Genomic DNA, 57,671 nt, shown 5'->3' on the forward strand with positions numbered 1-57,671 from the left:
CCAAGCAGCAGAGTGCCCACCGCTGACCCTCAGCGCGTCAGAAACTGGCCTCGTTCATCCGTACGTGGCTGAGGACGTTCACCTGTACGCCGACACCGAGGATCACGGCAGTGAGGTTGGCGGGGACGGAGCCGGTAATGCGGATCGCAAGGTAGGTCTCGTGGCCCTCGTCCGCACGGACCTGCAATCCGAGGGTGAAAGTGTCGAAGTCCTGGGCATGTTCGCGGCCGTCCCGCAAAGTCGCCCGGGTCAGCTCCAGAAGGGCCGCGCGCAGCCCTCGCACAAAGCGGACTGCGGCCTCGGCCCGGTAGCGGACGTGGTCCTCACGGGCCGGCAACAGGTGCGCGGTGTAGGTCGAGGTCTTCAACCCGTCGGTGTGAACGGCGTTGTAGCGGGCCCGTGCCGCCTTGGCGTCCGCCTCCAGCGCGGCATAGAAGTCGTCGCCCGAGCCGTCTTCGCGCCGTCCTGCCGCCACCAGCCAGGGCAGGTCCTCACCTATCCATACCGCGCCGCGCCACCGCTGCACCTTCACCTTGAACAGCACTTGGTCATCGATGGCGCGGATCCGTTCGTGCTTGGTCCCGGCGTCGGCAAACTGCTCCGCCGCCTTCGCCAGGATCGGATGCTCGATCTCGTCCAGCGGCACGGTGACCGGAGGCAATGACAGTTCCAGATCCTCGCGCAGGCAACGCAGCGTGGGACGGGCGGGTCGCATCTTTTCGTGTTCTCGGCTCTCGCTACTCTTCGATCCCGCCGACCGCATCGATCTCCTCCGCGGTCAGCCCGGTCAGCAGCATCACGTCCGACTTCAACGACCCGTCCAGCACCTGGAGCGCCTCGACCATGCCGGCACGCAGGTCCTCCCGACGCTGTTCCAGGTAGGCCCGCACCGCCTCGGCGACAAGATCCTTCTTCGTCAGCCCCAGGAAGTGTGCGCCCTGACTGATCAGCTTGTCGGTCTCCGGGTCCACCTTCAGTGGAGCCTGCCGCGCCGTCTTCGTTGCCACCGTCATGACCATCACCTCCCCACCATAGTACCTAAGTACCTCAAACTGTGAAGCCGCGATGGCGGCAAGCGGGAGCAGGACCACGTGCCCGCCACGGAGGTCCACGTGGTCACGTGCAATGGGCTGTGATGCCCCAGAAACGGTCGTGTGATCACAGGGCACCAACCCCACAGTGCCGGAGTGAGCCGGCCAGGACGTTGCCGCCCCACTTTGCGGCCCGGAGGGCCGGCTGCGGAGCCCTGGCGGCCCAGCACGACGAGGACGACTCCGGCGGAGGCCACGTCCCGGCTGCAGGGGCGCGTCGTGCGGGCAGTGCGGCGCGCTCACCCGCCAGTTCCTCAATGTCGCGGTCAGCCGCGCCAAGCGCCGCCTGTTCGTCATCGGCAATCGCGACGTCTGGCACGACCAGCACTGCTTCGCCCTCCCACGTCTGGCAGCCCGTGCAGAAGCAGGAGTGACGTGATATTCGCTCTGCCGGGGGTGGTGTCCGTCAGACGAGTGCGGAGACCGCCGACAATGCGGACGCGATCAGGGACACCAGCCCGGGCACACCACCGCACTTCTGCTGGATCTTCTCCAGCAGCCCCTTGGCCACAGCTCGCCCGTCGGTGTTGTCCAGCGGCTGCTCGGCCACCGTGTCCAGGAAGCCGACGCACAGGTCGTAGTCGTTGACGCGGGCGCGTTCAAGCTCCATGCCCTGCCGGATCTGCCCGAGCAGATCGGCGATGCCTTGTAACTCGTCCCGGCCGATGCCGGAGTTGTCCTGGCTCTGAGTCGAGTGGTAGGCACCCGGCTGGTTCTGCACATTCTGCATGGTTCCGCTGTTCTGGATCCCTGAGTTGGCGCCACCCGGCTGCCGGTTACGGCCGAACATCACGTTCCTCCTCCTGATCCTGACGACTGCTGGGAGCCGACGGCCCCCGGCTGGTTCTGGACGTTGCTCATCTCACCCGTGTTGATGATGCCGTTGTTCAGGACAACCGTGATCTTTTCCCGGTACGCGACGGTGTCCACGTTGTGTTCGACGAGGAAGCCCTCGACGGCGGCGAGGACCCGTCCTTGCATCATGTCGATGTAGCGGCGGGCGTCGTCGTACTGGAGCATGTCGTCCATGTACCGGGTCGAGTAGACCTCCCGCAGGCTCACCGGCCCCTTACCGGGATCCTGCTCGGGACGCGGCTCGCCCTTCTTGGCCCGTTTGACCAGCTGAACCAGCCACCAGCCGGTGTCCACGACGGCGAGGTAGGCCATGCGCCGTCTCCAGACCCAGCCCCCTCGCCTCGCTTCCTTCTCCGCCCGGCGCAGTTCGGGGTGGACGGGGTTGACCACGTGTGGGCGGATGACGACTCGCAGGTAGTGGTTCTCGTAGGCGAAGCCCACAAAGAGCGACGCCACCAACTCGCCGTCCCACGAGGTCATCCGCGCGCACAGGAAGCGCCGGGCGACCTTCGGCGTCCGCTGCGCGTTCGCCGCCCGCACACCGTCCCGGGCCAGTGTGACCAGCCCCTCCCACCTCTCGGAGGTCAGCGTCTCCCAGCGATCGGCGGCAATCGCCGCGACACCGAACACCTCCTGCTCGCTGTCGGGGTGGAAGTCCCGCAAAGGCTTGATGAGGCGCTGCAATTCGCCGGCCACATGGGCGTGCAGGTCGTCCGGGGTGAAGGTGACCACGCCATCGCCAGGCCGTGCCCCGGCCAGGAGATCTTCCACGCTGGGTAAGAGCCGAGACGGGCTGTTCCCCTTCTCAGAGCCCTGACCGTCGTCCTCGTCCGACGACTTGGCGGGACCCACATCGATTCCGATCTGCGTCTCGAACCAGACCTTGCCGGCCCCGACGAAGTGGTACTTCGCCCCCGAGGAACGGATCTGGTTCTGGTACGGGACGACCTCCTCGTATGTCGCGTCCCGGATCTGCTCCACCGCGCGCCGGAACCGGCGGGGCACCTCGGCACCCCACACCTCCCCTTCGCCGGCGCCGATCAGCGGGCCCAGCCGCCTCTGGGCGAGCACCCGGTCCGTGTAGAACGCCGCCCATAACCCGATCACGGTGATCAGCGGGGCCAGGTAGGCGAGCGGTGCCAGCAGCCACAGGCCACCGGCCGCGCAGGCCAGGACCATGAGGCCGCGGCGCAGCCACAGCAGCCGTTCCGCCTGCGCACACGCGGTCAGTACAGCTTCCAGGTCGAAGCCGTGCGACGGTACCGGATGCCCGCCGGCCGCGATTCGGCGGCGAACCCAGCGCGCGTACTCGTGGCCGACCAGCACGCGTGGCTGCTTGCGCTCGGTCGGCTCGTCATCGTCCAACGCTTTCTCCAGCGCGGCCCTGTCGCCTTCGAGGGCTCGTTTGGCCGCCTGTTCCAGGCGCCGCTCGCGCACCTTCTTCGGAGTCAGCCTGTCACTGAGTTGCTTGGCCTTCTTCCGTCGCCACGTTCCCAGCTTCTCAGCGAACTCCTCCGCTCTGTCGGGCCGCAGATGCGCCACCGCGCACAGTAATCGCGTGGGCTCGGTCATCCCACCCTGCCCATAGCCGGGCCGACCGTTGCCGTTCGCCGGCTGCCGTGGCACCGCAGGCAATTTCAGCAGCGACCCGGCCCCATCCGCCCAGGCGTCCCGGAATTTTAAGGAATCCGAATCCATACGCCCCCGTCCATCAGCACGACGAACGATCGTGCCCCATGGAAGCGGTCGTTGCCTACCACACCCAAGCATGCCAATCAGGCCAAAATCGGTAGCGTGGGGCGCAAGTTCAGGGACGACCTCGGCTTCCGTTCACATGCGCCCGGTCCACCGTGCTCGGGATCCGGCCGACACGCCGCCAACGGGCCAGCACGGCCCGGCCGTAGTTGTTCGTGCCCGCCACCCGGTCCAGCTCCGCCCCACTGGCCATGTGCCCGGCAGCCAGCTGACGCTGGAAGTGTTCCCACATCACGTCCTCCGCCGAGATGCCAGCTGACCGAGGCCGAACACCCTGCGATAGCAGAGCCTGTTTCTCTCGCTCGCCAACGCCTGCCGACTCTCGACCATTCTCGCTCGCCTCTTGCCGCCCCGAACGTGTCTCGTCTCGGTTCCCCGAGTCTTGCTCTCGCCGGGCATCCTCTGTCTCGTCTCGGCTCCCTTTCACGCCCCCGTCTCGCTCCCTGTCGCCGGACGGCGTGGACGAGTGGCGAACGCTCTCGTCCCGGTCTCGGCGGCCGAAACGGTGCGCGAGCAGTTCCACCGACAGCAACAGCGCGACCGGCGGCCAGCCCGCCACCAACATCGGCTTCCACGCCAGTGCAGGCGCCGCAGCGATGTTCGCCGCCAACGACACCGCGATACCGAGAAGGAACGCCAGCCACACCACAACCCGCGCCCGGCACCCCACGCTTCGAGCCGGGGCCAGCAACCCGACTGTCGCCAACAGCAACAGCCCGTCAACTGACAAGGGCCACAGCGTCGCGCTCACCGCATCCGCCCCACCCTGCAAGGCGAACTCCCGCTGATGCACGTATGAGGCGTACCCCGCCACCGACGCCACCACCAGCGCACAGCCACGCCGCACCCACGCCTCAAACCCGACACCGTTACCCACGGTGCCCGAGGCGGCGTCACAAACGACCGGGGAATCCCCCCGAGACACCGACTTCGGGGCGCTCACCGGGAACCACCACCACGCCGACGGCGCCGCCGCTCCTGCGGCACCGCCACCGTCCCGGAAAGCACCAGCTCACGGCCTATACGGGGCCGTACAGATGCTGTCGGTGCCCCGCCGGGGGCGCCCTCGCTCCGCCCTCCTTCGGGAGGGCGTTTTTGCTGGCCAGAGCAGGTGAAACCCTTCACGGAAGGGCGCCGGGCCGCTATCCATCGGTCATGGGAAGGGCCCGGCGCCGTCCGGCTGTCACCGGGATTCTGCGGGTGACTGCGGCAAATACGTGGCGAAGTTTTTGGCCGAAGATCAACCAGCGGCGGGCAGCACGCAGAGGTCCTACGGCGGCTTCGAGGCGCTTCTTCAGGTCGGCCTGCTGACCATCGACGCACCGGACGTACGTGGCGAGGAGCACGCTTCAGCCTGTCGGCGGTGCCGGCTCGCGAACCCTCGATAGTCGAGAACCAGGACGAAGCCCACCGCCGCAAAGAACACGCCCATAAGGAACGGCCCCAGCAAGCCCCAACCGTGGACAGGCGCGCCTCGCCCGACCACCGTCGAGTCCGTGATCACGGTAGGGCTATGACGTGTCAACACCTGGAGATCATAGGAGGGCAGCCCTCCAGAGGGCCCCCTCTACGAGTCCGGTTCGCGACCAGGCCATGCACCAAACAGTGCCCGCCCCTGCGGGAACCCGCGGGAAACGGCCGGAATGCGAGACCCGGCCTGCTCCGTCACACCTTTCAGCAGCCAGCCGCCCACGAACCCGGGCGAAGGCCCTCGTGCTCAGCCCAACTCCCACCACCACAGTTGGAAAGGGTGTGGGTCGGCGGCTTCTCATGGCTTCGCCGTTGGAACTCGACACGCGTACCGTCATACGGCAGAACGACTTGCTGACTCCAGGGAACGTGCCGAGTGGCTATCGGATCTGGGACAACCGGGGACGTCGATGGTGGGGAGATGTCTACGAGTTGTGCCCTGACGACCTCGTACTCGAGCTCAACGGTCATGCGGACCAGGCACGGGTCACTGCGCTGATGAAGCACTACAGAGCTCAGGAGCGGTAGATGATTGTCCATTGCGCGAGTTCTGGGGAATGCATCATGGGCTCATGGGCATCGATCTGGAGTTGCATTCCGCTCGGCCGGCACGCAGTTGGCGGAAGTCCCGCGCGACACTCCTTCGGGGCTCTTACGGGCACGGCGACGCGTTGGCCGATGTGCTCGGCTCGTTCCGGCTTCCTGGAGTCCCGGGCAGGCTCACCGCTGTCGATCCCTCCGCAGATTCGTTGATGAACGAACAAGAGTCGGCCGCTGCACTCAGAGAGATCCACGCTCTGAAGCAGCGGTGCAGCGACGAGCGACAACGCGCCGCTGTGGACGACCTTGCGACGATGCTGGAGCAGTGTGCCGGCATCCCGGGCAGCTACCTGTGGTTCCAGGGCGATTGAAAATGCGTTCGGCTTGCCATCGCCACAGGCGACGCATGACCACGTGAGGGAACCCGGTTGCTTGCATCTGATGGCCGATGCTTCGTCCGGTGTCGATGGGCGGGCACATACCGCCTCCCGGACAGTTGCCGACGGCGAGGTGAGGACCGAACTCCGACGGCGGATCGCGGAGCACTAAGAGTGCGGGGTGGGCGAGAACGTGGTCCGCCAGGCTCGGGAGCTGCTGATTTCGCAGGGCGCCCTGGAGCGCCGCGCTGGTGCGGGCACCTACGTCGCCGAGCCCGGCAGCGGGTATGACTGGTTCGTTCCTCGGCTCGCGAGCGGCCCGGCGGGTCGCCGTTCCGGGGCGGTAGGCACACAGCACAGTATGTGCTGCATGCCGTACGGGCTGGTCTCCCCGGCCCACTCAGCGCTCGTACAGCAGTTCGCGGGCGGCAGACCTGAATCCGAGAACTCGTCGGCCGCGGTCGGCACCGCCCGCGGTCCTGAGCCCACAGGCGCACGCGCCTCCCCCCTCGGACGGCGGGATCAGCGCCGGGCGGCGGGGCGCAGCGGAAGCTGGCCCCCGGCACCGACCACTGCGCAAGGGTGGGCGGGCGGGTCGTCACCGGCTGGAGAGGTGATGTTCTTGTCTCAGGCGAGAGTCACCTGTCAAAATGGTGACGTGAACCTTGACCATGTATTCGTGTGCGGACACCCGGCCCTCGACTTCGCCGCCACCCTCCGGGCCCGCCGCTCGGCCCGGTTCGAGATGTTCGTGACGCCGGAGCGGCTCAACGCCTGGTACCTGGAGTCCGGGCTCGTGGACGCGATCACGCCCGGCGAGGAGGACGACGTCCGGGCGGCGACCGCCGTGCGCGAGGCTGTCTATCAGCTCGTCACCGACCGCCGGCTCGGCGAGGACCTCGACCGGGAGGCGCTCGCCGTGCTGAACGGCGCGGCGCGGAAGACCCCCGCTACGCCGCAGCTCACACCGGCCGGCAGGCACACCGAGGCGACCCCCGAGCAGGCGCTCGCCACTCTCGCCCGGCAGGCCGTCGAGCTGCTCAGCGGCCCGGACGTGCCCCTGTTGAAGGAGTGCGGCAACCCCGAGTGCACCCGGGTCTACATCGACCGCTCCCGGGGCATGCGGCGCCAGTGGTGCGGCATGGAGTCCTGCGGCAACAAGATCAAGGCCGCGGCGTACCGCGCCCGTAAGAAGACGGCGGCTCCGGCGAGCGCACACTGATCAGCGGGTGACGGGCGAGGGGGAATGTTGTCGCGCGTCGCCTTGGAGTAGGTACAGATCCGGTGCGGGGCGTCCGCTAGTTCCTCCGCCGGGGCAGTGACGAACTCACGCGAGCCTGGCAAGGTCAGACGGTGATGGTCTTGTACTCGGTGTACGTGCCGAGGCCGACCGCTCCGTACTCGCGGCCGATGCCGCTCGCCTTGAAGCCGCCGAACGGGCCGTCGAAGGCCACGGACGCGCCGTTGACGGTGACCGTGCCGGTGCGGATGCGGCGGGCGATCGCCAGGGCGTGCTCCTCGTCGGCGGACCAGACGCCGCCCGAGAGGCCGTACTCCGAGTCGTTGGCGATGCGGACGGCGTCGTCCTCGTCGTCGTAGGCGATGACCACCAGGACCGGACCGAAGATCTCCTCCCGCGCGACCCGCATGGAGTTGTCGACGTCGGCGAAGACGGTCGGGGTGACGTAGTTGCCCTGCTCAAGGCCCGCCGGGACCTGCAGGCCACCGACGACCAGGCGGGCGCCCTCCTCGATGCCGAGCCGGATGTAGTCGCGCACCCGTTCCTGCTGGTCGGGGCGGATCATCGGGCCGATGAAGGTGTCGGGGTCGTTCGGGTCGCCGACCTTCAGTGACCGCACCATGTCCGCCAGCGCGGTCACCACCTCCTCGTACCGGCCGCGCGGAGCCAGGATCCGGGTCTGGGCGATGCACGACTCGCCGTTGTTGAGCAGGGAGCCGAACTTGAGGCCCGCGACCGCCTTCTCGATGTCGGCGTCGGGGAGGATGATCGCGGCGGACTTGCCGCCCAGTTCCAGGCTGACCCGCTTGAGCTGCTCGCCCGCGATCGCGGCGATACGGCGGCCGGCCCGGGTCGAGCCGGTGAAGGCGATCTTGTCGACCTCCCGGTGCGAGATCAGGTACTCACTGGTCTCCCGGTCCGCGGGCAGCACGCTGACCACCCCCTCATGCAGCCCCAGCCCCTCCAGCAGTTCGGCCAGGAACCCCATGCTCAGGGAGTTCTCCGGGGACACCTTGAGGACCACGCAGTTGCCGACCAGCAGGGCGGGGAGGATCTTCGCGGTGGCCGAGGAGAACGGCGAGTTCCACGGGATGACGGCGGCCACGACACCGACGGCCTCGCGGCGCACCACGCTGCGCACGGGCGAGGCGGGGTCGGAGGACGCGAGCGTCTCCTCCCAGGGGAACTCCTCCGCCGCCTTCAGGTAGGCGTTCGCCTGCCGGGTCAGGCCGGGCTGTCCGGCGCGGGTGAACCAGGCGGCCGAACCGTTTTCCAGCGAGATCAGCCGAGCGATGTTCTCGGCGTTCTGCTCGCGCAGCGCGTTGAACCGCCGCAGGAGCGCGATCCGTTCCGCCGGCGGGGTCAGCCGCCACGCGCCCGCCTCGAAGGACGCCCGTGCCGCGCCCACCGCGCGGTCGACGTCCGCGGGCCGCGCCTGCGCCGCACGGCCGACCACCGACCGGTCGTGCGGCGAGGCGATGTCGAGCAGCTCCGGATCGCTCGGCTTGACCCATGAGCCCCCGATGAAGAGCCGGTCGTAGGTGATCACGCGAATCTTCTACCTTCCGTTATAAGTGTCACGACAATGTAGCACTTATGTTTGTCAGCTACACACGGCAGTGACTGTAGTGCGCTCGATCAACGTGCGTCACCGATTTGACAGGTGACGACCCCTGTGTGACGGACGTCGCCCCGCTCCTCACCGACCAGGGGTACCGCGTCATCGTCCCGTTCCTGCGCGGCCAAGGCAGCACGCAGTTCCTGTCCCGCCACGAAGTCCAGCGTGCCGTGCCCACCGCCTTCGCCCGGGCCGTGGCCGACGCCGACCACCGCCTCTGAGTAGCCCACGGGCGCAGTGCCCTGCGCCGCCCTCCCTAGACTCGTTGCGGTGAGAGCCGACGCAGCGCGCAACCTGGAAGCCGTCCTGACCACCGGGGCACGCATGCTCGCCGCCGACCCGGGCGCGAGCATCGCGAGCATCGCCGCGGCGGCGGGCGTGGACCGGCGTACCGTCTACCGGCGCTTCGCCTCCCGCGAGGACCTTCTCACGGCCATCTACGCGGCCCGCCTCACGGCCATCGAGCACGCCATCGAGGACGCGCGGCTGCGGGAGGCACCGGTCACCGTCGCCCTGCACCGGTACGTCGAGAACATCATCGCCGTCAACCGGACCTGGCCCGTCGACCTCACCCGGATGCTTGCCGACGACAGCGTGCACGCGCGCCGCGACGCGTCCGTCCGTGAGGTCGACGCCTTCCTTCGGCGCGCCACCGACGAGGGGCTCCTGCGCACCGGTCTTCCGGAGGGGTGGGCGGGCGCGCTGCTGCCGCAGCTGATGCACCTCGTCTCCCGGCAGTTGCCCGAACTGAGCCCGGCGCGGGCGGCGGACGTCGTCGTCGACACCCTGCTCAACGGCCTGGGAGCGCCCTGACGCGAGGTCAGTCGGCCTGGCGGTGCGGATGCGCGGGGTAGACGCCGAGGACCCGTACCTCGGAGGAGAAGAAGCGCAGTTCGTGCAGGGCGAGGGCGACGCGCTCCTCGTCGGGGTGGCCCTCGACCTCGACGTAGAAGCGGCTGGGGTTGAGCCCCGCGCCGATCTGGTAGCTCTCGATCTTGGTCAGGTTGACGCCGCTGCTGGCGAACCCGCCGAGCGCCTTGTAGAGCGCGCTGGGGATGTTGCGCACGCAGAAGAACAGGCTCGTCATCGTCGGCTCGCCGGTGTAGGGGGCGAGGGCCGCCTCCCGGGACAGGACGACGAAGCGGGTGGTGTTGTCCGGGTCGTCCTCGACCTCGGGGCGCAGCACCTCGAGCCCGTAGAGCCTCGCCGCTGCGGGCGGGGCGAGCGCCGCGTGCCGTGGGTCGCCGAGTTCGGCCACCTCGCGTGCCGCGCCGGCCGTGTCGTCGCTGACCAGGGTGCGCCAGCCGCCCTCGCGTAGCACCTTGCGGCACTGTCCGAGCGCGTGCACATGACTGCGGACGCACTCGACGCCCTCCAGGGTCGCGCCGGGCACCCCCATCAGGTCGAAGCGGATGGCGAGGAAGTGCTCGGCGATGATGAACAGCCCCGACTCGGGCAGGAGGTGGTGGACGTCCGCCACGCGTCCGGCCGCGGAGTTGTCCACCGGGATCACGGCGACATCGGCGGCGCCGAGCGTCACGGCGTCGAGGGCCTGCTCGAAGCTCGTGCACGGCAGTCCGGTGCTCCCGGGATAGAGGACGTCGGCGGCGGTCGCCGAGTTGGAGCCGGGTTCACCCTGATATGCGGCGGTCGTCACCGTGGTCAGCCTTCCTGGGGCGGTCCTGTCGTGCGGCGCCGAGAACTCCTCGCGTGCCGCACCCGCTGAAGTATGGGCGAAACGCGGCCGGGGTTCACCCGCGTCTCAGCAGCGGGACAACGAGCGGGCGTCACCGGTGTGAGCATCCACACCTTCTCCATGATTGCGTCACCGGCGTGGGCGCGGCAGAGTGTTCGAACTGCCTTGTCCGGTGGGGTTGTTGCCCTCGACAGTCGTGGGCCGGCCCGACGGACGAACCGGAAGGAAAACGCGTGAGCCCGATATCGGTGCGGGGATTAGCGGTCGCTTCCGCAACTGCGGTCACCGCCGTCGGAAGCGTTGTCGGCATCGCCTCGGGCAGCGCGGCACAGCCCGGTGACGCCGAGGCGACGGCCTCCGACACCACCCTGCTGGCTGACCTGCCCGCGGGCCAGCAGGCCCAGGTGCAGACCGCGTCGCTGACACAGCAGGCCGACGCGCAGGCCGTCCAGGCGGACGCGAGCGCCAAGAAGGCCGCCGAGGAGTCCGCCCGCAAGGCCGCGGCCCGGACGGCGACGCAGAAGAAGGAAGCCGCCCAGAAGGCGCTGCAGGCGTCCAAGGACCGCGTCGAGACCAAGTCCGCCACGTCCACGGGCTCCGGCTCGGGATCGGGCTCCTCCGACATCCCCGTGCAGAGCTCGTACACCGTCACGCAGATCAAGGCGATCGCCGCGCAGATCGTGCCGGGCGACCAACTGCAGTGCTTCAGCAACATCGTGGAGCGCGAGTCCGGCTGGAACTACCAGGCCGTCAACCCCTCCTCCGGTGCCTACGGCCTCGTGCAGGCCCTGCCGGGCTCCAAGATGTCCTCCGCCGGCGCCGACTGGCGGACCAACCCGGCCACCCAGATCAAGTGGGGCCTCAACTACATGAACACCGTCTACCAGAGCCCGTGCGGCGCGTGGACGTTCTGGCAGGCCAACCACGCCTACTGAGCGGGCGGTCAGTCGACCGTCCGGGGTTTGGGAGCCTCGTGGCCCCCGCCGGAGACGGAGTTGCGCGTACCGACGCATGCTGACCCTGCCTTGCGCAGCCTCGAGCGGGACCGGCGCGGTCACCGCGGCCAGGGCGGCCTACGACAGCGCCGCCCTGGCCGCCGCTGAGGCGGAGGAGCCCGTTACGCCGCTGTCGGCTACTGCGCCGAGTCCTTCAGGCCGCTCGACGCCGCGTAGGCCTGGGCCGGCGTCATCGGCACGCCGTTGATCTGGACCGTCCTGTAGGGGCTGACCTTGGCGCAGCCCTTGGCGTTGTCGGCGGTCTGGGCATGGGCGTCGGCGACGGCCGCGTGGGTGTCGGCCGGGGCGGCCGAGCCGCCGGAAGAACCGCCCGCGGAGCCGAAGGTCGTACCGGTCGGCCAGTCGCTGCCGATGACGAGGACCACGCCGGCGGTGCTGCCCTGGGTGAGCTGCGAGGCGGGCAGGCCGATCGCGGAGGCGACGGTCTGGGCCTCCGCCTTCTGCCCGGGACCGTAGGTGATGGTCGTCTTCGCCGACCGGGCCGGCGCGTTGCCCGAGGTGGTGCCCGAGCTGAAGCCCTTCGCGATCAGGCCGCCCGCGACGACGGAGGCGCGTCCCCCGGTCGTGGTGCCGTTCTCCACGTGCACGGCGACCTGGGAGGCGGGCACGGCGGGTGCCGCCGAGGCGGAAGAAGAAGAGGAAGAGGAGGAGGACTTCTTCTTGGCTCCGTCCTCGGCGGACAGCGACTGGTCGTTGGCGATGGTGGCGAACAGCTGCTTCGCCGCCGCGGCCGGCACCACGCGGTCCTTGTTGGCCGGATCGGCCGCGGTCTGCATGGTGGTGAACGTCATCCGCTTCGACGGCACCTTGTTCAGGTCCGTCGCCAGCGAGATCAGCTTGGTCACGCTGCCCAGGCCGTCGTCCACCGTCAGCGCCTTGGTGGCCGCGTCCGCCAGCGAGTACACCTTCGCCGGGTTGGCCAGCGTGCCCGCGCTCTTGAACTTGCGGATCATCGCGCTGAGGAAGAGGTGCTGGGAGACCGTACGGCCCAGGTCGCTGCCGTCGCCGAAGCCGTGCCGGGAACGGACGAACTCCAGGGCCGCGTTGCCCTTGAGCGTGTGGGTGCCCTTGGCGAGCTTGAGGTGGGAGTAGGTGTCGTACACGTTGTCGCTGACGCAGACCGAGACGCCGCCGACCGCGTCGGACATGCTGACCACGCCGGCGAAGTCGAGCATCACGAAGTGGTCGATGGTGATGCCGGTGAGCTCGTGGACGGTTTCGACCTGGCAGGCGGGGCCGTACTGCAGCGCGCTGTTGATCTGGCCGTAGTAGCCGGGCGTCGACTGCTTGCTGTCCGGGTCCTTGCAGGCGGGGACGTGCGTCATGGTGTCGCGCGGCACGCTCATGACGGTGGCGTTGGAGCGGTCGGCGGAGACGTGCACCACCATCTCCACGTCCGCGTTGTGGCCGACGGTCGAACTGGCCGAGCCGCAGCCGCCGCCCAGTTTGCAGTCGATCGCGTTGTTGCGGCCGTCCGAGCCGATGACCAGGAGGTTGATGGGGGTCCGGCCGAAGGCGTCCGCCTTCTCCGAACCGCCCTTGCCGTCGAGCGAGATGCTGTTGATGTTGCCGTTGAGATGCTCGTACAGCCAGGCTCCGGCTCCGGCGGTGATCAGTATCAGCGCCGAGACGGTCAGCAGGGCTATGCGTGCGACGCGTCTGCGCCGGGCCACCGGTTTCGCGCGGCGTCCGGCGCGACCGCCGTGCCCGCGCGTCGCCTGCCGGGCGGCGGCACGGCCGCCCTGCGGGGGCACGCTCGCGTGGTCCGTCCCGCCGCGCCGGCGGGACGTCTCGCCCCGGGGGCGGGGGACGCCCCCCGAGCGATCACGGGTGGCCGATCGGCCGCGGGTCTCGCCCCAGGGGTCGCTCAACTCCCACTCCCTACGCTGCGGCGTACGTCAGGGCGGAGCCCTGGGCTCGGATGATTGCGCAATATAGCAACGGTGACTGAGAAACTCCGATGGTCCACGCCACACGCTCTTACCTGAACGGCGGGGACCTTTCAGACGTTGACGCCGAAGTCCGACGCGATGCCGCGCAGGCCCGAAGCGTAACCCTGACCGACGGCGCGGAACTTCCACTCGCCGCCGTGGCGGTACAGCTCACCGAAGACCATAGCCGTCTCCGAGGAGGCGTCCTCGGAGAGGTCGTAGCGCGCGATCTCCTGGCCGCCCGCCTGGTTCACCACCCGGATGAAGGCGTTGCGGACCTGTCCGAAGCTCTGGCCGCGGGTGTCCGCCTCGTGGATGGAGACCGGGAAGACGATCCGCTCGATGTCGGCGGGTACGGCGGCGAGGTTCACCTTGATGCTCTCGTCGTCGCCCTCGCCCTCACCGGTGAGGTTGTCGCCGGTGTGCTCCACCGACCCGTCCGGGCTGGTCAGGTTGTTGTAGAAGACGAAGTGGGCGTCGGAGGCAACCTTGCCGGACGCGTTCAGCAGCAGAGCGGACGCGTCGAGGTCGTAGTCGGCACCGGTCGTGGTGCGCACGTCCCAGCCCAGCCCCACCAGCACGGCGCTCAGTCCCGGCGCCTCCTTGCTCAGCGAGACGTTCCCGCCCTTGCCCAGGGAAACTCCCACGGCTCTTCCTCCCGGCTCTCGGCCCTCAGTACGTCACTTGTTCCAACGCCGGGGCCGGCACCGCGGTTCCCAGACTTGCGCAACCCGTAAACTGTCGTTGTGCTGATCGACACCACCGCGAACTGGGAGACCGCCGTCCTGGACGGCGGTCCCGCGCACGGCCTCAAGACCCGCGTCGCCGACCGGCCCCGGGTGCTCCAGGTCACGTACCCCTGCCCCGTGGACGAACAGGCCGACGGCGTGCGCGTGGCGGCGCTGTACCTCTACCGCCGTGACTACGGCGTGACCAGCGAGCCGTTGCGCTACGGCTTCGACATAGCGAGCCCCTGAGGGGCCCGCCGGCTCAGTGGATCGGCCGGCTCGAGGCGCCGCCGGCTCAGTGGGCCCTGGTCTCCTCGGCGACCGGGCGGGCCGTCGTGGCGTCGCCTGGGGCGGCCTGCACGATGCGGGGAGCCTCGGTGGGCGCCGCGGGCTCGGGGGCGGCGGCCGTGGTGGCGCCGTCGTCCTTCATCGCCTTGGCCTCGCTCTTGAGGATGCGCATCGACTTGCCCAGCCCGCGGGCGGCCTCGGGCAGCTTCTTCGACCCGAACAGCAGGATGATGATGATCGCCACGATCAGCAGGTGCCAGGGTTCGAGTCCGTTGCGGAGCATCCCACCCACCCCATTCTCTTCGCCATGATTGCTACGTTGCGCAACTGTACAACCAAGGCAGCTTTCTGACAGCCACCAGTCCGGCCGTGTAGAGGCCGAGAACAGCGGTCAGCAGAAGGTAGTAGAGGGGCGGCAGCGGGGTCAGCCCGAGCAGCGAGCCGAACGGGGTCACCGGCAGCAGCAGGCCCACGGCGGCCAGCGCGCCCGCCGCCCAGCCGACCGGCCCCGGCAGCGACCCCGCCGTGTCCCGCCCGGCCCGCAGCAGCACCATCACCAGGGCCTGTGTGATGAGGTTCTCGGTGAACCAGCCCGAGTGGAACACCGCCGAGTCGTCCAGCCCGCCCGGCCCGTGCAGGGTGGCCGTGAGCACGCCGAAGGTGGCGAGGTCGGCGACCGCGTTCAGGACGCCGAAGCCGACGATGAAGCGCAGCAGGTCACGCGGGCGCAGCAGGATCGGTCGGCGCAGCACCGACGGATGCGGCCGGTCGTGCGCGAAGGCGAGCTGCGCGGCGTCGAAGAACAGGTTCTGCGCGAGCACCTGGGCCGGCAGCATCGGCAGGAAGGGCAGCAGCAGACCGGCCATGAGCATGGCGATGACGTTGCCGAGGTTGGAGGAGAGCGTGATGCGCAGGTACGTGGCGATGTTGCCGCCCGAGTAGCGGCCGGCCGCGATGCTGTGCCCGATCGCGGTGAGGTCCTTCTCGGCGAGCACCACGTCGGCGCTCTCCCGGGCCACGGCCACCGCGTCGCGCGGGGCGATGCCCACGTCGGCGGCGCGCAGGGCGGGCAGGTCGTTGACGCCGTCGCCGAGGTAGCCGACGGTGTGGCCGCCCTTGCGCAGGGCGGTGGCGACGCGGGCCTTGTGCTCGGGGGCGCAGCGGGCGAAGACGACGGTGCGCTCGGCGGCCGCGGCGAGTTCGGCGTCGGTGAGACGGTCGACCTGGGCGGCGGTCAGGACGCCGTCCGCCGGCACCGGGACGCCCAGGTCGCGGCAGGCGCGCACGGCGGTGCCGGGGTGGTCGCCGGTGAGGATCCGGACGGTGACGCCCCGGTCGGCGAGTCCGCGCAGCGCCTCGGTGGCGGTGGGCGCGGGGGCGTCCTTGAGGGTGACGAAACCCCGCAGGCGCAGGCCGCGCTCGTCGGCCGCGGTGTACTCACGCGCGCGTGCGGGTCGTTCGGCGGTGGCGACCGCCAGCACCCGCAGCCCGTCGTCCGCCAGCCGGCCGGCGAGCGCGAGCAGCCGCTCCCGCTCCTCGTCCGTCGTCGCGCACCGCGCGAGCACGGCCTCGACGGCTCCCTTGACGACCAGGGTGTGCGTGCCGAGGCGTCCCGGGGTGCGCACGACGGCGGTCGCGAGGCGCCGTACCGGGTCGAAGGGAAGGGCGGCCACCCCGTCGTACGCCATGGCCTCGTCCTCGTCGGCCGCGTCCAGCAGGGCGTCGTCGAGGGCGTCGGGGGCGGGCAGGTCGGCGAGTTGCAGGGTCCACCAGGCGTTGACGGCGGCCCAGCGCAGGACGTCCGGGTCGTCGTGGCCGTCGGGGCCGAGGGCGCGGTCGAGGACCGGGCGGTCCTCGGTGAGGGTGCCGGTCTTGTCGAGGCACAGGACGTCGACGGCACCGAGGTCGTGCAGCGCGGGCAGCCGTTTGACGATCACCCCGTGGGCGCGGGCCAGCAGCGCGGCACCCCTCGCCAGGCACATGGTGACGATGACCGGCAGCATCTCCGGCGTCAGCCCCACCGCCACGGCGACGGCGAACGGCAGCGTCTCCAGGCCGCGGTCGCGCAGGGTCGCGTTGGCCATGAGGACCAGCGGCGGGGTGAGCAGCATGAACCGGATGAGGATCCAGGAGATGCCGTGCACCGACCGGTCGAAGGCGCTGGCCTCCCGTCCCGGGTCGGCGGGGGTGTGCGCGGCGGCGAACCTGGTCCGCGCGCCGGTCGCCACGACCACGGCGGTGGCGCTGCCGGAGGCGACGCCGCTGCCCTGGAAGCACAGCTCGGGCCGGTCGAAGACGCCTCCCTCGACGGCGGCCGCGTCGGCCGCGTCCTTCGGTACGGGCGCCGACTCCCCGGTGAGCGCGGCCTGGTGCACGGTCAGCCCCTGCGACCGGAGCAGCCGTACGTCGGCCGGTACGAGGTCACCGGGACCGAGCCGGACCACGTCGCCCGGCACCAGTTCCTCCACCGGGATCTCCCGGTCGTCCGGCGCCTCGTCCTCCTCGGCGCGGCGCAGCACGGTGGCCGTGGTGGCCACCAGCCCGCGCAGCCCGGCCATCGACCGGTCGGCCCGGTGCTCCCCTGACGCCCGCAGCACACAGCTCACCGCGACCAGCAGCAGGATCACACAGGCCGTCCCCCAGGAGGCGACGACCGCCGAGACAAGGCCGAGACAGAGCAGTACGGCGGTGAACGGGTCCCGCGTGCTGCGCAGCAGCGCGGCCGCCCAGGACGTCCTGCGATACGCCGGCAGGGTGTTCGCCCCGACCCGGGCCAGCCGCTCCTCGGCCTGCGCCTCGGTCAGCCCGCGGGGGCCGCTGTCCAGGTGCCGCAGGGTCTGCAGGACGGTCGCGGGACGGGGCGCCTCCGTCCCCGGTCCGGTGCCGGGGGCGGGTGCCCCGAGGTCCGGTTCCGGGGCCGGGGTGCTCTCAGCCACCGGTCCCGCGCAGCACGCGTACGGGCGCGGACGCGCCCTCGGCACGCGCGGCGAGCTGACCCACCATCACCCGCACGACGGTCACCACGTCGGGATCGTCCACGAAGTAGATCTGCCGCCGCCCCTCCCGCCGGGACCGCACGAGCCCCGCGAGCTTCAGCTTGGCCAGGTGCTGGCTGACCGCGGGCAGCGCGCCGCCGACCCGGTCCGCGAGGTGGGTGACGTCGCTCTCGCCCTGCGCCAGCGCCCACACGATGTGCAGCCGGGCCGAGGACGCCAGCAGCCCGAAGGCGGCGGCCGCCTCGGCCAGCACCTCGGCGGACGGATCCTCGAAGCCACCGATGTCCGCTGCCACAGCCCTCTCCCGTCCCGCCCTCACCGACACACCGCACCGCGCCGCCCCAGTCTAGGGGCCTGGGCGCCCACCTATGCGATGTGGCATGGCGAAAGCGGAACAGCGCCGTGACCCGCCGCCGGGCTGCTCCGCGCCGCAGCACCGCTCCCAGCCTCAGGACCTCAGCCGGAACCGTCCCCGACCGACCCCTCCTGCGCACCGGACCGCTCACGGGCCGCCGTCATCAGACACCAGGCGACATCGCCGACCGCCGCGCCGACCGCCGCGGCCCCGGCGATCAGCCCGGCCGTGATGAGACCGCCGCCGACGTACGGCCGCCCGTCGAAGCAGGACATACCGACCCCGAGGGGCAGCAGCATGACCGCGAGGGCGGCCGGGACACCGGGCACGAGCATCGCTCGCACGGACAGGAACCGTCCCGCCATGTGTCTCTCCCCGATGGGTGTCTCGATGGATGGGCTGTACGGGCTGGTGAGTGTAACGGTTCTCGGTTTGCGCAACCTTAATACTGACCCACACCCGACATAACGTTCCCTACTGACGAACTCGACATATCAACGAAGGGCCCTCGACAAGGGCCACTGACGACAGCGGTCCGTGGCGCCCCCCCCGCCCCGCGGGGGGGGCCCCCCCGCACCGCTCTAGGGGAAGAGAGTGTGGTCAGGGAACGGGGCCTCCTTACGGCCGGGTTCTCGGCCCGGGATCAGATCGGCTGGCAGACCGACGTGACGGTGACGGTGGCGGCATCGGTGCCGGGGTTGACGACGGTGACGCTCCAGGCCGCGCCGGGTTGGCTCGACAGAGTGTTGACCTGTCCCGTCCCCGTCAGCTGGGCGTCGCCGCCGCTGACGGCCGTGAACGCCCCGAGGGTGGTGCACGACGGCCCGCTCAGCGTCGCCGTGGCGCCCGCGGCCACGGTCTGGGGGGCGGAGGTGAGCAGCTGCGTCTGCGTAGTCCCGGCCGGGCCGGTGACTCCGACAGCGCCGGCAGGACCCGTCGGACCGGTAGCACCGTCGACACCGTTGAGCCCGTTGAGCCCGTTGAGGCCCTGGGGGCCGGCCGGGCCGGTGACACCGGCGGGGCCGGTCGGGCCGGTCGGACCCGTCGCACCATCGAGCCCGTTGAGCCCGTTGAGTCCGGCGGGACCAGTGGGGCCAGTCGGCCCCGTGGCCCCGTTGAGGCCGTTCTGGCCGTTCTGACCGTTCTGGCCGGTCGGACCGGTCGGGCCGGTCGGGCCGGTCACGCCGTTGAGCCCCTGGGGGCCGGTCGGGCCGGTCACACCGTCGAGCCCCTGGGGGCCGGTCGGGCCGGTGGGGCCGTCGAGCCCCTGGGGGCCGGTCGGGCCGGTCACACCGTTGAGCCCCTGGGGGCCGGTCGGGCCGGTCGGGCCGTCGAGCCCCTGGGGGCCGGTCGGGCCGGTGTCACCCACCGGACCCGTCGGCCCCGTCGGCCCCGCCGGACCCGTCGGCCCGGGCGAGCAGAGCGGTACGCCGGACGCCGCGACGTAGTGAGCGGTCACCCACCCGTCCCGACCCGCCAGCTTGTACCACCAGGGGTTCTCGTGGACCTCTTGACCCGCCTCCTGGCAGAGGAGATAGACGACCGCCCTGTTGGGGAGGAAGCCCAGGGAGGGCGAGGCCGTTGTCGGCAACTCGCGGATGTTGAGGCCGTTCCTCGCGGTGACCGTCCCCGGGATCCCCGGCTGGCGCTTCTTGTGTGATTTCACCCCCGCTCCTCGCACGATCCGACTCGTCTGCGGGGTGGCGGCCTGAGCCTGCGCCCGGCTGGCGACAGACTGCGTCTGCGCGTGAACGGGGCCGCACAGGCCCAAGGTAAGCCCCAGGCTTACCGCCCCGAGGACCAGCGACGACGCGCCCCTGGTCATAACGCCCTCATGCACCAAAACCCACCAGGCCTTTCCTGAGCAAACTGGGATGGATTGGGTGAGAGAAGTAAACTGCACATGAATGGTGCAAAACGAGGCAATTTTAAATAAATAGGCCGAAAGCGGCACGCAGATCGCTCGGAAGGCTCGCAAATAATCAGCTAATTAGCGGCTTCACTGTGCGGAACCGGACGATTTCCAGGGTCAGCGACCACGCCGCCGAGCGGCACGACGTCACCGTCTGCGGTACCGCCTCGGCCGGATCGGCGGCGTGGCGGCCCAGGTTTGTTCGTCGGCAGTGACGTCGTCTCCGTGCGGGTGCCTTGCGCGGACAGCACGCGGCGCGCCGACCGAGCAGCCCGCATCACATGCCCTGACGCCACCCGACGACGCGCCCGGTCACCACGGTCATGACGGGCTCATGTGCTCGCACCGCTGTCCAGCAGCCGGGCGAGCCTCCTCACCTCGGCGTCGATCTCCAGGGCGCACCCGTACAGCACATCACGGGGCATCCCCCATGGGTCTGCGATGTCGTCCTCGTCGGGAGGCACCGGGGGGACGGCACCCCGGCGCGCGGCTGCGGCTGCCACCACGGTGTTAAGACCGCCCTCGGCCTCAGGCCATTCCCGGGCACGCCCCACGCCAACACCCTCAGCGGCGAGCCGCACGAACTCCTTCAGGGTGAAACAGCGCCGCATGGCCGAGGGCGCGAGTCGCACGGCCGCCTCCCGGTGCTCGCGCGCGAGCCCGAGGACCAACGCGGCTCCCGAAAGAAGTCGTGCGGTGAGCGGACGGGCCGCGAAGCCGGAGCCGCCGGCGCCCAGTTGCTCCAGCACCCCCCTGGTGGGGCCGTCCATTCCGGAGCGGTGCCACGCCTCCGTGCCGGCGCTCTCGGGCCGCACGGTCGAGCCTGGCGGAAGCCTTGCGGCCAGAAGCCGCTCGGCGAGAACCGAGCGGTGCACATTGCCCGTGCAGACGAAGAGAATCCTGGTCATTTCTCGTGTGCGGGACACGCGAGTGTGGACGCGGTCGCCTCGTCCCCGGGAACCGACGTACGGGGAGCGGGCAACTCGCCGTACTGCCCGTACGCCCCGTAGCCGTAGCGGCCTCCCTTGAGAACCGGAGCCATGCTGAAGACGGTGCCGAGGACCCGGACGCCCACACGCTCCAGCGATTCCTTGGCGGCGCGCACCTGGTCCCGGCTGGTCTTCGCTGCGCGCACGACGAGCAGAGCGCCCTGGGCGAGCGAGGCGAGCCCGAGGGTGTCGGCGACCGGCAGCAGCGGCGCGGTGTCGACGATCACGACGTCGTAGGTGTTCGCGAGTTCGCCGAGCACCTCCTTCATACGCGCCGAGGCGAGCAGCTCCGTGGGGTTCGGAGGCACGGGGCCGCTGGCGAGGACCGAGAGCTGACCGCCGGTCCGCTGCATCACGTCCTCGATGCGGGCCTGACCGATGAGCACGGTGGTGAGACCGGCGTCCTGGACGAGGCCGAAGGGTCCGGCCACGCACGGGCGGCGCAGGTCGGCGTCCACCAGGCAGGTGGACATGCCCGCCTCGGCGAGCGAGAGGGCGAGGTTCACCGCGGTGTTGGTCTTGCCCTCACCGGGCACCGAACTCGTCACCACGATGATCCGGGGCGGGTCGTCGACCTGAGAGAACTGCAGGTTGGTGCGCAGCTTGCGGAAGGCCTCGGCGCGCTTGCCGCGTCCGTCGGTGCTGACGAGCGGCTGCTTGGGGGCGTTCCTGTCGTACGGGATGGCACCGAGCGCCGGCAGCGCGGTGTACTCGCCCAGCGCCTCGCTCGTCTTGAAGGTGGTGTCGAGCGTTTCGCGCAGGACGACGAGCCCGGCACCGAGCACCAGACCGCCGATGACTCCGGCGGCCAGGTTGAACAGCGGGCGGGGCGATACCGGGGCGGTAGGGGGTACGGCCTCCTGGGTGATACCCAGGGAGACAGGAGAGGCGGGCGCGGAATTGTCGTCCGTACGGCTGTCGGACCGCTGGTCCTCGACCGTGTTCCTGGGCGTCTCCAATCGCTCGACGACCGCGCTGAACCGCTCCGCCACGGCGTTGGCGATGCGTGCCGCACGCTTGGGGGCGGTGTCCTCGACGGTGATGTCGATGAGCACGGTGTTGAGCGGGGCGCGGGCCGTGATCCGTGACGCCAGTTCCTCCGGGGTGGTGCGCAGCCCCAGCTCTTTGACCACGGGCTCGGTCACCTGACGGGTGGTCACGATCGCGGCGTACGACTGCACGCGCGCCTGCGAGAAGCTCTGACCCTGATTCAGCTCGGTGGTGCCCTCACCGGAGCGCGTGGCGACGAAGAGCTGGGTCCTCGCCTCGTAGACGCGGGTGCTCAGTCCCGTCGCGGCGAACGCCGCCCCGATCGCGAGCACCAGGCAGACCACGACGGTCGGCCAGCGCCTGGCAAGAGCCTTCAGGAATCCGTGGAGATCCAAGCTGCACCCCTCATAGACCGAGGGGACCATCCGAAACAGGATGTTCTGTCCCCTATGTGCACGGCCGACGATAGGTGCTCGCGTGCTCGAACTGGGGGAGCCACGACCGCATCGGACTGTCGGGCGACCCCGCCGGCACAGAGACGTCCGGCCGCTCGACGCGACGGCACGGGCCGGAAGAGGCAAGAACTACACCATTCGATGGCATCTGGGAGGCGCCACGCCAACAGATGTCGATATGTTCCATTTATTCGATGTATCCAGATCTTGGTATTCACATCGTGATGACGGCCGACGCTGCAGGCCTGATCCGAACAGAAGTCGAGGAGAGCGAAGAAGATGACACCATCGCGCAGATGGCGGGTCGCCCTGGCATCGGCGGCCTCGGCCGCCATGCTCATCGCGGCACCCCTGGTAGGGGGGCAGGCCGCGTACGCGCAGCCGTACCCTCCGTCCCCTCCCCTGACCATCAGTAGCACCACGGTGACGGCCGGAGGGCCGTTGTCCTTCAGCACCTCGCCAGGGGTCTTCGGTCCCGGACAGGGCGTCACGGCTGAGCTGGAATCGAAGCCGATCATCCTCGGCCACTTCTGGGCCCAGCCCGACGGATCGGTGGCGGGGACGGTGACGATCCCGACGACGGCCCCCAACGGCTGGCACACCTTCCGGCTCACCTCGGACCACCCCGACCCCAGCGTCGCCGCCAGCATCTACGTGACGGGCGGTCTCGAACCCACCCCCACCCCCACCCCGACCCCCACCCGCCCCGGGCACCACCACGGGGACGACGAGCACGGACACGACGGTCACGATGACGATCCCGGCGTGCCTGGTGGACCGGGCGGGCACCCGGGGTCCGGAGACCACGTGCACCACCCCGACGGCGTGCGCCCGGGCCACCAGCACCTCGCGGAGACGGGAAGCGCGAAGACCCTGGCGCTGGGCGGCGCCTCGGCGGCGCTGCTCGCGGCGGGCGGTGGCACGATGCTGGCCATGCGCCGTCGCCGCAATTCATGACGGAGCGCCACGTCCCAGCGGCGGTACCACGGCGTCCCGGCCCCGGCCGGGGCGCCGTCCGCGCACGCGGGCCCGGACGCTTCCGCGACGGGGCACAGGACCACCGCCGTACCGTCAGGAACACTCTGCTGGCCACCACGACGCTCCTTCTGACGGGCGCCGCCTGGATCGGCGTCACAGGCCTGCTCGCTCGTTCGGAGCTGATCGCGGCCCAACAGGACCTCAGCACGCTGAGGCGGTCGGTGGGGCCGATGGCCGCCTCCGGTGCGGTGCCCGCGTCCTCCTCGCAACGGCAGCAGGCGGCGCTCTCCGCCGCCGCCCACGCGGCTCGGGCACATTGGCTCACCACGGGCCCGGCCTGGTACACCGCCGCCCAACTGCCCTTCCTCGGCGGCCCGGTCAGGACCGTGCGCGGCGCCACGTACGCGGCGGACCGGCTGGCCGGCGACGTGCTGGCCCCACTGGCGCGCATCCTGCCACAGCCCACGCCCGGCAGCCACGGCAACGGGATGTCCGAGGCCCTCACGGCGTTGCAGCAGCACGGACCGGACCTGGCTCGCGCCGCACGCGTCGCCACGCAGGTGCAGGTCGACGTGCACGGGTTGCCCAGGTCCACCTGGCTGCCGACGGCCGACCGGGCCCGCGCCGGGCTCGCACAGCAGATCGACCGCCTCGCCCCGGTGATGACCGAAGCTTCCCTGGCCGCTCGCGTCCTGCCCCCCATGCTCGGCGCGCACGGGGAACGGCGTTACTTCCTCGCGTTCCAGAACCTGGCCGAGGCACGCGGTACCGGGGGCCTTCCGGGTGCTTTCGCCGTGCTGAGGGCCGATGGGGGTCATCTGTCCTTCGAACGGTTCGGCAACAACACCGAGATGGAAACGGCGAAGGCGGACGTCGATCTGGGAGCCGAATTCGCGAACCGCTACCGGGGCAGCGACCCCATCCACGTGTGGGCCAACTCCAACATGAGCCCGCACTTCCCCTATGCGGCCCGCATCTGGGCCTCGGCGTGGCACGAGCACACCGGCGAGCACGTGGACGGCGTGATCGCCGTCGACCCCGTCACGCTGAGTCGTCTCCTGCGGGTCACCGGGCCGGCACGCACGGCCGACGGCACCGAGCTCACCGCCGACAACGTCGTGGACCTCACGGAACGGGCCAGTTACGCGGTCTACGACGACATCGCCCGGCGCAAGACGTTCTTCGTCGACGCGGCGCGTGCCGCCGCCGGACAGCTGATGACGGCGATCGACGACCAGCGCCTGCTGCCCGGCCTGCTCGTCGCCATGAACGACGCTCAGCGGGACGGACGGCTGAAGGTCTGGAGCGCCCACGCCGCGGAGCAGCGACTCCTCGAGTCGCGCCCCTACTCGGGCACGCTCCCGGACACCCCCGGTCCCTTCGCGGGGCTTGTGGTGAACAACGCAGCGGGCTCCAAGCTGGACTACTACCTCGACCGCAGCCTCGTCTGGGAAGCGGGCGACTGCGTCGGGGACGAGCATGCGGTCACCGTCACCGTGAGCCTGACCAACCGCGCCCCTGCCTTCGGCCTGCCCGGTTACGTCACGCTGCGTGAGGACCACCCGCCGTACCCCACCCACCCGGGTGACAACCGACTCCTGGTCTCGTACTACGCCGGGGCAGGCGCCACCTTCACCGGCGCCGTTCTGGACGGCCGGCCGGCTCAGGTCACCCCGGGCGTCGAACGTGGCCACTCCGTGTTCACCCTGGACCTGGAACTGCCCGCCGGCTCCCACCGCACGCTGGTGCTGCACCTGCTGGAGCCGCACGCGGACGGCGCCCCGACCGTGCTGCGGCAGCCACTGGTGACGCCGCTGCTGGCCACGCTGAAGCCGGGGAGCGCCTGCCATGTCTGAGCGGTCCGCCGAGTGAGAGCGGCCGTGCTCGCGGGCGCGCTGCTGCTCACGTCGTGCGCGGCGGGAGGCCTCGCCTCCGCCGATGCGTCCGCAAGCCGGGCCATCGGTGGGCGGCAGATCGTCGCGCACCGGGTCGAGTACCTGCGGGCCAAGGTGATCGAGGCCCTGCCGCACGATCCCCAGGCGTTCACGCAGGGCCTCGAAATGGTCGGCGGCACCCTCTACGAGGACACCGGCCTCTCCGGCCGGTCCTCGGTGCTGGCCGGGCCTCCGGGCAAGCCGCCCACGGTCCGCGCGGCGCTGGCCGCGCCCCTGTTCGGCGAGGGGATCACCGTGCTCGGCCGGACTCTGTGGCAGCTCACCTGGCAGAACCGGATCGCCATCGAGCGCGACACGGCGACGCTCGCGGAACTGCGCCGCGTCCCGTACCCGGACGACGGCTGGGGGGTATGCCTGCAGCGGGAACGGCACCGGCTGGTGACGAGTGACGGCTCGTCACGGCTGACCTTCCGCGACCCCGCCACGCTCACGAAGACGGGCGAGGTCACCGTGACCCAGGAGGGCCGGCCTGTGACGGAGCTGAACGAGCTGGAGTGCGTCGGCGACGCCGTGTACGCCAACGTGCTCTTCACGGACCGGATCGTGCGCGTCGATCCCGCCACGGGCGCCGTGACGGCGAACATCGACGCCTCGGGCCTGTTGCGCGCCGACGAACTCGTCCCGGGGTCCGCCCTGAACGGCATCGCGGCCGTTCCGGGGACGGATCGGTTCCTGATCACCGGGAAGTTCTGGCCCAGAATGTTCCGTGTCGTGTTCGCCCCCGCCAGGTGAACGGGCGTACCCGCCAAGCATGAAGCTCTGCTCATCGGGTGAGACTTCCGCACCACGCAGCGTCGCACCCGGTTCCCCCGTGGACGGCATTACAGACTCGAGCAGTCCCTTTAACCCTACTTGGAGGGGAAATGCGGCTGTTCGGGGAAACCGTGCCCGAAGTACCAGCGGTGAGGCCTGCGCAGACACAGGACAACCGGAAACCGTCACCACCCGGCGCACGTCGCACCGGCAAGCCTCTCTGGTACGCGTCGGCCGCAGTCCTCAGCGACACGGTCGGCGCCGCCGTACCGGTCTACCTGGCATTCCTGTGGATGAACGGCACGAACGCCGTCGCACACGCGGCGGTGTCGGCCACGGCATGGCTGCTCGTCCGCGGTGCGCGGGCCCGCTACACCGAACACCGGCTGGGTGAAGGCGACAACATCGGCCCCGCGTTGCAGGACTGGCTGGTGCTGATCGGCCTGCTCGCGGTGGCGCGGGCTGTGACGGGCGAGCAGTCCCCCTTCCTCCTCTGCCTGGCCGCGTTGCTGCCCTGCGCCCCGCTCAGCGCGGTCGGGTACGAACTGGTCCACCGTCATCTGACGGCCCGACGCCGCGGCGGGCGGGCCATCCGCCGAACCCTGGTGATCGGGGAGGCCAGCGCCATCGACGGTCTGGTGGACCACCTCGCGAAGCGGACCGACCACGAGTTCGTCGTCGTCGGAGTGTGCCCGATCGGCGACGAGGACCCGCAAGCGCTGGCCCCGGTCGCCGCCCGCCTCGACCGGCAGGCACCTCCAGGTATGTCGGCCGACTCCGCCCCGGTACTGGAGGCCGCCCGGCGGCTCGACGTGGACGTGGTCCTCGTCGCCCCGGGACCGCACCTGGGCGGACCGCGTCTGCGGCGGCTGTCGTGGGCACTGCACGGTGAGGAGTGCCCGCTCGTGGTCGTGCCGGGCCTGACCGACGTGGCCAGACACCGGGTCGGAGTCTCGTCCGTGGCCGGGCTCACCGTGCTGAACGTGGCGCCACCTCTGCACCGGGGGCTTGCGGCGCTGTTCAAGTCGGTGACGGACCGGTTGGGCGCGGCACTGCTGATCCTGCTGCTCGCCCCCGTCCTCGCGGCGGTGGCCCTCGCCGTGCGGCTGGACTCCCCCGGCCCCGCCGTGCACCGGCAGACCCGCGTGGGCCGCGGCGGAGTGCCTTTCACCATGGTGAAGTTCCGCACCATGGTCGCCAACGCGGAGCGGCTGAGGCACGGGCTGGCCGAAAGCAACGAGCAGGACGGCCGGATGTTCAAGATCCGCCACGATCCGCGCATCACCCGCGTCGGCCAGGTGCTGCGCCGCTACTCCCTGGACGAGTTGCCCCAGCTGTTCAACGTGGTGAGAGGACACATGTCCCTGGTCGGTCCGCGACCGCCGCTGCCCGACGAGGTCTCCGGTTACGACGAAGTGGAACTGCGCAGGCTGGCCGTCAAGCCGGGGCTCACCGGGCTGTGGCAGGTCAGCGGCCGCTCCGACCTGTCCTGGGACGAGACGGTCGCCCTGGACCTCAGGTACGTCGACAACTGGTCTCCCTCCGTCGACCTCGGCATCCTCGTCCGCACGGCGCGCGCCGTCGTCGCCGGCACCGGGGCCTACTGAGCAGCCGGCGCCCGCGCTGCGGACCGGTCCGGGGCCATGCCGCTCCCCCCTTCCACGCCGGCCACCACCGGCGCCCACCACCTGCACCGGCGATCCTCCAGGGAGGACCCATGCCGTCGAGAATCCCCTCCGATCAATCGTCCCGGGACTGTTCCCACCAGCCCTGTGCCGAAGACACGGACGTGCTCGCCCTGGCGGAGAGGCTCTTCCGGTGGGCCGACGCCCATGGCTGGGCGGGGCCCGACCCGTACGACGGGCTGACCGGCCCACTGGGACGGCTGGCCGTGCACCGGGCGCTGCGACAGGCGCTCCTGCAGACCGTCAAACGCAGCCGGATCGACCTGCGACCGGTCCTGGGCATCCGCCCCCTGCGCACCGCCACGGCCGCCGGAACCGCGGCCGGCGCCTGCGCACGGCTCTCCGCGTTCCCGGTCTGGCGAGAGCGCGCCCTCGGTCTGGGCCGGTGGACGGCCGCCGAGCAGATGTCCGGGCGCTACGCCGGGCTGTGGCGCTACGAGTTCGACGTGCAGACCCGCTGGGCGTACTACCCCGCCTCCGTCCCGAACCTGGTCGCCACGACCTTCTGCGCGGACGGCTGTCTCGACACCGGAACGCTGGACGACGGGGCCGTGCGGTCGCTCGCCCGCGGACTGCTGGCGCACCTGCACAACGGCGAGTTCTTCACCTACACACCGACCAGCGGCGTCCTCGTCCACAACGCCAACCTCATGGGCGCCGCACTCGCCGCCCGCCTGGCCTGCACCGGGATCCTGCCCGAGGACCTCGCCGGCCGTCTGGCCGATGCCGCCCGCGGTGCCGTCGAGGTGAGTCTGGACGGTCAGCGCCCCGACGGCTCGTGGCCGTACGGACGGGGCCCGCGACTGGACTGGGTGGACGGCTTCCACACCGGATACGTGCTGCTGCGCCTCGAACAGGCCGCCCTGCTGCTCGGCCTGGACGTCCGGGCCCCTCTCGAACGGGGGGTGGATCACTACCTGCAGAACCTGTTCGACGGCCCTCTTCCCCGGTACTTCGCGAACGGCCGGACCAGACGGGACCCGAACAACGACGCGACGGCGGTACGGATGGCGGCCTGGGCGGCCGGGCGCGGCTTCGTCCGGCCCGACTTCGCCCGCGCCGTGCTGACGGCCGTCGCCGGCCGCTACCCCGGCCTCGGCACCGGCCGGTGGACCGAGGGCTCGCCGGGGAACAGGGCTCTGTGGGAGTCGCCCCGGTGGAGCGCCGCTCCCCTTCTGGACGCGCTGACCGCCCTGCACGCCGTACTGCCGGGCGGTGGGGGCGAGGTGCCAGGACGGCACCCCGCCCCGACCGGTCAGCGGACGGCAGCCGCCTCGTAGTCCGACAGGACGCCCGCGGTACGCCCCGGACCTCCCGCGGCGTTCCGCTCCCACCACACGGCCGCACAGAACAGCCCGAACACCGCCAGCCCGCGGTCACGCCTGCCCTGCACGTGTTCGGCGACGAGCCGGTCGGCGGTCCGCCGGTCGAAGACGTCGTCGAACAACGGGGAGCGCCGCACCTCGGTCCACAGACGGCCGCCGTGTTCGCGCAGCAGTGACCGCACCGGCGCTCCGAATCCCGTCTTGGGACGCCGGGCGACGAACTCCGGCACGCCCGCCGCCACCGCCGCCGCGCGGAAGCGCGCCTTGCCGTCGCCCAGCCTCAGCTGTTCCTCCGCGACGGCGCCGCGGGCGGCGGCCACCACCGGCTCCCCCAGGAACGGCACCCTCAGCTCCACGCTCGCACGCATCGACGCACGATCGCCGTACAGCAGGTTCAGCCCCGGCAGGAACAGCCGCCGGTCGCACTCGGCCAGCGCCGCGAGGGGCGTCCCGCCCGCGTCGAGCACGCCGCCCGCCACCTCTCGGTGCCGCCCGGTGACCGCGTCGAGACCGACGAGCGGCGACAGCGCCGCCCACTCCCGCCCGGAGTAGTACGCCTGTGTCGCCCACGACCAGTCGCGGGGGCCGAGCTGGAGCAGCCGCCCGAACTTGTCCGCGCGGGCGCGGTAGCGCCGGGGCCGGGGAACGACGGCGGTGGCGCCGAGGGCGGGGCGCGCCCACGCGGGGAGCCGCTGCAGCAGCAACACGGCCTGGTAGCGCTCGTACCCGAGGAACAACTCCTCGACCCCCAGCCCCGACAACAGCACGGTGGCCTCATCGCGTGCGGCGCGGGAGAGCTGCATGAGGGCCACGGCGGCCGGGTCGCCGAAAGGGACCTCCATGGTGGTGACCAGCTCCGGGATCCGGCGCAGGACGTCGACGTCCAGGTCGACCCACGTCAGCGGCAGACCCAGTCGCCGGGCGACCCGCGCGGCGTAGGGGGCGTCGTCCTCGAACGGCTCCGCGGTGGCCGAGGTGTTTCTCGTCCGGGCGGCGAGTGCGGGTCCGGTGAAGCCTTCCCGGACCATCTCCACGCCCAGCCAGCTGCTGTCCAGCCCTCCGCTGAGCAACAGCCCCACCGTCACGTCGGCACGCACCTGTCGGGCGACCGACTCGCGGACCGCGGCACCGATGTCCTCCGCGGGTGGGACAGCACCGGTCTCCCACCAGGGTGACGCCTCGTCATACCCCGCAGGGCCCCGCGACAGCACCGTCCCGGCCGACACGGCCCGCACCCGTTGCCAGCCGGTCCGCGGTGGCGGCGTCCACAGGAACATGGCTCCCTGCGCCACCGCGACCGCGTCGGCGTCGCCGGTCAGCCCGGCGGCTCGCAGCGGTTCGATCTCGCTGGCGAGCGCGACCAGGCGCCCCGCGCTGTCGGACGCCTCGTACAACGGTTTGACGCCCAGTCGGTCCCGCCCGTAGCGCACCTCACCGTCGGGCATGACGAGGGTGAAGGCGAACATGCCGTCGACCTGGTCGAGGAGCCTCGGCGCGTCCGGCTGCAGCAGCAGTTCGTAGAGGACCTCGGTGTCGCCCTCGGTGGCGAACGTCACCTGCCGCCTTCGCAGCACCGCGCGCAGCTGCGGGGCGTTGTAGATCTCGCCGTTGTAGACCATCACGCCCCGCTCCGGGGAGCCGAAGGGCTGGTCGCTCCTGGGGTCCAGGTCCACGACGGCCAGGCGGCGGAAGTGCAGCTCCGCGTGCCAGTTCCCCCCGTCGAGGTCCATGTGTCCGCTCGCGTCGGGGCCGCGGTGCCCGAGTGCCGTGCACAGGTCCGGGCGGGACGGCCAGTGCGGGACGGGCCTGTTCAGCAGGACGACGAAGCCGCACATCAGATCGCCCCCGTGGCCGCGAGGGGACCACCCAACGCCTGCCCGTCTCCTTCCGCCCTCGCGGCCGCGGGGGCGGAAGGAGACGGCAGGCACCCCAGAGCCCTGGCCAGGGCCGGTGTGGAGGGGGCGGCCTCCATGGCGCGGTCCTCGGTGAGCGAGCGGGCCGCACGACACGCGACGAGGGAACTCCACAGCGCCGAGGGGAAGTCAGCGGCGGCGGCGGTCTTCTCGTCCAGTGGGTCGTTGCGGACCAGGCGCACCAGAGCCCGCATCTCGGCCGCGTGCCCCTTGGGCGCGCCACGGTAGTTCGTCGTGGTCGGCCGGCCCCCCTTCCACACGGTGAGCGAGCCGAAGTCCTCGATCCTGGCCGCCATCCCGTCGGTGGCCACTTCCAGGAGTTCCTTGGGGGCACCGGACGGGGTCAGTCCCCCGTACACGATGGACGCGGCCGAGCCGTCGTCGTAGGTGAGCTGGAGGGTGACGCTCTGCGCGACGGCCGGGTCCCGCGCGTCCACGCCGACGGCCTGCACCGCGGCCGGCCGCCCGGGGACCAGGAAGCCCGCGGCGTCGATGAAGTGGCACATCTCGCCGAGCAGCCGGCCGCCCTGCCGGGGGTCGAAGTACCAGTGCTCGGCCGGAAGCCGGCCCGCGAACACCCGGTAGACGATCTGGAGGGGCGCTCCCGCCGGAAGCGCGGCGCGCAGGTCCCGCATCGCCGGGGCGAACCGCCGGTTGAACCCGGCCATCGCCGGGGCGCCGGCGGACTGCCACGCGTCCGCGAGGTTCTCCAGCTCGATCTCCGTGAGGCCCAGGGGCTTCTCGCAGTACAGGGCGGCACCGCTGCGCAGCACCCGCGCCGCGTAGCGGCCGTGGCTGTCGTGGCGGCTGAGGACCATCACGCAGTCCGCGGCGCCCGAGGCGAGGCCCGCCTCGGCACTCTCCGCGACGGTGAGGAAACGCCACCGCCGACCCTGGTGCGCGGCGGACAGGCCCCGCCCGCTGGCGATCCACGAGAACGCGACGCGGGGCTCGCGTTCCAGCTCGGGAAAGAGCGTCCTCGTCGCGAAGTTGCCCGCGCCGATCGCCGCGACCCGCAGCGTGCTCCGGGGCGCGGTCCACACGCGAGAGCCGGTCGGCGCGGCCGGCTGGGGCGGGAGCTGCGCGGATCCGGGGTAGCGCAGGAGCAGGGCGACGCTGCGTCCGTCGGGCGACGGCTTCAGCGCCTCGTACGCCTCGGCCGCGTCCTCGAGCGGGAAGACCCGCGGTTCGAGCCGGGCGAAGTCCACCGCACCCGCCGCAAGAAGCCGGAGCACCTCCGCGAGGTTGCGACGCTCCGTCCACGGGACATAGCCCTCGGGGTAGGGGTGGCCCCCCTCTTCGAAGCGGCGGTCGTACCGGCCGGGGCCGTAGGAGCGCGCATAACGGATCGACAACTCCTTGTGGTAGTACGACGACCGCGGCGGAGCGACGTTGACGTCCCCGACGACCACCACGGTCGCGCGGTCGCGGGCGAGACGGCCGGCGAACTCGACGGGGTCGGAGCTGGGGGTGGCCGCGGTGACGAGCACCGCGTCCGCACCGGCACCCGCCCAGTGCCGGGAGACGACGTCGGACAGGCCGTCCGTCGCACGGGGGAAGGCCACGAGGCCGGCCGACCCGGCAAGCGCCACCATGGCGGGGTCGGGGTCGACACCCAGTCCGTCGTACCCGTAGGCGCGCAGCAGTTGGAGCGTGATCTGGCCGACCAGGCCGAGGCCGACGACAGCGATCCGTGAGCCCGGCACGGCCTCGGCCTGGTGGATGCCCTGGAGCGCGATCGCGCCGACCGTGGCGAAGGCGGCCCACTGGGTGTCCACGCCGTCCGGCACGGGAACCACGAGGTTGCGGGGCACCGCGACGATCTCCGCGTGCGCCGCGTAGCGGGCCCCGGCGGCGGCGACCCGCATCCCGGGGCGGATGTCGTCCACCCCCTCGCCCGTCCGCAGGACCGTGCCCGCGCAGGAGTATCCGAGCTGCATCGGACGTTCCAGGCGGTCCTTCACGGTGCGGTAGGTGTCGGCGAGGCCCGCCCGTTTCACGCTGTCGATCACCTGCGCCACCTGTTCGGGCCGCTGCCGCGCCTTGCCGATCAGGCTCTGCGCACCGGTCGAGACGGTGGCCCGCTCCGTACCCGCGCTGATGAGCGACCAGTCGTTGCGGATCACCACCGTCCCGGCGGCTGCTTCGGGGGCGGGGATCTCTCCCACCGTGATGGCGCCGGTACGCGGGGACAGGAGGACAGTTTTCATTTCCTGCCTTACTGAAGGGGAAGCGCGGGTCACGGCGCACTGTAGGGAGGACCGTCCGGCGGAACGTGCGCCTCTCCCGCGGAGCGGACCAGACGGACCAACATCTCCATACGCGTGGGTGAAGATGCCTGGGGCATAGCGGGCATGGCCGCGGAAGACCGCTTCGCTGGTGGCCGGAGAGCGGAACTTCCGCTCGGGGGAAATCGACCCCCGGTGGCCCGCCCCGAATGCGGTCCGGCGCCGCTCGGAAGGAGACTTCGGGTGAATCGACTGATGGTCGTCTACGGAACCAGACCTGAGGCCATCAAAATGGCCCCCGTCATCGAGGCACTCAACCGCTCCCCGCTGTTCCGGCCGACAGTGACCGTGACCGCCCAGCACCGGAGCCTGCTCGACCAGGTGCACGCGCTGTTCGGCATCCGCGCCGACCACGACCTGGACATCCTCAGCGAAGGTCAGTCCCTCACCGACATCACCATGCGTGTCCTCGACGGGCTGTGCCCCCTGCTGCGGTGCGAGCGTCCGGACGCGGTGCTGGTCCAGGGGGACACGACGACCGCCTTCGCCGGCGCTCTCGCCGCCTTCTACAACCAGGTCCCGGTGGTCCACCTGGAGGCGGGGCTGCGCACCGACGACCGGTATTCCCCCTTCCCCGAGGAGATCAACCGCCGGCTCGCCACCCAGTTGGCGTCCCTCCATCTGGCACCCACCTGGCACGCGCGGGACAACCTGCTCCGGGACGGTGTTCCCCCGGCGTCCGTCGTGGTCACCGGGAACACGGTCATCGACGCCCTGCACTGGGCGGTCGAGCAGAAGACGCACTTCGGGGACGCGGCACTGGCCGACCTCGACGACACCACCCGCCGGGTCCTGCTGGTGACGGCCCACCGCCGTGAATCGTGGGGGAGCGGAATGGAGTCCATCGGGGGCGCCCTCGCCGATCTGGCCCGTACCGAGCCCGAGTTGCTCATCGTGTTCCCGTTGCACCCGAATCCGGTGGTACGGGCGGCGATCCTGCCCTACGTGGGGGGCATCGGAAACGTACGACTGACGGAACCGCTCGCGTACGGCGCCTTCGCCCGGCTGATGGACCGGTCCCACCTGATCCTGACCGACAGCGGCGGCATCCAGGAGGAGGGGCCGGGCCTGGGCAAGCCGGTGCTGGTCATGCGGGACACCACGGAGCGTCCCGAGGCCGTCCGGGCCGGTACGAGCCGCCTGGTGGGGACCGACCGCGCAGACATCGTGAAACAGGTGCGCCTGCTGCTGCACGACCGGGAGGCCTACGCCTCGATGGCGCGGGCCGTCAACCCGTACGGCGACGGGCGGGCCGCGGACCGTACCGTACGGGCGATCGGGCACTGGATGGGGCTGTGCGGGCGCCCCGCGGAGTTCGGCCGGGTGCCGGACTCCGCGGGCGGTTCCCCGTCAGCGCCAGAGGCCGCGGGTGTCGAACACGGCCTTGCCGCGCAGCGCGGTCCGCTTGACGCAACGGAAGACGTCGTGGTCCACGAGCAGCACGACGAGGTCCGCGTCCCGCACGGCGGTGGTGACGTCGACGAGTTCGGCCCCGCCGTGTGCCAGTGACGCCGGCAGCTCCCTGATGTGGGGCTCCGCGATCAGCAGCCGACCGACCTGCCGCTCCGCCAGTTGCGTGACGATGTGCAGGGCGGGGCTCTCCCTCAGGTCGTCGATGTTCGCCTTGAAGGCCAGGCCGAGACACGCGATCACGGGGTCCTTGAACCTCTCGGCCGTCCGGACGACCTCGCCGAGCACGTAGTCGGGCCGGTCGTCGTTGACCTCGCGGGCGAGCCGGATGAGCCTCGACTGCCGGGGCGCCGTGCCGACGATGAACCAGGGGTCCACGGCGATGCAGTGGCCGCCGACGCCCGGCCCCGGGCGCAGGATGTCGACCCGGGGGTGCCGGTTGGCCAGGGCGATGACGTCGCCGGCGTCGATGCCGAGGTGGTCGCAGACCATGGACAGCTCGTTGGCGAAGGCGATGTTGACATCGCGGAAGGCGTTCTCGCTGAGCTTGGCCATCTCCGCCGTCGTGGCGTCGGTGAGCAGGCACTCCCCCTTGGCGAACACCTCGTAGAGAGTGCGCGCCCGGTCGGCGCAGCCCTCTCCCACGCCGCCGATCACCCGGTCGTTCGTCACGATCTCGATCATGGTCCGCCCCGGCAGGACCCGTTCGGGGCAGTGCGCGACGCGCACGTCGGGCGCGTCCCCGCCCTCGTGGGGGAACGTCAGGTCGGGGCGGTGCTTGCCCAGCCAGCGGGACAGCTCCACGGTGGTGCCGGGGGGAGATGTGGACTCGAGGATGACGAGGTCACCCGCCTTCAGGACCTTCGCCACCGACGCCGCGGCGCTGCGCACGTACGACAGGTCCGCCGTGCGGTCCTCCTCCAGCGGGGTGGGTACGGCGATGACGAAGGCGTCCGCGGGCTCGGGCGCGGTCGTCGCGCGCAGCCGTCCCATCGCCACGGCGCCGCTGACGGCCACCGCCAGATCCGGTTCGACGAAAGGGGCGCGACCGGCGTTGATGAGGTCGACGGTGACCGGGTTGACGTCGACGCCGACGACATCGATCCCGTTGGTGGCGAGGGCGGCGGCGGTGGGGAGGCCGATGTAGCCGAGGCCGATGACACAGACAGTGGAGAACACCGGGAGAATTTCCTTTCGGAGGTTGCCACAGGTGAACCGGTCTCTTGCGGTCCGGCGAGAACGCAGGAGGCATCTCATAGACTGGACCGGAAGGACACCCGTCGCCCGGCAAGCGCGCCGTGCCGACGGTCCGGCCACCACCTTCGGAGTTGCGACCTCCTTCACATGGAGCGCTCCGAGGCCTGCGCCTGTACGGCTGCCGGGCGGTCCTCCCCGACACGATCACGTGGCACACCACCGCCGACCGGGATGCGTACCGGTTCCTCGCGCTTTCCACTCAGACGGCGGGTCAGCCATCGTCGTGCCGGTGTTTCGAACACGTCCGTGAGGACGAGGCCTGCCGCCACCAGCCCTGCCAGGAAGAGCAGTCCGCCCCATGGAGCGATGGCTTCGAGCCGCCATCCGGCGAACTGCAGGGCGGCCGCATACAGAAGAGCTGCCAACGGGCGGTGCAGTACGTACACGCAGTAGGACGCCTTGCCCAGTGATGCGTAGATGCCCTGGGTGGCTGCCCTCGGCTCGCTTCCCGCGCCGAGCAGGACAACGAGCGGAAACACCAGCAGCACGGACAGCAGTTGCACGATCGGGCCGGGCCTGAAGAGCGCCATGACCGGCAGCACGCCCATCAACATCAACGGTGGAACCCTCGGCGTGCGCAGCCTGGGTCTCAGACGGTGGACCAGCAGGCCCGCGCCGAAGGAGTAACACACCCGCGCCAGCCCCCCGGGGAAGGTCGTCCAGGTAAGGCCCAACGCCGGGGCTTCGACGTACATCAGGGCACAGACGTAGAGTCCGCCGCACACCAAAACCGTACCGAAAAGAATCCTGACGGATTGCAGTGGCCGCCAGAACGCGACCCAGAGAAGGTTGGCGAGCAGCTCGAAGAAGATCGACCACATCGGCCCGTTGAGAGGGAACAGCCCCTGAACCGCCGGCACGGGAAGCATGAAGGCCGCAAACGGAAGGGCGATGTACAGCTCCCTCCAACTCCAATGTTCCGTGGGCGAATTGTAGGTGATGCACAACACCGCGTGCACGACACCGAGGAGAAATCCCACGGCATAGAGCGGGTACAGTCGCGCCCAGCGCTGGCGCAGGAACGCCAGAGGGGTCATCCCGCGGCGGAGACGATCCTCGTAGGCATGGGCCAGAACAAAGCCACTCAGCGCGAAGAAGAGATCGACGGCCAGCGCCAGGAAGACCGGCGCCGGTCCGAACAACCGCGGGGAGTGCAGAATGACAATACACAGTGCCGCAACCCCGCGGATTCCGTGAAGTGTCCGAAAACTCTTGACCGGCATCGGCGGGATACTCCTTCGGGAGGTGGAGCGACTTGAACACTCGTCGTCCGCGTCGGCGGGAGTCAATGTAACCGTGGCCGCCGGGTTCGCGTTCGACGACCGGCCGCTCGTTTGAAAAATCGGCTTTTCCCGCCGAAAGCGTGAATCGAATGCGTGCGTCCGACCATCTCGGGTAACCATGGACCTGCCCGCGGATACGTTTCGCGTATGAGTCGCACCGAGGCCGATACCTGCGAAAACAACGCAAGCAAGAGGACGGGACACCGTACGGACCGCGTGAGATCGGGCAGGGTCACGGTTCACGGCAGCGCGGCGGCCCGTCTCCAGGCGGCCGCCGTCCAACTGCTCGCGCGAGCCGCCAGGCCGGTTGGCCATCGGGGCGTTCAGCGCCTGACGTGGATGTTGTCCAAGCACTTCGACCGGAACAACCGGGTCACCGTCCGTCTCGGCGAGGACTCGCGACTGTACGTGTACCTCGACGACGGCTACTGGACGAAGCTGCTGGATCCCGGTTTCGCCTATGAGCCGGAGATCGGGGACATGCTCGACAGAGTGCTCACACCCGAGGCGCTCTTCCTGGACTGTGGCGCCAACATCGGCTTCTGGTCGGTGCTGACCCGCCACCGGGCCCGACGCGTGGTGGCGGTGGAGGCGAGCCCGGAGACCTTCCACCGGCTGACGGACAACATCGCCCTGAACGGCGGGGGAATCAGCGCGGTACACGCCGCCCTCTGGAGACAGGACGACTCCTCGCTCTCCATCGTCGGCCACCATCTGTGCCACGCGGCGGCGTCCGTGTGCGAAAGGGACGCGGACGCGGGCCGGGACGGGTGGCGGTCGTTCGATGTCTCATCGGTGACCGTCGACACGCTCGTACGACGCCACTGCGCCGGGCTGACCGGACCCGTCGTGGTCAAGCTGGATGTGGAAGGCGCCGAGATCCCGGCCGTCGAAGGCGCGAAGGAGACCCTGGCCGAACGCGATGTCGTCTTCCTGTTCGAGGACCACGGCTCGGACCCCTCCTGCAAGGTCAGCCGCCATTTCCTGGACATGGGGATGACGGTCATGTCGCCGGGCAGACGCCGCCCGTTGACCATCCGGGAGATCGCCGCGGTCAAGGTCGATCCGACCCGGGGCTACAACTTCGCCGCCTGCCGGCCCGACGCGCCCTTCGTCGAGTTGCTGGCCCGGAACTGAGCGTCCCGGCGCAGGGACACCGCGTTCAGTCCTGTCGGCCCTCGACCACGTCCGTGCCCGTGAGGGGCGCCGCGCCGGCCTGCACCGGCGCGGTGCCCCTCACGGGCCGGGCGCGCCGGGACGTCGTCGTACGGGACAGCGCGATCCACACGGTGAAGACCGCGTAGCCCGCCGCGCAGGCGAGGGCAGCTGCCCCGGGCCCGGCTTTGCCGAACAGGGACACGGCGGCGAACTCCGTCGCCGCGGCCGCCACGGCGATCACCGCCAAGCGCCTGCGTCGTCCGGCGTCACGAAGCTCGACGCCCTGGAAGAGGCGCCCCACCGCCAGGACGGCCGTGGCCGGTACCAGAAGCAGGACCGCGGGCTGCGCGGCCCGGTACGCCTCACCGTAGAGAAGGGGCACCCCGAAGTAGGCCAGCGGAGTGAAGGCCCCGACGCAGACGGCGAGCAGCACCAGGATCCTGCGCAACTCGACCGGGTGGCCCGGGCGCCCCCGCGAGACGAGGGGAAAGAGCGCCGCGGGGAGGTAACTGACGACCTCGGAGACATTGGTGGCGATGGCGTAGGTCCCGAGAGTCCGGTCCGCTCCGAGAACGGAGAGCGCCATCTGGTCGGAGCGCTGCAGGACGTAGGTGGACCCGTTGAGGACGTGCAGATCCACGTTCCCTCGGCACCAGACGAGAGACAGGTTCCGGTGCCACGCCGCCCTCCCCCTTCCGCGCCTGGCGGACGCAGACCGCGGTCTTCCCGGACAGGTGAGGCGAAGCAGGAGGAAGGAGTTCACCACCGCCTGCGCGACGAACGACACCGTGGCCACCTCCAGTGCGGACGTGAGCCCCAGGGGAACGCAGAGCAGACAGCCGAGGACCGGGCCACAGTTCCCGAGGGTCCGTGCCGTGATCAGCCGGCGCAGCAGGCCGGCGCTGACCAGTGTCCCGGCCGTCAGCCGGAACACCAGTCCGCCGTAGACGGCGGCGGTGGCACAGAGCGGAAGAGGCCACCCCGGCCGCATCCAGGAAATCACCCAGTGACAGACCGCGAACGCGGCGACCGCCACCGACGCCGAGGCAAGCAGCGTCCAGGCGAGGTAACCGGCGGCGAACGACATCCCTTCCCCCCGCGTGTCCGCGAGGCCTCGGACGACCCCCACCTCACCGCCCATCTCGAGACACGTCAGGGCAAGGGTGGAGAACACCACGATGGACGCGTAGTGGCCCCGCTCGATCGGCGTGAGGAACCGCGCCACCAGGAGCGACCCCAGAAGCGCTGTCGTCGCCCCGCCCACAACGCCGAGAACGGCCAGCGAGGCCTCTCCGCGCAGCGGGGACGGGATCCTCGACACGGGGACGCGTGGTGGCTCCCTGCGTGTCATGTCGCGCTCCATGTCGCGTCCGTTCCCAACCGGTCTCCGGTCAACGGGCGTGCGGTGTCAACCGCACCCACAAGTGCCAGCCCAGCGTTCTGCCGCCGCCGAGTCCGTGAACGGGCAGCGGCGGGGCGTGCAGAAAATGCTTCTCGGCGTGACGGACGTCGAAATCGGGGAAGTCCCGCCGGACGCGCCGCACGTCGTAGACCCGCGAATACGGGTTGTGCGGGCCGTCGGTGTTGCTGTGGACGAATTCCCGCATCCGCAGATAGCGGACGAGCCCCGTCCTGCGGGCGTTGTCCAGATGGGCATCGAGGAGCCCCTTCGGCCCGGGTAGCGCACCCAACCGCGCCAGGGGGTGGGCGACCAGGAGCGCGGCTCGCCGCAACACCCCGATCGAGAGCAGGTAGTTGAGCGACCAGCGGGCGTACAGCATGACCACCAGCTCCCCCCCGGGCTTCAGAACGCGGTGGATCTCCCTCTGGGCCCGATGGACGTCGGGGACGTGGTGGAGCACCCCGTGACTGAAGACGACGTCGAAACTCGCGTCCGGGAACGGCAGTTCCAGAACGCTCGCCCGGTGCAGCCCGTCGTGCGGCAGCTCGCGCAGGGCGAGCCGGATTCCTGTTCTCCTGACCGCCGTCTCGGTCAGGTCGACTCCCGTCCACCGGGCGCCTCGCCGGATCAGCAGCTCGGCTTCCGAGCCCTGTCCCAGCCCGATCTCCAGAAGGCGCCGACCAGAGACGTTCAGCCGGTCCAGACATGCCGGGATGTGGTGTTCGAGGCGGTACTTGGCGGTGTCGTAGTGCGTGAAGAACTTCTCGTAGTCCTGTCGTTCGTCGCCTCTCGGGCTGCCGAAGAGGTTGTCGCCGCACGGGTGGGCGGACCAGAACTCCTTGATGTCCGGCTCAAGCACGGGTAACTCCTGCTGTCTCCGCACGCGTCCCTGGGGCGCTGTGCTCGGTTGTCCAGAGGGGGATGTGACGCGCTGGTGCTCGGGCGACCGTGCGCCGGATCAGGACCAGGCGGGCACCGCCGCGGAAGGCAGTGGGCGCCCGGTTGCGGCGGCAGAGCGGCGATGGACGGGGAGGCGGTGGCCGCCGACCGCGAGCGCGCGCCCGGTGCCGGTCTTCTGCTGCCGTGGGACCCCGACGAGTGCGTAGGCGCAGGCGAGCGCCAGCCACGACGGCAGGCCGATGAAGGTGGCCTCCAACGCGACGTTGGTGAAGGCGGTGAGGCAGACCCCGACGGTCACACCGAACCAGGCCGCGGCGACCGGGTGACGGCGTGCCCGCCAGGTCCGGCGCAGCGTCGCGGCGACCAGGAGCACGAGACCGATTCCGGCGGGCCACCCCAGGTAGTAGATGTATCCGACGAACGAGTTGTGAGGACCCGAGCGGGGATCGTGCAGCTGATATCCCTCGCCCGTCACGTCGATCGGACGTCCCGCGCCCGCCCCCAGAAGCGGCTCCCGGTCCGCCTCCTTCAGAGCGGCTCGCCACATCGCGTAACGGAGTCCGACGTTGTTGGCGGCTTCGCTGTCGGAGTCCTGGGCGCCGGCCTCCAGCCGGCTGATCAGGCCGCCCACCACCGGCATGTCCGCACCACGGTCCTGCGGCGTGGAGAAGCAGACGGCCGCCACCAGCCCGAGTACGACGACGGACCACGTCAGGACCGGCCAGCGGCCGAGGCGCGCGCCGCCCGCTCGGACGGCGAGGGACGTCGCGACCATGGCGGCGAGTACTGCCAGCAGGGGGCCGCGCTTGCTGTCGATGGCTGTGAGCAGGGCCAGTCCCAGGAGTGTCGCGACCAACGGTCGGCTGTCGCCGAGATGGCGCATGCGGACACCGAACGCTCCCGCGATCGCCAGATACAGCCCCGAAGCCGCGGATGTCATCGGCATGTGGCAGACCATCTGCACCAGCACGCCGAGGGCCGGCACGTACAGGACCCAGCGCAGACGGACGAAGTCCCGGTCCGTCCGGGTCAGCAGCCAGGTCGCCGCGAGCCAGCCGACGACGGGATACAGGCCGAGAATGACGCCCTTGAGGGGGTCGGGATATTCCGCCGCTACTCCTCGCCACACCGCGGGCACGGTGACCGCTGCCAGAAGCAGCGCGACCCAGCGGAATCCTCGCAACCGCTCTTCCGAGAAGGCCCGGGGCGCCCAGGTGCCGGTCGACGCGAGCAACGCGAGGGCGGCAAGAGAGTCCATGAGATACAGCGGCGCGACACCCACCGCCGCATAGCTCCTGCCCAGCAGGAAAAGCGGCACCAGGCAAGCGGCCCACAGAAACCAGACCGCCCCACGGACACCGGTCACCAGAAGCAGGACACCTGCGGCGCACACTCCGGCGGAGGCAAGCCAGAACAACTGCTCGGTGTCGCCCGGCGTCATTTATGGCACCCCTTTCGTCAACGTAGAAGCACCTTTTATCACGCCCCGGCACGGAACACGGAACACCCGCTTCACGAGTCTTCGTATTCAGCATCGCCATATCCTATGAAGAACAGGATGCCAACGTGTCGCACTGGATCCTGCGGCGCACGCATGATGCCGTTACATCCCGGACTTTTTCCATGGTTATCCCGTTTCCGGGAATCTTTCGCTTTGCTCGTTCCGGTCCGCACAGAAAGACGGGGTCATGTTCCCGATCCGCCCAAGGAGTCCCCGGCGCCGCTCGACGCCGACCGTCCTGGCGTTGAGGCACAGCGCGGGGCTAGGCGGCATGGGCAGGGCCGCCGAGTTCTTCACCCCCGTTCTCAGAAGCCTGTGCCACGTCCCGGCCGTTGTCTCCCTTTCGGCGGAACGCACGTCCGATTCCTTCGAGGCGTCCTGGGCGTCGAAGATCGGCACCACGGCATCGGCCCTGCGGCAGTGCGCGCGGGTACTGGTCAGGGACTCCCCCGACGCCGTCTATCTGCCGATCTCCCAGTGGGGGCTCCCCCTCCTGCGGGACGTCCTCGTCGTCGCGCTCGCCAAGGCGACCGGGTCCGCTCCGGTACTCCACCTTCACGGCGCCCAGCTACCGGCCAAGCTCTCCGGCGCCCCGGTACTGCGGAAGGCGCTGAGCGGAGCGCACTGGATCGTCCTGAGCGAGTACGTGGCCGCGGAGCTGAAGGCCAGTGGCTGCCGTACGGGATCGGTGACGGTGATCCGGAACCCGGTACTGGGGGCTCCTCCCGAAGTCGGCGCACGTCCCCCCCACCCGATCACGCCTGCGCCGAGTGCTGCACGGCCCTTGCGCGTCGGATGGCTCGGCACGATGTGCCGGGCCAAGGGCTTCGACCTCCTGTGCGACGCGGTGGACCGGATGAGGCGTTCCGGCGCCGCCGTGGAGTTCTCCGCCGCCGGGATGCGTCGGGACGTGCCGCGCTCCCGGATGCACTGCGTGGACCGCGACCTCGGTGTGCTCCAGCCGGCGGACGTCCCCGCCTTCTGGTCCGCCGTGGACGTGTTCGTCCTTCCGGCCCGCTGGACGGAAGGACTCCCCTTCGTGCTGCTCGAGGCCCTGCAGGCGGGCTGCGCCGTGGCGGGGACCCGCTCCCCCGGCTGCGCCGAACTCTTCCATCACGGGTGCGTGGACGACGTCGAACCCACGGTCGGCTCGGTCACCCGTTTCCTCGAGATGTGCCGGACCGACCTCGACGGTGTCCGGCGGCGTCAGCAGGAGGCGTGGGATCAGCTGCGACCGCTCTACACGCACGAGCGTGTCGAGAAGTCGTTCGCGCGGTTCTGGGAGACCGCGCCGTTCGGACAGAGTTGACGATCCGTTGGAGGTACAGGTGCACCCACCGCGTACGCCGGAGCGACCCGATGAGGCTGCAGCGCCCGGGAGGGCGTGGCCGTGTCCGCCCGTGACGGTCTGCGGACTGCCCGTCCACCCGCTCACCCTGGAGGAGTCGGTGGCCGCGGCCGCGACACTGATCGCGGACGGCGGCCCCCACCAGCACGTCGTGCTGAACGCCGCCAAGATCGTCCAGGCACACGACGACCCGGAACTGGCCCGGATCATCCGCTCGTGCTCACTCGTCAACGCCGACGGGCAGTCGGTCGTCTGGGCAGGCCGCCTCCTCGGCAGCCCTCTGCCCGAGCGGGTCGCGGGCATCGACTTCATGCTGGCGCTGTGGCACAGGGCCGCGCGCGACGGATACCGCGTGTACCTGCTCGGCGCCGAAGCAGGAGTGGTGGAGGAGACCGCGCGCATCGCCGCCGGCCAGGGCGTCGAGATCGTCGGGCACCGGGACGGCTACTGGGACGAGACCCAGGAGCCGCAGGTGGTGGCGGCCGTTCGCGATGCCCGTCCGGACATCCTCTTCCTCGCCGTGCCCAGTCCGCGCAAGGAGTACTTCCTCGCTCGCCGGCAGAAGGAGCTGGGTTGCGCCCTGGTGGTCGGCGTCGGCGGATCCTTCGACGTGGTGGCGGGGCTCCGCAGCCGGGCACCACGATGGATGCGGCGGACGGGCCTCGAATGGTTCCACCGGCTGGTCCAGGAGCCGCGGCGCATGTTCCTGCGCTACGCGGTGGGCAACGCCCGGTTCGTCGCCCTCACCGCCACCTATCGGGTGCGGCGGTCGGCGCGCCGGGGCCGGGGTGGACGGTGACGGGACATACAGCCATTCGGCCATCCGGTGGATTATTGCCACACCCGGTTTCAGACGAGAGCGAAGCGTCACGTATTGCTGGCATCTTAAGGGCCTCCCATTTCCGACTTCCGGAAGGTCCCGATGCGCGTCCCGTCCATCAGGCTCAGCCCGACCCTCCCGTCACAAGAATCAATTCATCGTAGAAAGACCGTGGTCGAACCGCGGCACACAAGCCGTTTCGACGGTGAATGGTGGGTCTGGCCGCTGGCCGGGGCATTGTTTCTCGTGTACTCGGCGGTGTCGCTGCGCATCCATGAACGGATGCTCTCCAACAGCTATGATCTCGGGATCTTCGAGCAGGTCGTCCGCTCATACGCGGACGGACACCTGCCCGTCTCGGAACTCAAGGGGCCCGGCTTCCCCGTCCTCGGGGATCATTTCTCTCCCGTCCTGGCACTCGTCGCGCCTTTCTACTGGCTGCACCGTTCGGCGGAAACACTGCTCGTGGTCCAGGCCGCGCTGATCGCCCTGAGCGTGGTCCCGCTGACCCGCTGGGCGTGCCGGAGCCTGGGTGCCACGGCGGGCGCGGTGATCGGCGCCTGTTACGGGCTCTCCTGGGGCATCGCGAGCGCCGTGGGCTTCGACTTCCATGAAGTCGCCTTCGCCGCCCCGCTGCTCGCGTGCTCCCTCGCCGCTCTCGGCAGTGACCGACTGATGGCCGCGGCGTTCTGGGCGCTTCCGCTGCTGCTGGTGAAGGAGGACCTCGGACTCACGGTCCTCGTGATCGGTCTGCTCATCGCCCGGCGCGGCGCCCGCAACCTCGGATATGTCACCGCGGCACTCGGTCTTGCCGGGACGCTGCTTGCGCTACTGGTGATTCTTCCGGCCTTCAGCCCGAGCGGTTCGTTCGCCTACTGGTTCCTGGCCGACAAGTCCCCCGGCGGTGCGGGCACTCCGGGTACGGGCTCCGGCGGAGTACTGGATCTGCTCGCCCGGGGCACAGTGGGCCTCGTCACCCCGCAGACCAAGCTGAACACTCTCGTGCTCACGTTCGCCCCGACGCTGTTCCTGGCCGTGCGGTCCCCGCTGCTGTGGGCTGCCCTCCCCACGCTCGCCTGGCGCTTCTTCTCGAACAACTACGTCCACTGGGGTACCGGTTATCACTACTCGCTGGTCCTGATGCCCATCGTCTTCGCCGCCTTCACCGACGCCCTGATCCAACGGGGCACGGGCCACGCCAGCCTGCGGCGGTACCTGGCAGGTGCGACCGCGATCTGCCTCCTGATCCTGCCGAGCTTTCCCTTCTGGCAGCTCCTGAGCCCGGCCACCTGGCGCACGGATCCACGCGTCGCCGTCGCCCACAGCCTGATGCGGAAGATCCCCGACGACGCCACGGTCCAGGCATCCACCTACCTCGTACCCCAGCTCACCAACCGCACCAGCGTCAGCCTCTACGGCTACGCGGTCAGCCGTCCCGACCCTCAGTGGATCATGGTGGACACATGGGTGCCGGAAAGCCTGCGGTGGCCGCTGAGCTACCCGGTGGAGCACCGTCTGCTGGCCCAGGCCGTGCATGAGGGGTACCGCGAGGTGGCCGACCGTGACGGCTTCGTGCTGCTGCACCTGGCGCACCGGCCCGCGCAAAGAGCGATCACCGGTGACCTGGACGCCTCGAAACACGCGGGCTGATCGCGCTGTGGTCGGGGCCTGGTCAACGAGTCCGCATCGGAAAGAACGTCAATGGAGGAGCGTGGTGCTGCCGTGACACCGTCCATCTGCCTGTGCATGATCGTCAAGAACGAGGCAGACGTCATCGAGCGCTGCTTGGCGTCCGTGCGCGATCTGGTGCACACCTGGGTGATCTCGGACACCGGATCGACCGACGGAACCCAGCGCCTGATCCGCCGTGCCCTCGACGGAATCCCGGGCGAGCTCCACGAGGAACCCTGGGTCGACTTCGGGCACAACCGCACCCTGAACATCCGACACGCCCGCGGAAAGGCCGACTACCTGCTGCTTCTCGACGCGGACCATGTCCTCAGGCAGGAGGGTCCCCTTCCCCGGCTGACCGCCGATGCCTACACGATCCGGCACGAAGGCACCACGGAATACCGCATCAGGCGTCTGGTCCGGGGCGACATCGCCTGGCGATACGAGGGCGTCACCCACGAACACCTCACCGCCGACCATGACGCGACCGAGGAGAAGCTCGGCGCACTGGTGGTCGAGGACCACGCCGACGGCGGCTCACGCCACGACAAGTTCGAACGCGACGCACGCCTGCTCGGCGCCGAGATGAAACGCGACCCGGGCAACACCCGTACGGTCTTCTACCTGGCCCAGACCATGCGCGACATGGGCAACACCGCCGAGGCGATCAGGTTGTACGAACACCGCGCGGCGATGGGCGGCTGGGCCGAGGAGGTCTACTACTCCCTCCTCCAGGTCGGAGTCCTGCACGCCGACTCCGGTGACTGGCCGGCCGGGATGGACGCGCTGACCCGGGCCTGGGAGTCACGTCCGCAGCGGCTCGAAGCGTGCTACGAGCTGGCCTCGCGGCTGCGTGTCATGGGCCGCCATCACACGGCGCACGCGGTCATCCTCGCCGGCCTCGACAGGGAGCAGCCGGACGACATCCTGTTCACCCAGCCGTGGGTCTATCGCTGGGGCCTGCTGTCCGAGTTCTCGATCACGGCCTACTGGGTGGGCGACCCCGAAGGCTCGCTCAAGGCCTGCGACCGCCTGCTCGCCATGCCCGACCTGCCCCCGGCCCACCGCAAGCAGACGCTCACCAACCGCGAGTTCGCCCTCCGCAGGCTCGCCGCGATCCCGCAGCCGAGCACCGGACACAGGGGCAACGAGGGCAAGCAACGGGCCTGACACGAAGGCTCGCTGACACTCCTACGGCCGGTGCCGGGTAGCTGCCGGACATAAATGAAAAACCAAAAAAATCCTGGTCCACAGCAAAGCCTTCCATAAAAACGTACAGTCCATCGTCAGAAATTCGTCGCCATGATCGTGAAATCCAACACACTGGATAACCGGTCGGCGTTGACAAAAGCGTTACCTTGAACGGCCGTTACCTCACCCCTGGCTCCGACTGTTAGGGGGGCATGACCTGGAAGGAACAGCACCTCGGCGAGGTCGAACCAGCCTTCGCCTGCCCCGAAGAACCCGAAGAGCCGGCGCAAGTCAAAGGCTGCTCAGACCTGCTTGAGGACTTCCTCAATTGCATCACCTGGATGCAGAGCGAATACCTGAAGGCTGCCCCCTGAGCAAGGCTGCTGAGGAGCCAGAGATGAACTACATTCAGGACGAATACGATTTTCAGTTCGGTCTGAGGAACGACAGCAGCGGGACCGCCCCCTACCCCCGTGATCATCAGCTGTTCGGAGTGGACCACCTCATGCCCGCTCCTGATCCAGCGGTCACACTGGCCGGATGGGATCCCGCGGAGGAACTGGCTGAAATGCTGTCGGCGGCCGCCAGCGCCGGTCCTCCCGCCATGGAGATGGACAGCGTCGGTCGGCCACGCCACCGAGTCGACCGTCGACGCCCCCGGCCAGAGCTCCGTCTTCTCGCGGGACGCGGCAGAATCATCCCTTCTGCAGCCCTGGTCGCCATGATCACCACCTGCTCGGTGGCCATGCTGGCCTGGTCCATCTCCTACTCATACGGTCAACTGAGCGCCGTCGCTTTGCTGGTGGAGCCTCCCCGTCTGGCGCAATGGTGGCCACTGACGGTGTACGGGCCGTGGCTGGTGGCAGGTTTGTCCGTCTTGCGGGCCTCCGTTCAGCGCCGCCCCACTCACCGCTCATGGATGATCATGCTGATCTCCTCCGGAATGGCGGTGGCCCTGAGCGTGGACTATTCCCCGCATTCCGTACTCGGCATGGTCGTGACCGGAATTCCCCCGATTACCGCCCTGGCCTGTTTCCGGGAACTCGTCGGGCAGGTGTTCTCCGGACCGGGTCCTCGGCATGCCCTGCACAGCGCGAAAGACTCCGAGGACGGATGAGGGCACGCAGTTTGGGACCGTGGCATCGGGGTTGAGTGACTGCTGCATTCGGCGGACTCACCCCGCGGGTCCGATGCTCCGTCGGCCCGTCCGGCAGACATGATCCGGACGGAACCTTTCCAGCCTGCGGGCATCCCGACGAGGAGGAGCATGCGATCTCTCCCACTTCTGCGCATGGCACTCATCGCGTCCCTGGTCCTGGGTCTGACCGGCACGGCCACGGCTGCCCCGGCCCGGCTGGCGGACCGCACCCCCCAACCGAATGCGGGTCCTGAGGCGGTGACGGCCAGACAGGTGTGCAACCCCTCACCTGGACGCGGCCGGGCCTCCTGCATGGCGATGCTGCGCACCGACCTGCCGGCCGTGCGGTCCGTTCAACCGGGGATCCAGCCGAGCGGCTACCACCCCAGCGACATTCAAACCGCCTACGGTCTGCCCCGCAGCGGAGCCGGGCGGACCGTCGCCATCGTCAACCCGTACAACAACCGTACCGCCGAGAGCGACCTGGCGGTCTACCGCCGCCAGTTCAACCTGCCACCGTGCACCACCGCCAACGGATGCTTTCGCAGGATCAACCAGAACGGCGGCACGACACCACCCACGGGAACCGATCCCGGCTGGGCGCTGGAGACGTCCTTGGACCTCGACGCCGTCAGCGCCGCCTGTCCCGACTGCAAGATCCTGCTCGTCCAGGCCACCGACGCCTACTTCTCCAACCTGTTCACCGCGATCCGCCAGGCCGTGACCCAGGGAGCCAGGTACGTCTCCATGAGTTGGGGCGCTCCGGAGTTCTCCGGCGAGGCCGGGGGCGATTCCGTCTTCACCCCCGGCGTCGCCTTTGTGGCAGCCAGCGGCGATTCCGGATACCCGAACCTGATCTACCCCGCCGCCTCCCGCTACGTCACGGCGGCAGGAGGCACCACCCTGCGCAAGCTCCCGGCGCCCACCGGCTTTACGGAGAGCGCGTGGAGCGGAGGCGGCTCCGGCTGCTCGCTCTACGAATCCAAACCGCCCTTCCAGCACGACGCCGGATGTGCGCGCCGCACCGCCGTCGACATCTCCGCCGACGCGGACCCCGCGACCGGCCTGGCCGTCTACGACAGCACCCCCGTCAGCGGAAGCAGCGGCTGGTGGGTGGTCGGCGGTACCAGCCTGTCCAGTCCGCTGATCGCCGCCATGTACGCCGTCGCCGGCACACCAGGACCCGCCGACCGCCCCAACTCCTACCCCTACGCCCACCCCCACGCCTTCCACGACATCGCCCGCGGCTCCAACGGCAGTTGCGGCGGCTCCTACCTGTGCGTCGCCCGACCCGGTTACGACGGCCCCACCGGCATCGGCTCCCCCGCCGGCGTCGCCGGACTGCGACCCTAGTTCCTGTCGGTCGGGCAACGGCGCCGCGCCCGAGGAACGGGCGCGGCGCCGTTCCCTGCCATGAGTCTGCGCTCGACTACTGCGGCGATTCGAAGAACGCGGCCTGGTTCTTGCCTGCCGTCTTGGCTCTGTAGAGGGCGGTGTCGGCGTCCCGCAGCGCTTCTGCAGGCGTGGTCGGCCGGGTGATGCTCCTGACTCCGATGCTTGTCGTCACATGGGCCGAACGGCCGTGGGCGAGGATGAACGGGTCTTTGAAGGAATCGAGAATGCGCGTGACGTAGTCGTGCAGCGTGCTCGCGTGCACGCCTTCCACGAGGAGCGCGAATTCGTCGCCGCCGAGCCTGGCCACGAGGTCCTGCTCGCGGACCCGGCTCGTCAGCCGCCGTGCGACGTCGACCAGCAGTTCGTCGCCGGCGAAGTGTCCCAACGTGTCGTTGACGTCCTTGAAGCCGTCGAGATCGAGCATGAGGAGTCCGGCGCAGGCCACGGCGGAGCACCGGTTGAGGGCGGGCTCCAGACGCTCGTTCAGGAGCACTCGGTTGGCCAGGCCCGTCAACGGGTCGTGGGTCACCTGATGGCTCAACTGCTTCTGGAGTTCTTCCTGCTCCCGCAGCGAGGCGGCGAGGGCGTAGGCTCGCGTCCTCGCGGCAGTGGCCCTCTCCTGAGCGTACTGGGCCAGGAAGGCGATACGCACCACCAGCAGCAGCGACAGAGCCGCCATCATGCCGACGATCACCGTGACGTGCATCGGCTGGTCCCGGATGCCACCGACATCGGCCAGCACGATCAACGGCCCCGTCATGATGAGCGCGATGAGGATCGACAGACGCCGCCGGGGCATCCTCTCCTGGTCCTCCGCGGGCCGCGGCGGCCGGGCGACGGAGGAGTGCAGCGCCGCCGCACCCAGCAGGAGGGACGACACCATCCACCCCGCTTCGGACGCGTTCTCCGCGACCGCGTTCCCGTACGTCGCCTGGGTCCCGTAGTAGAGGCCATCGGCGACGAGCAGGACGAGCAGCCATCCGACACACATCAGGAACGACGGTGTGCGCGTACCGGTGGTGAACACCAGCCGCGCGACCATGGACAAGAGCACCAGATCGGTGACGGGATAGGCGACGGACACCACGAGCGGCCACACGGACAGCTGGCTGCGCAGGTAGGGGGCGATGATGAACGCCCAGGACAAAGTGGCGAACCCCATCGTGACGATTCCCGCATCCAGCAGGCCCGCCCAGTGCAGCCGGCCCGCCTGCTGCCGGGCCAGGATCACCAGACCGGCGGTGAACAGCAGGTAGCTGCCCAGGTAGAGCAGGTCGGCCACGCCGGGGAACGGAACGTCCGCTCCGCGGACCTGGTAGAGCCCCCAGATCGTGTCCGCCGCCGCGAACGGTGCCATGGCTGCCGCAAACAGGTACCACGGAAGGACCGAGGGCGGTTTGTTCCTGGCCACGCCTGCCAGGATCGCGAAGACGGCTGAGGCGGATATCAGCGCCCCCAGCATGTAGCGCGCTGGGGAGGAGGTGACCAGAAAGGTCACGACCACTGACGTCCCGGCCGCCAGGTACGCCCAGACCGCCGCCTCACGGCCGGCGGGCAGCCCGGCCCGAACCTTGGCCACGGGCTCATCCAGGTCCGTGTCGGCGAGGCCGGGAGCGGAGCGTCTCCAGGGTCCGGCAGGCGTGGTCGAGTGCCTCCTGAAGGCGGGGGGCGGCCTGAGTCAGCGGAACCGGGTCTGCGGCCTCGGCATACTGTTCCAGCTCTGCGCAGCAGGCGGCCAGGCCGTGGGCTCCGATGTTGCCGGCAGCACCTCTGAGGCTGTGCGCCTGTTCCGCGATCTCCCCGCTGTCATGGCGGTCCAGCGCGTGGAAGAGAGCGCTGGTCATCTCGGGGGCCCGGACGAGGAAGTGGTCCACCAGCCGGTCCACCAGTTCGTTCTCGGCCGGGGAGCCGTCGCCGCGCAGTTCGTTCAGCCGCTCCTCGATGGTGTCGCGTGGCTCCTCGTCGTCCGGCGACGGGTGGACCGGGTGGACCCAGCGGGCGAGGGTCTCCTGCAACTCGTCGGCATCGACGGGTTTGGACACGTAGTCGTCCATGCCGGCGGCCAGGCATCGTTCGCGGTCCTCGGCGAGAGCGCTGGCGGTCATGGCGATCACCGGCAGGTGTGTGTCTCCCGGCGCTTCGCGGCGACGCAGTTCCTGGGTGGCGGTGTAACCGTCCATCCGGGGCATCTGGCAGTCCATCAGCACGGCCTGGTAGGTGTGTTCCTCGGTCATGCGCAGGGCCTCGATCCCGTCGGCGGCGGTGTCCGCGCTGTAGCCGAGGCGGGTGAGCATGCCCTGGGCCACCATCTGGTTGATCTCGTTGTCCTCGACCAGCAGCAGACGGCCGCGCTGAGGCGGTCGGGCGGTAGGGGGAGCGGGAGTTGTGGCCGCGGTCGTCACGGGTGCTGTCCGGCTGGTGAGTTCGACCAGGGTGTCCATGAGCTGGGACTGCTGGACGGGCTTGGGCAGGCAGAGCGCGATGCCCGCGGCGTGCAGTTCGGCAGCAGGCAGCCCGGCGCCGGAGGTGAGCAACAGCAGCCGTACACGACCGAGGTTCTGATCGGTGGTGATCCGGCGGGCGAGCTCCAGGCCGTCCATACCGGGCATGTGCATATCGAGCAGGGCCATGGTGAAGGGACGGCCCGCGGCCGCTGCCTCATGCAGGGCCACCAGGGCCTGGGGGCCGCTGGCGACCGACGTCGGCTGCATGTGCCATCTGTTCAGCTGCGTCTCGAGGATCAGCCGGTTGGTGTCGTTGTCGTCGACGACCAGGACCCGCAGCCCGCGAAGAACGTCGGGATCGAGCGGAGCCGGGGGTGGTTCGGCGGTGTCGGGTGTGCGCACCGGTACGGAGAAGAAGAAGGTGCTGCCCTGGCCGGGCCGGCTGGTGACGCCGATGGAGCCGCCCATCGCCTCGGTGAGCCTGCGGCAGATGGCCAGGCCCAGACCAGTGCCTCCGAAGCGGCGTGTGGTTGAGGCATCGGCCTGGGAGAAGGCGTCGAACATCCGCTCCTGATCGGCCTCGGCGATGCCGATGCCGGTGTCGGTCACATCGAAGCGCAGCCACGGCGCGTGCTCCGCGGGGGGCCGGGACGGGGCCGGGCGGGCGCTGAGGACGACCTCACCGGACTCGGTGAACTTCACCGCGTTGGACGCCAGGTTGAGCAGGATCTGCCGCAGTCGGCCGGCGTCCCCGAGCACCATCGCGGGCAACTCGGGATCGCAGTCGCTGAGCAGTTCCAGGCCCTGGGCCTGGGTGGTCTGCGCCACCAGCGAGACGACCTCTTCCACCAGCGCCTGCGGGCTGAAGGCGACCCTGTCCAGTTGGATCTTGCCCGCCTCCAACTTGGAGAAGTCCAGGATGTCGTTGATGAGCGACAGCAAGGCCGAGCCGGCGGCCTGAATACCCTCGGCATAGCGTCGCTGCTCGGGATCCAGCGCGGTGCCCAGCAGCAGATTGCTCAGCCCGATGACGCCGTTCATGGGGGTACGGATCTCGTGGCTCATGGAGGCGACGAACTGCGACTTCGCCTGGGATGCGGCGATCGCCTGATCGCGCGCCTCCGCCACGACGGCTTCGGCGTGCTTGCGCTCACTGATGTCGCGGACGAAGGCGTTGAAGCAGCGCGCCTTCGCCGACTTCATCCGCCACACCGTCAGTTCGACCGGGATCTCGTGGCCGTCGTGGTGCAGGGCGCTGAGCTCGATGCGGCGGCCCAGCACATGAGCCTCCCCGCCGGCCAGTACCCGCTGCAGACCGGCTGTGTGCGCGGCGCGGTACCGCTCGGGAATGATCGTCTCGGCCAGCGGACGCCCCATCACCTCGCGGTGGCCGAACCCGAACAACTGCTCGGCACTGTGGTTCCAGTCGATGACCAGCCCGTCCTCGTCGATGGAGACGAAGGCGTCCCAAGCGGTCTCGATGACCGAGCGTGCCTGCTCCTGCAACAAGCGCAGGGCTTCCTCCCTGCGCCGCTGCCCCTCCGCCTCACGGATGAACCCGCGCACTTCGAGGGGCTCGCCCGAGGCGTCCCGCACCACCCAGGACGTCGTCTCGGTCCATATCCAATGCCCGTCGGCGCGCCGCAACCGCAGACACACCACCACCCGGCCTTCGCGCAGCAGATCCCGCTCAGCCCACTCGAAGTCCTCGACATCACCCGGATGCACCCAGGAGTCGACCGCCGTTCCCACGATCTCCTCCGCCGGCCGCCCGAACAGTGCCTGAGCAGCCGCGGACACCTCCTGGTAGACACCCGCCACCGTTCGACGGAAGACCATGTCCGCGGAGTTCTTCACGAGAATCCGAAACCGTTCCTCGTCGTCGGCTGCATACTGCCCTGACGTACCTGTGGGCTCGGGTTCCATCGTCCGCCTCCACATGTCATGTACGACCGCTTGATGCGGCCCGGACTGCGACAGACCGGTCGCCCTCTCGTCGACAAGCACTGCAACTGGTAGGGGTGGCCGGCGCCCAACCGACCGCCATTCCTCGGACACTTCAAGCGAAGAGCGAACCAGAGAAGATCGCAAATCGGGCCAGCTCGGGCGTCCGGTCTCCTGACGGCGATTCAGTTGCTCTGCGCGGCGCCCCCACCGTCTCCAGCGTCCCTGGGCCGCTCACGCACGATCGCCTCCCCTCTCCTTCACTTGGTCGGGGGTGCCGAATCCGGCGCGGGTCATCGAGCCCCACACCCGGGGAGACCGGCGCAGCGCGTCCCACATGCCGCACAGCCGCCACCATGCCGTCAGCTGGCGGTATCCGATGTTCTCCGCGGCCACCCCGACGAGGGCACCCCAGACGTCCCGCCATCGGGTGAACCGGTGGAAGGCGTACTCCTCCACCACGACCGACATCAGGCTGACCACGATGGCGTAGGCGTAGGCGGCGAGCAGGAAGCGCCACAGGAACCCCACGTCGACCGCGCCGATCAGCACGCCCAGCGGCACCAGGACGAGGCTCGCGAGCTCCACCACCGGGGCCAGCAGTTCGAAGACCACGTAGAAGGGCAGTGCCAGCAGGCCGATGCGGCCGTAGCGAGGGTTGCCGATCATGCCGCGGTGCTTGAGCATGATCTCCGTCAGCCCGCGGTGCCAGCGCCGCCGCTGATGACCGAGGACCTTCAGTGTCGAGGGTGCCTCACTCCAGGAGATCGGCTCGGTGACGAAGACGATGCGGTAGTCGCGGCCCTGCTCGCGCAGGTGCCGGTGAAGGCGGATGACCAGTTCGGCGTCCTCCCCGATGCAGTCCGGGTCCATCCCGCCGGCCGCGACCACCACGTCCTTGCGGAAGAGGCCGAAGGCGCCGGCGATGATCAGCAGGCTGCCGACCTTGGACCATCCGGTGCGGCCGAGGAAGAAGGCGCGCAGGTACTCGACGACCTGAACTCGTCCGAGGATGTCCGGGGGCACATGCGGCTCGACGACCCGTCCGGCAACGACCGTGCAGCCGTTGGCGAGGCCGACCACACCGCCCGTGGCGACCACGCGCAGGGGGTCGTCGCTGAAGGGTCTGGCCACCGCGAGCAGCGCCTGTGAGTCGAGGATCGAGTCGGCGTCCACCATGCACAGCAGCGGATAGCGTGCCAGGTTGATCCCCACGTTGAGCGCGTCGGCCTTGCCACCGTTCTCCTTGCGGGCCACGGTCAGGGGCACCGGGCCCCCTCTGGGCAGATGGACCGAGGTGATCCTGCCGCGTACGGGGACGTCGTCGGGCGCCACGTACTCCACCTCGGCCAGGTCGAAGGCGTCCTGCAGGGCGTCCAGTGTGCCGTCCGTGGAACCGTCGTCGACGACGACGACCTCGAACATCGGGTAGCGCAGCAGCAGCATGGCCCGGACGGCTTCGACGATGCCGGCCGCCTCGTTGTGGGCGGGCACGATCACGGACACGGGCGGGGTGAAGGGGCTGTTGGACGCGTCGTCGTATCCGGCGAAGGGGGCGCGGCGCAGGCGTCCGACGAACTCCGTGACGGCGATGAGGATCAGCACCAGGTAGGTGGTGTTGATGGCCAGGAAGTAGACGATCACCACGTTGTCGCAGACGGTGATCAGGGTGTGCGCCGCACCGATCACCCACGCCCACAGCTCCTCGGCCACCGTACTCACAGCGCCACCTCCGTACGGACGTCGTGGCGCTCCCCGCCGACCGCCGATTCGGACAGCACAGCCCTGGCCTGGGCGGCGGCCGGACCGCCGGAGGGATCGTCCGCCACCGCGTGCAGCGCCGCACGGCCGGCGGGTCCGAGCCGCAGCAGCGCTCGCGCCGCTGTGCCGGCCACATGGGGGTCGGGATCGCCGAGAAGGTCCGCGAGCGGCCCCGTGGCGGCGACGGCCCCCAGATTGCCGAGTGCCCCGGCGGCCACCATGCGCAGAGCGACCGGCCGGTCCGGAAGGACCGCCGCGAGCAGCGGTTCCAGGCCCTCGGGCATGCCCAGCCTGCCCAACGCCCGGGCCGCTTTGATCCGTACCTCGACGGAGGGGTCCTCGTGCTGTGCGCGGGCGATCCTGGAGGTGAGGGAGACCGCGCCGGTCGCGCCGAGGACCTCGATCGCCACGGCCCTGACCAGCGGTTCCCGGTGTTCCAGTCCTGCCGCGACGCTCCGCTGCGCCTCCGGTCCCAGGGAGACCAGCGCCATGGAGATCACGCCGGGGGGCAGTCTCCGCGGTCCGTGGAGGGACTCCAGGAGGTGCGGGACGGCCTCGGGTTCCCCGCATCGGCCCAGTGCCCGCGCGGCGGCCAGGCGCACATCCCGGTCGCGGTCGGCCAGCAGCCGGCACAACGAAGCCGCCGCCGGGCGGTGGGAGAGCTGCCCGAGCACCTGTGCGGCGCGTCCGCGCCGGACCGCGCCGTGGCTGGTGAGGTCGGCGACGGCCTCCACGGCCGCCCCCCGCAGCTCGTACAGTCGGATCAACGCCGTGCGTGCTCCGCCGGAGACCTTTTCCAGCAGCCCCGTCAGGGTCGGTTCCAGGGCGCTCCAGGTCCGTTTGTCGACCTCCGCCAGCCGGTGCAGCAACTCCGTCTGCTCGTCTTCCTCGGTACACAGAAGCTGCAACAGGAGACCGCGCGCCGGTTCTGCGACCCGCTCACGTCTGCCCTGCCGGTACCTGCGGATGCCGCGGGCACCGACGATCAGCAGGCACATCACCAGGATGACGGCCATCAGGCACAGCAACGCCCTGACGACGAACCCCGTGGGGTTCATCGTTCCGCCCGGCTGAGCACCGCGACGACCCGGCTGGACAGCTCCCGTGGGCTGAACGGCTTGATGATGTAGTCGTCGGCGCCCGCAGCGAAGCCGACCTCGATGTCCCCTTCCTGGGACCGGGCGGTGATCATGATGACGGGGAGCGTCGCGGTCTCGGCTGCCGCGCGCAGTTCGCGGCAGACGTCCAGTCCCGACATCCCCGGCATGCGGATGTCGAGCAGAGCCAGGTCGACCGGCTGTTCACGCGCCGTCCGGAGTGCGGCCATGCCGTCCTCCACGGCCGTGACCCGGTGACCGTTCTGCGTCAGCTTGAAGGCCACCAGATCCCGGATGTCCGCGTCGTCGTCGGCTATCAGGACATGCGCCATTGTTCTCCCTCACGAGTGCGGGCAGGGGGACATGGCCGTCCTGTCCACGAAGTCGAACCATCACCAATAAAATAGGATCAATAGTTCACTTCCACCACATAGGCCCCACCGTCCGGCCGAGGCAAGGATCCGCGCGCCGAGCCGGAGTCCTCCTGGTCTGCTCACTGTGCGCCGGCGCGGGTCAGCCTCGGCAGGGCGAGGCACACCGTCGAGACGGCGAGCAGGGCCGCCGCGCACGGCACTCCAAAGCCCGCAGCGGCCCCCGCGGCGTCGACCACCCAGCCTGCCGTGGCGTAGCCCAGGGCCACCCCGACGGAGAGCCCCGAGACGATCCAGGTGATGCTCTCGGTGAGCTGCGCGGCCGGCGCCAGGCGGTCCACCAGACCCATCGTGGTGATCAGGGTCGGCGCGACGGCCATG

Annotated in this window: 47 protein-coding genes and 2 pseudogenes (1 of these 49 running past the window's edge); 20 read left to right on the forward strand and 29 right to left on the reverse strand. The window is 70.1% G+C overall.

Annotated elements, in window-relative coordinates:
- Window positions 1-37: 37 nt before the first annotated feature.
- The 5 genes from ACIRVK_RS06340 to ACIRVK_RS06360 form a co-directional block, all read right to left on the reverse strand.
- Window positions 38-715, reverse strand: a complete 678-nt coding sequence (locus ACIRVK_RS06340) for a hypothetical protein (RefSeq protein ID WP_404244262.1) — start codon at window positions 713-715, stop codon at window positions 38-40.
- Between the two features lie 22 nt (window positions 716-737).
- On the reverse strand, window positions 738-1,013 hold the full coding sequence (locus ACIRVK_RS06345; protein ID WP_404244263.1) for a hypothetical protein: 276 nt from the start codon (window positions 1,011-1,013) through the stop codon (window positions 738-740).
- Between the two features lie 484 nt (window positions 1,014-1,497).
- A complete protein-coding gene (locus tag ACIRVK_RS06350; RefSeq protein ID WP_404244264.1) occupies window positions 1,498-1,881 on the reverse strand; it encodes a hypothetical protein in 384 nt (127 codons plus the stop codon).
- Window positions 1,881-3,644, reverse strand: coding sequence for a hypothetical protein (locus tag ACIRVK_RS06355; protein ID WP_404244265.1), 1,764 nt, complete (start codon window positions 3,642-3,644; stop codon window positions 1,881-1,883). Before ACIRVK_RS06355 ends, ACIRVK_RS06350 begins: the two co-directional genes overlap by 1 nt.
- A 109-nt stretch (window positions 3,645-3,753) precedes the next feature.
- Window positions 3,754-4,494, reverse strand: coding sequence for a DUF2637 domain-containing protein (locus ACIRVK_RS06360; protein ID WP_404244266.1), 741 nt, complete (start codon window positions 4,492-4,494; stop codon window positions 3,754-3,756).
- 1,249 nt (window positions 4,495-5,743) lie between these two features.
- On the opposite strand from ACIRVK_RS06360, the gene ACIRVK_RS06365 reads away from it, so the two are divergent.
- On the forward strand, window positions 5,744-6,082 hold the full coding sequence (locus ACIRVK_RS06365) for a hypothetical protein (protein ID WP_404244267.1): 339 nt from the start codon (window positions 5,744-5,746) through the stop codon (window positions 6,080-6,082).
- A 664-nt stretch (window positions 6,083-6,746) separates the two neighbouring features.
- Complete coding sequence (locus ACIRVK_RS06370; protein WP_404244268.1) at window positions 6,747-7,310, forward strand: CGNR zinc finger domain-containing protein; 564 nt, start codon at window positions 6,747-6,749, stop codon at window positions 7,308-7,310.
- 124 nt (window positions 7,311-7,434) lie between these two features.
- Here ACIRVK_RS06370 and ACIRVK_RS06375 read toward each other — a convergent pair whose 3' ends face one another.
- Window positions 7,435-8,877 (reverse strand): aldehyde dehydrogenase, encoded by a 1,443-nt coding sequence (locus ACIRVK_RS06375; protein WP_404244269.1) that lies wholly within the window; start codon window positions 8,875-8,877, stop codon window positions 7,435-7,437.
- 134 nt (window positions 8,878-9,011) lie between these two features.
- Between ACIRVK_RS06375 and ACIRVK_RS06380 the strand changes: the two are divergent.
- Window positions 9,012-9,134 (forward strand): annotated as a pseudogene (locus ACIRVK_RS06380) (alpha/beta hydrolase); the annotation flags it as partial.
- A 136-nt stretch (window positions 9,135-9,270) separates the two neighbouring features.
- Window positions 9,271-9,759: a TetR/AcrR family transcriptional regulator gene (locus ACIRVK_RS06385; protein ID WP_404244564.1), complete on the forward strand. Its 489-nt coding sequence runs from the start codon at window positions 9,271-9,273 to the stop codon at window positions 9,757-9,759.
- Between the two features lie 7 nt (window positions 9,760-9,766).
- Here the strand turns inward: ACIRVK_RS06385 and ACIRVK_RS06390 are convergent, their stop codons facing one another.
- Complete coding sequence (locus ACIRVK_RS06390) at window positions 9,767-10,603, reverse strand: prephenate dehydratase (RefSeq protein WP_404244270.1); 837 nt, start codon at window positions 10,601-10,603, stop codon at window positions 9,767-9,769.
- A 272-nt stretch (window positions 10,604-10,875) separates the two neighbouring features.
- Between ACIRVK_RS06390 and ACIRVK_RS06395 the strand changes: the two genes are divergently transcribed.
- Window positions 10,876-11,577 (forward strand): transglycosylase SLT domain-containing protein, encoded by a 702-nt coding sequence (locus ACIRVK_RS06395; protein WP_404244271.1) that lies wholly within the window; start codon window positions 10,876-10,878, stop codon window positions 11,575-11,577.
- 197 nt (window positions 11,578-11,774) lie between these two features.
- Here ACIRVK_RS06395 and ACIRVK_RS06400 read toward each other — a convergent pair whose 3' ends face one another.
- Complete coding sequence (locus tag ACIRVK_RS06400; protein WP_404244272.1) at window positions 11,775-13,529, reverse strand: LCP family protein; 1,755 nt, start codon at window positions 13,527-13,529, stop codon at window positions 11,775-11,777.
- Window positions 13,530-13,660: 131 nt separating this feature from the next.
- Window positions 13,661-14,236 carry a TerD family protein gene (locus ACIRVK_RS06405; RefSeq protein WP_404244273.1) on the reverse strand — a complete coding sequence of 192 codons (576 nt, stop codon included), beginning with the start codon at window positions 14,234-14,236 and terminating at the stop codon, window positions 13,661-13,663.
- Between the two features lie 99 nt (window positions 14,237-14,335).
- Here ACIRVK_RS06405 and ACIRVK_RS06410 point away from each other — a divergent pair, with 99 nt between their 5' ends.
- Complete coding sequence (locus ACIRVK_RS06410; RefSeq protein ID WP_404244274.1) at window positions 14,336-14,566, forward strand: hypothetical protein; 231 nt, start codon at window positions 14,336-14,338, stop codon at window positions 14,564-14,566.
- Window positions 14,567-14,612: 46 nt separating this feature from the next.
- Here ACIRVK_RS06410 and tatA read toward each other — a convergent pair whose 3' ends face one another.
- The 7 genes from tatA to ACIRVK_RS06445 all read right to left on the reverse strand — a co-directional run bounded on the left by tatA (window position 14,613) and on the right by ACIRVK_RS06445 (window position 22,242).
- Window positions 14,613-14,888: a Sec-independent protein translocase subunit TatA gene (gene tatA, locus ACIRVK_RS06415; RefSeq protein WP_404244275.1), complete on the reverse strand. Its 276-nt coding sequence runs from the start codon at window positions 14,886-14,888 to the stop codon at window positions 14,613-14,615.
- A 31-nt stretch (window positions 14,889-14,919) separates the two neighbouring features.
- Window positions 14,920-17,541: a magnesium-translocating P-type ATPase gene (mgtA, locus tag ACIRVK_RS06420; RefSeq protein ID WP_404244276.1), complete on the reverse strand. Its 2,622-nt coding sequence runs from the start codon at window positions 17,539-17,541 to the stop codon at window positions 14,920-14,922.
- Window positions 17,534-17,896, reverse strand: coding sequence for an ArsR/SmtB family transcription factor (locus ACIRVK_RS06425; protein ID WP_404244277.1), 363 nt, complete (start codon window positions 17,894-17,896; stop codon window positions 17,534-17,536). Before ACIRVK_RS06425 ends, mgtA begins: the two co-directional genes overlap by 8 nt.
- A 161-nt stretch (window positions 17,897-18,057) precedes the next feature.
- Window positions 18,058-18,321, reverse strand: coding sequence for a hypothetical protein (locus ACIRVK_RS06430; protein WP_404244278.1), 264 nt, complete (start codon window positions 18,319-18,321; stop codon window positions 18,058-18,060).
- Between the two features lie 278 nt (window positions 18,322-18,599).
- Complete coding sequence (locus tag ACIRVK_RS06435; protein WP_404244279.1) at window positions 18,600-19,622, reverse strand: SH3 domain-containing protein; 1,023 nt, start codon at window positions 19,620-19,622, stop codon at window positions 18,600-18,602.
- 578 nt (window positions 19,623-20,200) lie between these two features.
- On the reverse strand, window positions 20,201-20,776 hold the full coding sequence (locus tag ACIRVK_RS06440) for a low molecular weight phosphatase family protein (RefSeq protein ID WP_404244280.1): 576 nt from the start codon (window positions 20,774-20,776) through the stop codon (window positions 20,201-20,203).
- Window positions 20,773-22,242 carry a polysaccharide biosynthesis tyrosine autokinase gene (locus tag ACIRVK_RS06445; protein ID WP_404244281.1) on the reverse strand — a complete coding sequence of 490 codons (1,470 nt, stop codon included), beginning with the start codon at window positions 22,240-22,242 and terminating at the stop codon, window positions 20,773-20,775. The genes ACIRVK_RS06440 and ACIRVK_RS06445 overlap by 4 nt, the downstream gene beginning before the upstream one ends.
- A 339-nt stretch (window positions 22,243-22,581) precedes the next feature.
- Here ACIRVK_RS06445 and ACIRVK_RS06450 point away from each other — a divergent pair, with 339 nt between their 5' ends.
- The 5 genes from ACIRVK_RS06450 to ACIRVK_RS06470 all read left to right on the forward strand — a co-directional run bounded on the left by ACIRVK_RS06450 (window position 22,582) and on the right by ACIRVK_RS06470 (window position 28,953).
- Window positions 22,582-23,259, forward strand: a complete 678-nt coding sequence (locus ACIRVK_RS06450) for a hypothetical protein (RefSeq protein ID WP_404244282.1) — start codon at window positions 22,582-22,584, stop codon at window positions 23,257-23,259.
- Window positions 23,256-25,136, forward strand: coding sequence for a DUF4012 domain-containing protein (locus ACIRVK_RS06455; RefSeq protein ID WP_404244283.1), 1,881 nt, complete (start codon window positions 23,256-23,258; stop codon window positions 25,134-25,136). The genes ACIRVK_RS06450 and ACIRVK_RS06455 overlap by 4 nt, the downstream gene beginning before the upstream one ends.
- Before the next feature lie 12 nt (window positions 25,137-25,148).
- Window positions 25,149-25,967: a glutaminyl-peptide cyclotransferase gene (locus tag ACIRVK_RS06460; RefSeq protein WP_404244284.1), complete on the forward strand. Its 819-nt coding sequence runs from the start codon at window positions 25,149-25,151 to the stop codon at window positions 25,965-25,967.
- Window positions 25,968-26,119: 152 nt separating this feature from the next.
- Window positions 26,120-27,595, forward strand: a complete 1,476-nt coding sequence (locus ACIRVK_RS06465) for an exopolysaccharide biosynthesis polyprenyl glycosylphosphotransferase (protein WP_404244285.1) — start codon at window positions 26,120-26,122, stop codon at window positions 27,593-27,595.
- A 110-nt stretch (window positions 27,596-27,705) separates the two neighbouring features.
- Window positions 27,706-28,953 carry a hypothetical protein gene (locus ACIRVK_RS06470; protein ID WP_404244286.1) on the forward strand — a complete coding sequence of 416 codons (1,248 nt, stop codon included), beginning with the start codon at window positions 27,706-27,708 and terminating at the stop codon, window positions 28,951-28,953.
- Here ACIRVK_RS06470 and ACIRVK_RS06475 read toward each other — a convergent pair.
- Both ACIRVK_RS06475 and ACIRVK_RS06480 read right to left on the reverse strand, forming a co-directional pair.
- Window positions 28,929-30,833 (reverse strand): asparagine synthetase B family protein, encoded by a 1,905-nt coding sequence (locus ACIRVK_RS06475; RefSeq protein ID WP_404244287.1) that lies wholly within the window; start codon window positions 30,831-30,833, stop codon window positions 28,929-28,931. The two genes, ACIRVK_RS06470 and ACIRVK_RS06475, sit on opposite strands and share 25 nt — an antisense overlap.
- Complete coding sequence (locus tag ACIRVK_RS06480) at window positions 30,833-33,121, reverse strand: bi-domain-containing oxidoreductase (RefSeq protein WP_404244288.1); 2,289 nt, start codon at window positions 33,119-33,121, stop codon at window positions 30,833-30,835. The genes ACIRVK_RS06475 and ACIRVK_RS06480 overlap by 1 nt, the downstream gene beginning before the upstream one ends.
- 261 nt (window positions 33,122-33,382) lie before the next feature.
- On the opposite strand from ACIRVK_RS06480, the gene wecB reads away from it, so the two are divergent.
- Window positions 33,383-34,708, forward strand: a complete 1,326-nt coding sequence (wecB, locus tag ACIRVK_RS06485) for a non-hydrolyzing UDP-N-acetylglucosamine 2-epimerase (RefSeq protein ID WP_404244289.1) — start codon at window positions 33,383-33,385, stop codon at window positions 34,706-34,708.
- On the opposite strand, the pseudogene wecC reads toward wecB, so the two are convergent.
- Window positions 34,613-35,866 (reverse strand): annotated as a pseudogene (gene wecC / locus ACIRVK_RS06490) (UDP-N-acetyl-D-mannosamine dehydrogenase); the annotation flags it as partial. The gene wecB and the pseudogene wecC sit on opposite strands and share 96 nt — an antisense overlap.
- Window positions 35,867-35,949: 83 nt before the next feature.
- Window positions 35,950-37,089, reverse strand: a complete 1,140-nt coding sequence (locus ACIRVK_RS06495) for an acyltransferase family protein (RefSeq protein WP_404244290.1) — start codon at window positions 37,087-37,089, stop codon at window positions 35,950-35,952.
- Between the two features lie 399 nt (window positions 37,090-37,488).
- On the opposite strand from ACIRVK_RS06495, the gene ACIRVK_RS06500 reads away from it, so the two are divergent.
- A complete protein-coding gene (locus ACIRVK_RS06500; RefSeq protein WP_404244291.1) occupies window positions 37,489-38,286 on the forward strand; it encodes an FkbM family methyltransferase in 798 nt (265 codons plus the stop codon).
- Between the two features lie 25 nt (window positions 38,287-38,311).
- Here the strand turns inward: ACIRVK_RS06500 and ACIRVK_RS06505 are convergent, their stop codons facing one another.
- From ACIRVK_RS06505 to ACIRVK_RS06515, 3 genes are all read right to left on the reverse strand, one after another.
- Window positions 38,312-39,658: a lipopolysaccharide biosynthesis protein gene (locus ACIRVK_RS06505; protein ID WP_404244292.1), complete on the reverse strand. Its 1,347-nt coding sequence runs from the start codon at window positions 39,656-39,658 to the stop codon at window positions 38,312-38,314.
- Between the two features lie 40 nt (window positions 39,659-39,698).
- The gene (locus tag ACIRVK_RS06510; RefSeq protein ID WP_404244293.1) at window positions 39,699-40,568 is read right to left on the reverse strand and encodes a class I SAM-dependent methyltransferase; all 870 of its coding nucleotides are present in this window, start codon (window positions 40,566-40,568) and stop codon (window positions 39,699-39,701) included.
- A gap of 99 nt (window positions 40,569-40,667) precedes the next feature.
- A complete protein-coding gene (locus ACIRVK_RS06515; RefSeq protein WP_404244294.1) occupies window positions 40,668-42,050 on the reverse strand; it encodes an O-antigen ligase family protein in 1,383 nt (460 codons plus the stop codon).
- Between the two features lie 304 nt (window positions 42,051-42,354).
- Here ACIRVK_RS06515 and ACIRVK_RS06520 point away from each other — a divergent pair, with 304 nt between their 5' ends.
- From ACIRVK_RS06520 to ACIRVK_RS06550, 7 genes are all read left to right on the forward strand, one after another.
- Complete coding sequence (locus tag ACIRVK_RS06520) at window positions 42,355-43,419, forward strand: glycosyltransferase family 4 protein (RefSeq protein ID WP_404244295.1); 1,065 nt, start codon at window positions 42,355-42,357, stop codon at window positions 43,417-43,419.
- A gap of 91 nt (window positions 43,420-43,510) precedes the next feature.
- Window positions 43,511-44,257, forward strand: coding sequence for a WecB/TagA/CpsF family glycosyltransferase (locus ACIRVK_RS06525; RefSeq protein WP_404244296.1), 747 nt, complete (start codon window positions 43,511-43,513; stop codon window positions 44,255-44,257).
- Between the two features lie 267 nt (window positions 44,258-44,524).
- Window positions 44,525-45,928 (forward strand): DUF2079 domain-containing protein, encoded by a 1,404-nt coding sequence (locus tag ACIRVK_RS06530; RefSeq protein WP_404244297.1) that lies wholly within the window; start codon window positions 44,525-44,527, stop codon window positions 45,926-45,928.
- Between the two features lie 72 nt (window positions 45,929-46,000).
- Window positions 46,001-47,119 (forward strand): glycosyltransferase, encoded by a 1,119-nt coding sequence (locus ACIRVK_RS06535; protein ID WP_404244298.1) that lies wholly within the window; start codon window positions 46,001-46,003, stop codon window positions 47,117-47,119.
- Between the two features lie 233 nt (window positions 47,120-47,352).
- Window positions 47,353-47,514 (forward strand): hypothetical protein, encoded by a 162-nt coding sequence (locus ACIRVK_RS06540; RefSeq protein ID WP_404244299.1) that lies wholly within the window; start codon window positions 47,353-47,355, stop codon window positions 47,512-47,514.
- Between the two features lie 23 nt (window positions 47,515-47,537).
- The gene (locus tag ACIRVK_RS06545) at window positions 47,538-48,257 is read left to right on the forward strand and encodes a DUF2637 domain-containing protein (RefSeq protein ID WP_404244300.1); all 720 of its coding nucleotides are present in this window, start codon (window positions 47,538-47,540) and stop codon (window positions 48,255-48,257) included.
- Window positions 48,258-48,431: 174 nt separating this feature from the next.
- Window positions 48,432-49,631 (forward strand): S8 family serine peptidase, encoded by a 1,200-nt coding sequence (locus ACIRVK_RS06550; RefSeq protein ID WP_404244301.1) that lies wholly within the window; start codon window positions 48,432-48,434, stop codon window positions 49,629-49,631.
- A gap of 76 nt (window positions 49,632-49,707) precedes the next feature.
- Here the strand turns inward: ACIRVK_RS06550 and ACIRVK_RS06555 are convergent, their stop codons facing one another.
- From ACIRVK_RS06555 to ACIRVK_RS06580, 6 genes are all read right to left on the reverse strand, one after another.
- Window positions 49,708-51,252, reverse strand: coding sequence for a diguanylate cyclase domain-containing protein (locus ACIRVK_RS06555; RefSeq protein WP_404244303.1), 1,545 nt, complete (start codon window positions 51,250-51,252; stop codon window positions 49,708-49,710).
- 4 nt (window positions 51,253-51,256) lie between these two features.
- Window positions 51,257-54,058, reverse strand: coding sequence for a response regulator (locus ACIRVK_RS06560; RefSeq protein WP_404244304.1), 2,802 nt, complete (start codon window positions 54,056-54,058; stop codon window positions 51,257-51,259).
- A gap of 237 nt (window positions 54,059-54,295) precedes the next feature.
- Complete coding sequence (locus tag ACIRVK_RS06565; protein ID WP_404244305.1) at window positions 54,296-55,783, reverse strand: glycosyltransferase; 1,488 nt, start codon at window positions 55,781-55,783, stop codon at window positions 54,296-54,298.
- Window positions 55,780-56,880 carry a HEAT repeat domain-containing protein gene (locus ACIRVK_RS06570; protein ID WP_404244306.1) on the reverse strand — a complete coding sequence of 367 codons (1,101 nt, stop codon included), beginning with the start codon at window positions 56,878-56,880 and terminating at the stop codon, window positions 55,780-55,782. The genes ACIRVK_RS06565 and ACIRVK_RS06570 overlap by 4 nt, the downstream gene beginning before the upstream one ends.
- Complete coding sequence (locus tag ACIRVK_RS06575; RefSeq protein ID WP_404244307.1) at window positions 56,877-57,251, reverse strand: response regulator transcription factor; 375 nt, start codon at window positions 57,249-57,251, stop codon at window positions 56,877-56,879. The genes ACIRVK_RS06570 and ACIRVK_RS06575 overlap by 4 nt, the downstream gene beginning before the upstream one ends.
- A 161-nt stretch (window positions 57,252-57,412) precedes the next feature.
- A protein-coding gene (locus ACIRVK_RS06580) for an MFS transporter (RefSeq protein ID WP_404244308.1) crosses the window boundary here: on the reverse strand, window positions 57,413-57,671 show its 3' portion. Its footprint extends 932 nt past the window's final position; 259 of the gene's 1,191 nt are visible here — the last part of the coding sequence; its start codon lies beyond the right edge, outside the window — the gene reads right to left on this strand; it ends in the stop codon at window positions 57,413-57,415.

Source organism: Streptomyces sp. NPDC101152 (assembly GCF_044768275.1).
GTDB lineage: Bacteria > Actinomycetota > Actinomycetes > Streptomycetales > Streptomycetaceae > Streptomyces.

Coding starts and splice junctions, on each gene's coding strand:
- ACIRVK_RS06340 (WP_404244262.1), bottom strand. CDS start 715: ATGCGACCCGCCCGTCCCACGCTGCGTTGCCTGCGCGAGGATCTGGAA.
- ACIRVK_RS06345 (WP_404244263.1), bottom strand. CDS start 1,013: ATGACGGTGGCAACGAAGACGGCGCGGCAGGCTCCACTGAAGGTGGAC.
- ACIRVK_RS06350 (WP_404244264.1), bottom strand. CDS start 1,881: ATGTTCGGCCGTAACCGGCAGCCGGGTGGCGCCAACTCAGGGATCCAG.
- ACIRVK_RS06355 (WP_404244265.1), bottom strand. CDS start 3,644: ATGGATTCGGATTCCTTAAAATTCCGGGACGCCTGGGCGGATGGGGCC.
- ACIRVK_RS06365 (WP_404244267.1), top strand. CDS start 5,744: ATGGGCATCGATCTGGAGTTGCATTCCGCTCGGCCGGCACGCAGTTGG.
- ACIRVK_RS06385 (WP_404244564.1), top strand. CDS start 9,271: ATGCTCGCCGCCGACCCGGGCGCGAGCATCGCGAGCATCGCCGCGGCG.
- tatA (WP_404244275.1), bottom strand. CDS start 14,888: ATGCTCCGCAACGGACTCGAACCCTGGCACCTGCTGATCGTGGCGATC.
- ACIRVK_RS06430 (WP_404244278.1), bottom strand. CDS start 18,321: ATGGCGGGACGGTTCCTGTCCGTGCGAGCGATGCTCGTGCCCGGTGTC.
- ACIRVK_RS06440 (WP_404244280.1), bottom strand. CDS start 20,776: ATGACCAGGATTCTCTTCGTCTGCACGGGCAATGTGCACCGCTCGGTT.
- ACIRVK_RS06450 (WP_404244282.1), top strand. CDS start 22,582: ATGACACCATCGCGCAGATGGCGGGTCGCCCTGGCATCGGCGGCCTCG.
- ACIRVK_RS06455 (WP_404244283.1), top strand. CDS start 23,256: ATGACGGAGCGCCACGTCCCAGCGGCGGTACCACGGCGTCCCGGCCCC.
- ACIRVK_RS06470 (WP_404244286.1), top strand. CDS start 27,706: ATGCCGTCGAGAATCCCCTCCGATCAATCGTCCCGGGACTGTTCCCAC.
- ACIRVK_RS06475 (WP_404244287.1), bottom strand. CDS start 30,833: ATGTGCGGCTTCGTCGTCCTGCTGAACAGGCCCGTCCCGCACTGGCCG.
- ACIRVK_RS06480 (WP_404244288.1), bottom strand. CDS start 33,121: ATGAAAACTGTCCTCCTGTCCCCGCGTACCGGCGCCATCACGGTGGGA.
- ACIRVK_RS06495 (WP_404244290.1), bottom strand. CDS start 37,089: ATGCCGGTCAAGAGTTTTCGGACACTTCACGGAATCCGCGGGGTTGCG.
- ACIRVK_RS06500 (WP_404244291.1), top strand. CDS start 37,489: ATGTTGTCCAAGCACTTCGACCGGAACAACCGGGTCACCGTCCGTCTC.
- ACIRVK_RS06505 (WP_404244292.1), bottom strand. CDS start 39,658: ATGACACGCAGGGAGCCACCACGCGTCCCCGTGTCGAGGATCCCGTCC.
- ACIRVK_RS06515 (WP_404244294.1), bottom strand. CDS start 42,050: ATGACGCCGGGCGACACCGAGCAGTTGTTCTGGCTTGCCTCCGCCGGA.
- ACIRVK_RS06540 (WP_404244299.1), top strand. CDS start 47,353: ATGACCTGGAAGGAACAGCACCTCGGCGAGGTCGAACCAGCCTTCGCC.
- ACIRVK_RS06545 (WP_404244300.1), top strand. CDS start 47,538: ATGAACTACATTCAGGACGAATACGATTTTCAGTTCGGTCTGAGGAAC.
- ACIRVK_RS06550 (WP_404244301.1), top strand. CDS start 48,432: ATGGCACTCATCGCGTCCCTGGTCCTGGGTCTGACCGGCACGGCCACG.
- ACIRVK_RS06560 (WP_404244304.1), bottom strand. CDS start 54,058: ATGTGGAGGCGGACGATGGAACCCGAGCCCACAGGTACGTCAGGGCAG.
- ACIRVK_RS06570 (WP_404244306.1), bottom strand. CDS start 56,880: ATGAACCCCACGGGGTTCGTCGTCAGGGCGTTGCTGTGCCTGATGGCC.
- ACIRVK_RS06575 (WP_404244307.1), bottom strand. CDS start 57,251: ATGGCGCATGTCCTGATAGCCGACGACGACGCGGACATCCGGGATCTG.